The 57,671-nt window shown below is 60.1% G+C and carries 51 protein-coding genes and 1 other RNA gene (1 of these 52 running past the window's edge); 15 read left to right on the top strand and 37 right to left on the bottom strand.

What is annotated here, in order from left to right:
* From V7Z56_RS00460 to V7Z56_RS00320, 29 genes are all read right to left on the bottom strand, one after another.
* Positions 1 to 448, bottom strand: the 5' end (the start) of a protein-coding gene (locus tag V7Z56_RS00460; protein WP_334127367.1) for a cell division protein FtsQ/DivIB. 602 nt of this gene lie to the left of the window's left edge; 448 of the gene's 1,050 nt are visible here — the first part of the coding sequence; its start codon is at positions 446 to 448; its stop codon lies beyond the left edge, outside the window.
* Positions 436 to 1,344, bottom strand: coding sequence for a D-alanine--D-alanine ligase (locus V7Z56_RS00455; protein ID WP_334127366.1), 909 nt, complete (start codon positions 1,342 to 1,344; stop codon positions 436 to 438). The genes V7Z56_RS00460 and V7Z56_RS00455 overlap by 13 nt, the downstream gene beginning before the upstream one ends.
* Entirely contained in the window at positions 1,341 to 2,294 is a 954-nt protein-coding gene (gene murB / locus V7Z56_RS00450; RefSeq protein ID WP_334127365.1) for a UDP-N-acetylmuramate dehydrogenase, read from the bottom strand. Before murB ends, V7Z56_RS00455 begins: the two co-directional genes overlap by 4 nt.
* Positions 2,295 to 2,298: 4 nt before the next feature.
* Complete coding sequence (murC, locus tag V7Z56_RS00445; protein ID WP_334127364.1) at positions 2,299 to 3,723, bottom strand: UDP-N-acetylmuramate--L-alanine ligase; 1,425 nt, start codon at positions 3,721 to 3,723, stop codon at positions 2,299 to 2,301.
* On the bottom strand, positions 3,720 to 4,856 hold the full coding sequence (murG, locus tag V7Z56_RS00440; protein ID WP_334127363.1) for an undecaprenyldiphospho-muramoylpentapeptide beta-N-acetylglucosaminyltransferase: 1,137 nt from the start codon (positions 4,854 to 4,856) through the stop codon (positions 3,720 to 3,722). Before murG ends, murC begins: the two co-directional genes overlap by 4 nt.
* Positions 4,853 to 5,977 carry a putative lipid II flippase FtsW gene (ftsW, locus tag V7Z56_RS00435; protein ID WP_334127362.1) on the bottom strand — a complete coding sequence of 375 codons (1,125 nt, stop codon included), beginning with the start codon at positions 5,975 to 5,977 and terminating at the stop codon, positions 4,853 to 4,855. The genes murG and ftsW overlap by 4 nt, the downstream gene beginning before the upstream one ends.
* The gene (gene murD / locus V7Z56_RS00430; RefSeq protein ID WP_334127361.1) at positions 5,977 to 7,362 is read right to left on the bottom strand and encodes a UDP-N-acetylmuramoyl-L-alanine--D-glutamate ligase; all 1,386 of its coding nucleotides are present in this window, start codon (positions 7,360 to 7,362) and stop codon (positions 5,977 to 5,979) included. The genes ftsW and murD overlap by 1 nt, the downstream gene beginning before the upstream one ends.
* Before the next feature lie 4 nt (positions 7,363 to 7,366).
* The gene (gene mraY, locus V7Z56_RS00425) at positions 7,367 to 8,455 is read right to left on the bottom strand and encodes a phospho-N-acetylmuramoyl-pentapeptide-transferase (protein ID WP_334127360.1); all 1,089 of its coding nucleotides are present in this window, start codon (positions 8,453 to 8,455) and stop codon (positions 7,367 to 7,369) included.
* On the bottom strand, positions 8,455 to 9,876 hold the full coding sequence (locus V7Z56_RS00420) for a UDP-N-acetylmuramoyl-tripeptide--D-alanyl-D-alanine ligase (RefSeq protein WP_334127359.1): 1,422 nt from the start codon (positions 9,874 to 9,876) through the stop codon (positions 8,455 to 8,457). The genes mraY and V7Z56_RS00420 overlap by 1 nt, the downstream gene beginning before the upstream one ends.
* On the bottom strand, positions 9,869 to 11,320 hold the full coding sequence (locus V7Z56_RS00415; RefSeq protein ID WP_334127358.1) for a UDP-N-acetylmuramoyl-L-alanyl-D-glutamate--2,6-diaminopimelate ligase: 1,452 nt from the start codon (positions 11,318 to 11,320) through the stop codon (positions 9,869 to 9,871). The genes V7Z56_RS00420 and V7Z56_RS00415 overlap by 8 nt, the downstream gene beginning before the upstream one ends.
* Complete coding sequence (locus tag V7Z56_RS00410; RefSeq protein WP_334127357.1) at positions 11,307 to 13,103, bottom strand: peptidoglycan D,D-transpeptidase FtsI family protein; 1,797 nt, start codon at positions 13,101 to 13,103, stop codon at positions 11,307 to 11,309. Before V7Z56_RS00410 ends, V7Z56_RS00415 begins: the two co-directional genes overlap by 14 nt.
* Entirely contained in the window at positions 13,100 to 13,513 is a 414-nt protein-coding gene (gene ftsL / locus V7Z56_RS00405; protein ID WP_334127356.1) for a cell division protein FtsL, read from the bottom strand. Before ftsL ends, V7Z56_RS00410 begins: the two co-directional genes overlap by 4 nt.
* Entirely contained in the window at positions 13,510 to 14,469 is a 960-nt protein-coding gene (gene rsmH / locus V7Z56_RS00400; protein ID WP_334127355.1) for a 16S rRNA (cytosine(1402)-N(4))-methyltransferase RsmH, read from the bottom strand. Before rsmH ends, ftsL begins: the two co-directional genes overlap by 4 nt.
* On the bottom strand, positions 14,462 to 14,917 hold the full coding sequence (locus V7Z56_RS00395; RefSeq protein WP_334127354.1) for a division/cell wall cluster transcriptional repressor MraZ: 456 nt from the start codon (positions 14,915 to 14,917) through the stop codon (positions 14,462 to 14,464). The genes rsmH and V7Z56_RS00395 overlap by 8 nt, the downstream gene beginning before the upstream one ends.
* Positions 14,918 to 15,435: 518 nt before the next feature.
* Positions 15,436 to 15,816, bottom strand: an RNA gene (gene rnpB, locus V7Z56_RS00390) — RNase P RNA component class A.
* A gap of 27 nt (positions 15,817 to 15,843) precedes the next feature.
* Entirely contained in the window at positions 15,844 to 16,596 is a 753-nt protein-coding gene (locus V7Z56_RS00385) for a peptidoglycan recognition protein family protein (protein WP_334127353.1), read from the bottom strand.
* Positions 16,586 to 17,473: a DMT family transporter gene (locus tag V7Z56_RS00380; protein ID WP_334127352.1), complete on the bottom strand. Its 888-nt coding sequence runs from the start codon at positions 17,471 to 17,473 to the stop codon at positions 16,586 to 16,588. The genes V7Z56_RS00385 and V7Z56_RS00380 overlap by 11 nt, the downstream gene beginning before the upstream one ends.
* A complete protein-coding gene (locus V7Z56_RS00375) occupies positions 17,470 to 18,228 on the bottom strand; it encodes a TerB family tellurite resistance protein (RefSeq protein ID WP_334127351.1) in 759 nt (252 codons plus the stop codon). Before V7Z56_RS00375 ends, V7Z56_RS00380 begins: the two co-directional genes overlap by 4 nt.
* A 94-nt stretch (positions 18,229 to 18,322) precedes the next feature.
* Positions 18,323 to 18,490: a cbb3-type cytochrome oxidase assembly protein CcoS gene (gene ccoS, locus V7Z56_RS00370; RefSeq protein WP_334127350.1), complete on the bottom strand. Its 168-nt coding sequence runs from the start codon at positions 18,488 to 18,490 to the stop codon at positions 18,323 to 18,325.
* Positions 18,487 to 20,811, bottom strand: a complete 2,325-nt coding sequence (locus V7Z56_RS00365; RefSeq protein ID WP_334127349.1) for a heavy metal translocating P-type ATPase — start codon at positions 20,809 to 20,811, stop codon at positions 18,487 to 18,489. The genes ccoS and V7Z56_RS00365 overlap by 4 nt, the downstream gene beginning before the upstream one ends.
* A complete protein-coding gene (locus tag V7Z56_RS00360; protein WP_334127348.1) occupies positions 20,799 to 21,287 on the bottom strand; it encodes a FixH family protein in 489 nt (162 codons plus the stop codon). The genes V7Z56_RS00365 and V7Z56_RS00360 overlap by 13 nt, the downstream gene beginning before the upstream one ends.
* Positions 21,288 to 21,292: 5 nt before the next feature.
* Complete coding sequence (ccoG, locus tag V7Z56_RS00355) at positions 21,293 to 22,753, bottom strand: cytochrome c oxidase accessory protein CcoG (protein ID WP_334127347.1); 1,461 nt, start codon at positions 22,751 to 22,753, stop codon at positions 21,293 to 21,295.
* Positions 22,754 to 22,784: 31 nt separating this feature from the next.
* Positions 22,785 to 23,654 carry a cytochrome-c oxidase, cbb3-type subunit III gene (gene ccoP / locus V7Z56_RS00350; RefSeq protein WP_334127346.1) on the bottom strand — a complete coding sequence of 290 codons (870 nt, stop codon included), beginning with the start codon at positions 23,652 to 23,654 and terminating at the stop codon, positions 22,785 to 22,787.
* A gap of 1 nt (position 23,655) precedes the next feature.
* On the bottom strand, positions 23,656 to 23,805 hold the full coding sequence (locus V7Z56_RS00345) for a cbb3-type cytochrome oxidase subunit 3 (protein ID WP_334127345.1): 150 nt from the start codon (positions 23,803 to 23,805) through the stop codon (positions 23,656 to 23,658).
* A 10-nt stretch (positions 23,806 to 23,815) separates the two neighbouring features.
* Entirely contained in the window at positions 23,816 to 24,541 is a 726-nt protein-coding gene (ccoO, locus tag V7Z56_RS00340; RefSeq protein ID WP_334127344.1) for a cytochrome-c oxidase, cbb3-type subunit II, read from the bottom strand.
* 6 nt (positions 24,542 to 24,547) lie between these two features.
* Positions 24,548 to 26,161, bottom strand: coding sequence for a cytochrome-c oxidase, cbb3-type subunit I (gene ccoN, locus V7Z56_RS00335; protein ID WP_334127343.1), 1,614 nt, complete (start codon positions 26,159 to 26,161; stop codon positions 24,548 to 24,550).
* Positions 26,162 to 26,377: 216 nt separating this feature from the next.
* A complete protein-coding gene (gene hemN / locus V7Z56_RS00330) occupies positions 26,378 to 27,727 on the bottom strand; it encodes an oxygen-independent coproporphyrinogen III oxidase (RefSeq protein WP_334127342.1) in 1,350 nt (449 codons plus the stop codon).
* Positions 27,727 to 28,524, bottom strand: a complete 798-nt coding sequence (locus V7Z56_RS00325) for a helix-turn-helix domain-containing protein (protein WP_334127341.1) — start codon at positions 28,522 to 28,524, stop codon at positions 27,727 to 27,729. The genes hemN and V7Z56_RS00325 overlap by 1 nt, the downstream gene beginning before the upstream one ends.
* 264 nt (positions 28,525 to 28,788) lie before the next feature.
* Complete coding sequence (locus tag V7Z56_RS00320; protein WP_334127340.1) at positions 28,789 to 30,576, bottom strand: acyl-CoA dehydrogenase family protein; 1,788 nt, start codon at positions 30,574 to 30,576, stop codon at positions 28,789 to 28,791.
* Between the two features lie 136 nt (positions 30,577 to 30,712).
* Between V7Z56_RS00320 and V7Z56_RS00315 the strand changes: the two genes are divergently transcribed.
* The 6 genes from V7Z56_RS00315 to V7Z56_RS00290 all read left to right on the top strand — a co-directional run bounded on the left by V7Z56_RS00315 (position 30,713) and on the right by V7Z56_RS00290 (position 36,952).
* On the top strand, positions 30,713 to 31,600 hold the full coding sequence (locus V7Z56_RS00315) for a LysR substrate-binding domain-containing protein (protein WP_334127339.1): 888 nt from the start codon (positions 30,713 to 30,715) through the stop codon (positions 31,598 to 31,600).
* Positions 31,601 to 31,668: 68 nt separating this feature from the next.
* Positions 31,669 to 33,165 (top strand): helicase HerA-like domain-containing protein, encoded by a 1,497-nt coding sequence (locus tag V7Z56_RS00310; RefSeq protein ID WP_334127338.1) that lies wholly within the window; start codon positions 31,669 to 31,671, stop codon positions 33,163 to 33,165.
* Positions 33,166 to 33,209: 44 nt separating this feature from the next.
* Positions 33,210 to 33,854, top strand: a complete 645-nt coding sequence (locus tag V7Z56_RS00305) for an MBL fold metallo-hydrolase (RefSeq protein WP_334127337.1) — start codon at positions 33,210 to 33,212, stop codon at positions 33,852 to 33,854.
* 151 nt (positions 33,855 to 34,005) lie between these two features.
* Positions 34,006 to 35,040, top strand: a complete 1,035-nt coding sequence (locus V7Z56_RS00300; protein WP_334127336.1) for a TRAP transporter substrate-binding protein — start codon at positions 34,006 to 34,008, stop codon at positions 35,038 to 35,040.
* 33 nt (positions 35,041 to 35,073) lie between these two features.
* Positions 35,074 to 35,577 (top strand): TRAP transporter small permease, encoded by a 504-nt coding sequence (locus V7Z56_RS00295; RefSeq protein ID WP_334127335.1) that lies wholly within the window; start codon positions 35,074 to 35,076, stop codon positions 35,575 to 35,577.
* On the top strand, positions 35,567 to 36,952 hold the full coding sequence (locus V7Z56_RS00290) for a TRAP transporter large permease (RefSeq protein ID WP_334127334.1): 1,386 nt from the start codon (positions 35,567 to 35,569) through the stop codon (positions 36,950 to 36,952). Before V7Z56_RS00295 ends, V7Z56_RS00290 begins: the two co-directional genes overlap by 11 nt.
* Here the strand turns inward: V7Z56_RS00290 and V7Z56_RS00285 are convergent.
* From V7Z56_RS00285 to V7Z56_RS00275, 3 genes are all read right to left on the bottom strand, one after another.
* Positions 36,949 to 38,340 (bottom strand): adenylate/guanylate cyclase domain-containing protein, encoded by a 1,392-nt coding sequence (locus V7Z56_RS00285; RefSeq protein WP_334127333.1) that lies wholly within the window; start codon positions 38,338 to 38,340, stop codon positions 36,949 to 36,951. The two genes, V7Z56_RS00290 and V7Z56_RS00285, sit on opposite strands and share 4 nt — an antisense overlap.
* 97 nt (positions 38,341 to 38,437) lie before the next feature.
* Positions 38,438 to 39,280: a DUF3108 domain-containing protein gene (locus V7Z56_RS00280; RefSeq protein WP_334127332.1), complete on the bottom strand. Its 843-nt coding sequence runs from the start codon at positions 39,278 to 39,280 to the stop codon at positions 38,438 to 38,440.
* 92 nt (positions 39,281 to 39,372) lie between these two features.
* Positions 39,373 to 40,173 carry an undecaprenyl-diphosphate phosphatase gene (locus V7Z56_RS00275; RefSeq protein WP_334127331.1) on the bottom strand — a complete coding sequence of 267 codons (801 nt, stop codon included), beginning with the start codon at positions 40,171 to 40,173 and terminating at the stop codon, positions 39,373 to 39,375.
* Positions 40,174 to 40,327: 154 nt separating this feature from the next.
* On the opposite strand from V7Z56_RS00275, the gene V7Z56_RS00270 reads away from it, so the two are divergent.
* Positions 40,328 to 40,981 carry a 2-hydroxychromene-2-carboxylate isomerase gene (locus tag V7Z56_RS00270; RefSeq protein WP_334127330.1) on the top strand — a complete coding sequence of 218 codons (654 nt, stop codon included), beginning with the start codon at positions 40,328 to 40,330 and terminating at the stop codon, positions 40,979 to 40,981.
* A 21-nt stretch (positions 40,982 to 41,002) separates the two neighbouring features.
* Here the strand turns inward: V7Z56_RS00270 and V7Z56_RS00265 are convergent, their stop codons facing one another.
* From V7Z56_RS00265 to V7Z56_RS00245, 5 genes are all read right to left on the bottom strand, one after another.
* On the bottom strand, positions 41,003 to 41,227 hold the full coding sequence (locus tag V7Z56_RS00265; RefSeq protein WP_334127329.1) for a hypothetical protein: 225 nt from the start codon (positions 41,225 to 41,227) through the stop codon (positions 41,003 to 41,005).
* Positions 41,228 to 41,329: 102 nt separating this feature from the next.
* Entirely contained in the window at positions 41,330 to 42,229 is a 900-nt protein-coding gene (speB, locus tag V7Z56_RS00260) for an agmatinase (RefSeq protein WP_334127328.1), read from the bottom strand.
* Between the two features lie 18 nt (positions 42,230 to 42,247).
* Entirely contained in the window at positions 42,248 to 43,285 is a 1,038-nt protein-coding gene (locus V7Z56_RS00255) for a 1,9-bis(guanidino)-5-aza-nonane synthase (RefSeq protein WP_334127327.1), read from the bottom strand.
* Between the two features lie 31 nt (positions 43,286 to 43,316).
* Positions 43,317 to 44,513, bottom strand: coding sequence for a type III PLP-dependent enzyme (locus tag V7Z56_RS00250; protein ID WP_334127326.1), 1,197 nt, complete (start codon positions 44,511 to 44,513; stop codon positions 43,317 to 43,319).
* Between the two features lie 120 nt (positions 44,514 to 44,633).
* Positions 44,634 to 46,556 (bottom strand): PAS domain-containing sensor histidine kinase, encoded by a 1,923-nt coding sequence (locus V7Z56_RS00245; protein ID WP_334127325.1) that lies wholly within the window; start codon positions 46,554 to 46,556, stop codon positions 44,634 to 44,636.
* A gap of 370 nt (positions 46,557 to 46,926) precedes the next feature.
* On the opposite strand from V7Z56_RS00245, the gene V7Z56_RS00240 reads away from it, so the two are divergent.
* The 8 genes from V7Z56_RS00240 (at position 46,927) to V7Z56_RS00205 (ending at position 57,657) form a co-directional block, all read left to right on the top strand.
* Complete coding sequence (locus tag V7Z56_RS00240) at positions 46,927 to 48,105, top strand: NAD(P)/FAD-dependent oxidoreductase (protein WP_334127324.1); 1,179 nt, start codon at positions 46,927 to 46,929, stop codon at positions 48,103 to 48,105.
* 125 nt (positions 48,106 to 48,230) lie between these two features.
* A complete protein-coding gene (locus V7Z56_RS00235) occupies positions 48,231 to 48,956 on the top strand; it encodes a DUF1194 domain-containing protein (RefSeq protein WP_334127323.1) in 726 nt (241 codons plus the stop codon).
* 189 nt (positions 48,957 to 49,145) lie between these two features.
* A complete protein-coding gene (locus tag V7Z56_RS00230; RefSeq protein WP_334127322.1) occupies positions 49,146 to 50,207 on the top strand; it encodes an efflux RND transporter periplasmic adaptor subunit in 1,062 nt (353 codons plus the stop codon).
* A 1-nt stretch (position 50,208) separates the two neighbouring features.
* Positions 50,209 to 53,295 carry an efflux RND transporter permease subunit gene (locus V7Z56_RS00225; RefSeq protein WP_334127321.1) on the top strand — a complete coding sequence of 1,029 codons (3,087 nt, stop codon included), beginning with the start codon at positions 50,209 to 50,211 and terminating at the stop codon, positions 53,293 to 53,295.
* A gap of 504 nt (positions 53,296 to 53,799) precedes the next feature.
* Positions 53,800 to 54,711: a glycine betaine ABC transporter substrate-binding protein OsmF gene (gene osmF, locus V7Z56_RS00220; RefSeq protein ID WP_443023652.1), complete on the top strand. Its 912-nt coding sequence runs from the start codon at positions 53,800 to 53,802 to the stop codon at positions 54,709 to 54,711.
* A gap of 68 nt (positions 54,712 to 54,779) precedes the next feature.
* Positions 54,780 to 55,946 (top strand): ABC transporter permease, encoded by a 1,167-nt coding sequence (locus V7Z56_RS00215; protein WP_334127319.1) that lies wholly within the window; start codon positions 54,780 to 54,782, stop codon positions 55,944 to 55,946.
* On the top strand, positions 55,943 to 56,881 hold the full coding sequence (locus tag V7Z56_RS00210) for an ABC transporter ATP-binding protein (RefSeq protein ID WP_334127318.1): 939 nt from the start codon (positions 55,943 to 55,945) through the stop codon (positions 56,879 to 56,881). The genes V7Z56_RS00215 and V7Z56_RS00210 overlap by 4 nt, the downstream gene beginning before the upstream one ends.
* Positions 56,878 to 57,657, top strand: a complete 780-nt coding sequence (locus V7Z56_RS00205; protein WP_334127317.1) for an ABC transporter permease — start codon at positions 56,878 to 56,880, stop codon at positions 57,655 to 57,657. The genes V7Z56_RS00210 and V7Z56_RS00205 overlap by 4 nt, the downstream gene beginning before the upstream one ends.
* Positions 57,658 to 57,671 lie beyond the last annotated feature (14 nt).

Here is a 57,671-nt window from a genome sequence, read left to right as displayed (position 1 = left end):
GCCCGATGACGCTGATCTCCTGCACCGTCAACCCGAAGAATTCGGCGATCGACTGCTGCTGCTCGTCGATCCACTGCGCGCTGCGCTCGATAATCTCCGATTTCACGACATAGTTTGTAATGCCGCCGATGACGACGGCCGCGAGCACGACACCGGCGCAGATCAGCACCGGCTTCCGCCAGGCGGGCGCAGGCTTGCGGCGGGCGCCCCTTTTCGGCTTCGATCCCGTGAAAGAGGTGGTGATGCGATCAGTGATCTGCACGCTCAAGCCACCAAGTCGCGACAGCGCCGTGCCGGAGGAAAGCTGCGGCTCCGCCTTGCGGGGGGCAGATTTTTTCTTTTTGCCTTTGGCGGCGCCACCGCCGAACAAGCCTCTTTTCGCTTTCTGCGCGCGCGGCTTCGACGGCCCCAGAACGCGATCTTCCTTATCAATGACTATCTCTCGCATGATGCGTCCTCCACGATCCAGCACACCAGCTCTTCAAAGGTGATACCGCAATAACCTGCAATTTCGGGTACCAGACTGAGAGATGTCATGCCGGGCTGTGTATTGGTTTCCAACATATAAAATTTTCCCCGTCCCTCGCCCGTATCGTCAAAGCGCAGGTCGCTGCGGCTGACACCGCGGCAGCCCAGTGTCTGATGCGCGAGCAGGGCAAGGCGCAAGGCTTCCTCGTAGTCCGTGGGATCGAGCGGGGCGGGCATCAGATGCTCGGCCTTCCCATCGGTATATTTCGCCTCGTAATCATAGAACCGGCCGAGCGGACGGATTTCCACGGCGCCAAGCGCCGCATCGCCCATCACCGCGACCTGGATCTCCCGCCCCGGAATGAATGACTCCACCAGCACCTTGTCGCCGAAGCTCCACGGCAGGTCCTGCAGGCTCATATTCTCATCCTCAAGGATGATGGTGACGCCAACGCTCGAGCCTTCATTGAGCGGCTTGACGACGAACGGCTTCGGATAGGTCGCGCCTTCCTGGATTTCCTGCCGCGTGAAGACGCGCCCGTCCGCCACCGGGATGCCGGCCTCCCGGAAGAGGGTCTTTGCGACCGGCTTGTCCATGGCGAGGGCGGAGGCGAGAACGCCGGAATGGGTATAGGGAATGCCCATGATCTCGAGCAGCCCCTGGATATATCCATCCTCGCCGTAGCGTCCATGCAGCGCATTGAAGCAGGCATCGGGACGCACCTCGGCGAGCGTTTCGGCGATATTCCGCCCGACATCGATCGGCGTTACCCGGTAGCCGGATTTCTTCAGCGCTTCCGCGCAGGCAAGGCCGCTTCTGATCGATACCTCACGCTCGGCGGACCATCCCCCCATCAAAACGGCGACATGCTTCATGGCCTTGCCCCTTTCGCGCCCGCCGCCGGCTCGCCGAGCCGGATGATTTCCCAGCGGAGCAGGATGTCATGCGCAACGAAAACGCGCCGGCGCATCTCTTCCCCCAGCGCCTCAAGCTCCGCCGCCCGCGCCCCACCGGTATTGATGAGGAAGTTACAATGCTTCTCCGAGACCATCGCGGCTCCTTTTTTGACGCCGCGCCCGCCGACCGAGTCGATCAGCTCCCACGCCTTTTTCCCCTTCGGATTGGCGAAGGTGGAACCGCCCGTCCGGCTGCGGACCGGTTGGCTTTCTTCCCGGTTGCGCGAGATATCCGCCATGCGGTTGAGGATCTCCGCCCGGTCGCCGGGGGAGAGCTCGAATGTCGCCTGCGTGAAAATCCAGTCGGCCGGCACCTTCGTGCGGCGATAGGAAAAGCCCATGTCGTCGCGGCTGAGTTCATGACGGGTGCCGTTCCGGTCATAGGCGACGGCTGAATGGAAAATATCCGCGATCTCGGCTCCGTAAGCGCCCGCGTTCATGCGAAGGGCGCCGCCGATACAGCCGGGAATACCGCTCAGGAATTCCGCCCCTTCAAGCCCGGCATCGGCCGCAAAGCGCGCGACATGGCCATCGAACGCACCGGCGCCGACGATGAGCCTGTCGTCTTCATTGTTCATTTTGGCAAAATGACGCCCGAGCCGGATAACGACGCCGCGCACGCCCCCGTCCCTGACCAGCAGGTTGGAGCCGACACCTATCACATGCACCGGAATATCGCGCGGCAGATTTTTCAGAAACTCCGCAAGGTCGGCCTCATCTTCTGGTTTGAAGAGGACATCGGCCGGTCCGCCGACTTGGAACCAGGTTATTTTCGAGAGGTCGGAATTTGCCCGGAGCCGCCCGCGCACCGCCGGCATCCGCTCCATCAACCCGTCACCCTTTACAACTTTATGCAACTTCCCACTCATTCGCTCAGGCCGCCCCTTCTTTCGCGTGGCGTTCTTCAAGCTCGCCCGGCAGGGCGTTCGCCCATGCCGAAATGGACCCCGCGCCGAGGCAGACTACGACATCGCCCGCGCTGCTGTTTTCCGTGACAACAGCCGCGAGATGCTCCGGCCCCTCAAGCGCGATGACATGACGATGACCACGGGCGCGCAGCCCCTCGACAAAATGATCCTTGTCGATCCCGCTGATGGGAGCTTCACCGGCGGCATAGATATCGGCGACGATCACCGTATCGGCGTCGTTGAAGCAGGTGCAGAACTCTTCGAACAGGTCGCGCAGGCGCGAATAGCGATGCGGCTGCACCACGGCGATCACCTTCTGGTCATAGGCCTGACGCGCAGCGGAGAGCACGGAGGCGATTTCGACGGGATGATGGCCATAGTCATCGATGATCGTGACACCTTTGACTTCGCCGGTTTTGGTAAAGCGCCGCTTGACGCCGCCGAAATTGCGAAGGCCTTTTTTGATGACCGTTTCCTCGAAGCCCATTTCCTTGCCGACGGCAATGGCGCTGAGCGCATTCAGGACGTTATGAATGCCGGGCATCGGCAGTTCGAACCCCTTCATCTGGCGCGTCGCCCCGTCAGCACGCTCACTTATCTCTACATCGAAAAAGGCGCGCGAGCCTTCAAAGCGGATATTGACGGCGCGATAGTCCGCCTGCGGCGACTGACCATAGCTGACAAGACGCCGATCGCTGATCCGGCCGATCAGGGCCTGCACTTCCGGATGGTCGATGCACACTGCGGCAAAGCCGTAGAAGGGGATATTCTCAACGAACGTCTTGAACGCATCGCGCACACCCTCGAAGGAGCCGTAGAAATCGAGATGTTCCGGGTCGATATTGGTGACAACCGCAATCGTCGCCGGGAGCTTCGTGAAGCTGCCATCGGATTCGTCCGCCTCGACGACCATCCACTCGCCCTTGCCGAGGCGGGCGTTGGTGCCATAGGCGTTGATGATGCCGCCGTTGATGACGGTTGGCTCCATCCCTGCGGCATCGAGCAGGCTCGCCAGCATCGAGGTTGTGGTTGTCTTGCCATGGGTGCCGCCGACCGCGATCGCCCATTTGAGGCGCATCAGCTCCGCCAGCATCTCGGCGCGGCGGACGATGGGGATCAGATGCTTGCGCGCTTCGCGCACTTCCGGGTTGTCGGCTTTCACGGCGGAAGAAATCACCACCACTTGCGACTCGCCGAGGTTGCTCGCGTCATGGCCGATATGGACCTTGATGCCGAGACCGCGAAGCCGCTCCACATTCAGATTGGCCGAGAGGTCCGAGCCCTGCACCTGATAGCCGAGTGTATGCATCACCTCTGCAATCCCGCTCATACCGATGCCGCCAATCCCGACGAAATGGACAAGTCCCATATCCAACGGAAGGGTTCTCATGCCGCCGCCTTTCCAGTCTTTTTTATTTCAGTGTCTGCCGCAATGGTACATTCCAGCAGATCGGCGAGCTTTTTCGCCGCGTGAGTTTCGCCAAGCGATGCCATGGCCGCCGCCATCGCCGCGAGGTGATCGGGATGGGAGAGAAGATCGGCAATCTGCCGGCTCGCCTCCTCAACCGTGAAGTCTTCCTGCAGTACGAGCCGCGCCGCGCCGGCGGAAACGGCCTCTTCGGCGTTCTTGCGCTGATGATCATCCATCGCGTGCTTGAACGGAACAAGCAGCGCCGGCCGCCCGGCGACGCCGAGTTCGGCAAGCGTCGAGGCGCCCGAGCGGGTGATGGCAAGATGGCAGTTGGCGAGAAGTTCCGGCACATTATCGAAAAAACTCGCGAGCGTTGCTGCTATCGCGCTCTCCCGGTAAAGCGCGGCCACCCGTTCCAAGTCTTCGGGACGGCACTGCTGCGTCACCTGCAGCCGCGCGCGCAAACTTTCCGGCAGGGCCGCGAGCGCGCCCGGCACTACATCGGAGAGGATCGTCGCGCCCTGACTGCCGCCGAGGATGAGAAGATTGAGCGGCCCCTCGTCGCGCGGCGCGCTGTAGCCCTTGCCGGCGAGAGCAAGAATGGCGCGCCGCACCGGGTTTCCGGTATGGATCATTTTTGCAATCCTCTTGCCGTCGCCGCTTTCGGTGTTCTCGAAAGATGTCGCGATGAAGCGGGCGCGATTTGCCAGCAGCCGGTTGACACGGCCGAGCACCGCATTCTGTTCATGCAGCAGAAGCGGGATGCCGAGGTTCGCGGCCGCCGCGGCGGGCGGCATGGAGGGGTATCCGCCGAAGCTCACCACCGCCGATGGTTTCAGCCGCCGCAGCAGCCGGCGTGACTGGACGAACCCGCCAAGCAGCGCGCCTGCGGCCTTCACCTTGCCCAGCAGACCGCGGATGGAGGGCGATCCGGACGCGACGCGCAGAACGCGGACGCCGGGAAACAGCTCCTCATATTTCTCGCCGCGCATATCCGTCATCAAGGTCACGACATAGCCGCGCGCGAGCAGCTCCTCACCAAGCGCGCGAGCGGGAAAGATATGCCCGCCCGTTCCGCCGCTCGCCAGAATGATATGCCGCGCCTCTGTCATCTGAGCTCCCCCGTTCCCGGGCGGCGACGGCTGAGCGCAAGGACCATGCCCATCAGCAGCGCGAGCGCAAACATGGAGGAGCCGCCATAGGAGATGAACGGCAGCGTCATGCCCTTGGTCGGCATCAGGCGAAGATTGACGCCCATATTGATGATCGCCTGCAGCCCGAACTGGATGAGCAGCCCCGAGGCTGCAAGGACGACGAAGAAATTCTTTTCTTCAAGCAGCCGGCTGAAGCCGCGCAGCACGATAAAGGCAAAGAGCGCAACGACAAGCAGGCAGACGACAACGCCGAATTCCTCACCGACGACGGCGAAGATGAAATCGGTATGCGCATCGGGAAGCTGCCGCTTGACCGAACCGTCCCCGGGCCCGACGCCGAAAAAGCCGCCGGTCTGGAACGCTTCCATAGCGCGGTCGATCTGATAGTTGCCACCGCCTGCGGGGTCGAGAAAGCGATCGATCCGGCTTGCGACATGCGGAAAGAAGCTGTAGGCCGCCGCGGCGCTCACAATCCCGACGACCAGCAGTAGAACGACCCAGATAATAGGGAGGCCGGCAAGGAAGAACTGCGCGAACCAGACGCAGCTCACAACCAGCGCCATCCCGACATCGGGCTGCAGCAGCAACAGCGAAACGACAAAGACGAACAGCGCCATGGAGATGAGATTGCCGGGGATCTCATCACTCCGCCGCTGCTCGGCGAACATCCAGGCGGCGACAACCGCGAAGGACGGTTTCAGGAATTCCGACGGCTGCAGGGTGAAGCTGCCGAACCACAGCCAGCGGTGCGCGCCCTTCACTTCAGGCCCGACGAGCAGGGTTGCAATGGTGAGGATCGAGAAGAGAACGAAGCAGACGACCGCGAGCCGCCTGATCCAGAGCGGCGAGAGCAGCGAGATCAGGAAGATGATGATCGCCGCCATCGGCAGATACATGAACTGCCGGCGCACGAAATGGAAGCTGTCGAGATTGAGCCGCGTCGCAATGGCCGGGCTTGCCGCCAATACCATCATCCCGCCCGCGAGGATCAGGACGCCAATAGCCAGCAGGGTCCATCGATCGACGGTCCACCACCAGTTACCAACGACTGACCGGTCAAGACGGGTAAATGTCGTCATCACAACTCCTCTGCAATCAACTTCCTTACAACCTCCCGGAAGGCATCGCCGCGCGCCTCGAAGCTGGTGAACTGATCAAAGCTTGCCGCCGCCGGCGAGAGCAGAACGACTGCCGGCCCAGCTCCATCGTCCGTCGCAGCACGAGTTGCCTGCCGCACTGCCGTCTCTAGGTCACCGCTTATTTCAAATGGAACATTCCCTTTCAGCGTGGCGGCGAAGGGCTCGGCCGCTTCCCCGATCAGGAACGCTTTGCGGATACGCCCGAAATGCGGCTGAAGTGTGGTGATCCCGCCCGTTTTTTCACGTCCGCCTGCGATCCAGTATATATTCTCGAAACTGACAAGCGCCTTCTCGGCCGCTTCCGCGTTCGTCGCCTTGGAGTCGTTGATAAACAACAGCTTACCGGCGCGCCCTACCTCCTCCATCCGGTGGGCAAGCCCGCCGAAGGAATTAAGCCCGGCGGAAATCTCCTCCGCACTCAGGCCAAGGCTGCGCGCGGCGGCGACGGCGGCGGCGGCGTTCTGCCAGTTATGACGGCCGCGCAGGGAACCGATCTTTGAAATATCCATCGTCCAAGATTGATCGTCAGATGATCGGTCCTCAAGGCGGCCGTCAATTACGCTCACCCCGCCGTTGGCCGGATACATTGTCGAGATGGGAATGACCCGTCCGTTTCCGTGAATGGCGAGGCTGGTGGCAATATGTTCGCAGCGCGCATCGTCGATGTTAATGATGGCGACGCCCGTCTCCTGCTGATGCTGGAAAATCCGTTTCTTGACGGCGGCATAGCCGTCCATATCGCCATGACGGTCGAGATGGTCCGGCGTGATATTGAGCAGAATGGCAACATCGGCGCGCCACGACGGGGTGAGATCGAGCTGGTAGGAGGAAAGCTCCAGCACATAGCAGCCGGCATCGGAGAGTGCCGGAAGATCCATCACCGGTCGGCCGATATTGCCGCCGAGCGCCGTCTCCCGCCCGGCCGATTGCAGGAGATGATGGATCAGCGCCGATGTCGTCGATTTTCCGTTGGTCCCGGTAACGCCGACCAGCCGGCCGGCTTTCATCTCGTTGAGGAAAATCTCGACGTCGCCGATCACCGCCGCGCCCGCCCGCCGCGCTGCGCCAACAACCGGGTGCGGCGCCGGATGGGTGAGCGGCACGCCGGGACTGAGGACCAGCGCCTCCGCCTCCGGCCAGCCGTTATCTGTGAGATCGCGTACCGTCAGCCCCGCGTCCGCGGCCGCCTTGCGGCGCGCCTCATTATCGTCCCAGACATAGACATGCGCCGCACCGAGGTGGAGCTGGCGCGCCGTCGCCATCCCGCTTTTGCCAAGCCCGAAGACGGCGATGTTCTTGTCCTGATATGCGTGGCTCTGGATCATGATCTCACCTCAGCTTTAGGGACGCGAGCCCGATGAGGGCGAGGATCACCGCAATGATCCAGAAGCGGATCACGATGGTCGGCTCCGCCCAGCCTTTCTGCTCGAAATGATGATGCAGCGGCGCCATGCGGAAGACGCGCCGGCCGGTCAGCTTGAAGGAGGCGACCTGCACGATCACCGAAACGGTCTCCAGCACAAACAGCCCGCCGATAATGGCAAGAACGATCTCGTGGCGTGCGACAAGGCTGATCGAGCCGAGCGCCCCGCCCATGGCAAGCGAGCCGGTATCGCCCATAAAGACCATGGCAGGCGGCGCGTTGAACCAGAGAAAGCCAAGGCTCGCGCCGATCAGGGCGCCGCAGAATACCGCAAGCTCTCCCGCGCCCGGAACATATTGAATTTGCAGATAGTTGGAGAAAACCGCGTTACCGACGAGATAGGCGATCAGCGCGAAGGCCGCGCCCGCGATCATCACCGGCATGATGGCAAGGCCATCCAGCCCGTCTGTCAGATTGACCGCATTGCCCGCGCCAACGGTCACCAGAATGGCAAACGGAATGTAGAACCAGCCAAGATCGATCAGGACATTCTTGAGGAACGGAATGGTCAGCATCCCGGAGATATCGTCGCCCGAGGTCGCCATGATGACAAAGCCCGCGATCCCGGCGATCGCGATCTCCAAAAGCAGCTTAAGCCGTCCCGGCAGGCCGCGCGTGTTGTGGCGGCTGACTTTCATATAGTCGTCGGCAAAGCCGATGGCGCCAAAGCCGAGGGTGACCAGCAACACGACCCACACATATATATTTGTGAGATCGGCCCAGAGAAGCGTGCTGATGCCGAGCGCCAGAAGGATCAGGAAGCCGCCCATCGTCGGCGTGCCCTGCTTGGCGATGATATGCGACTGCGGCCCGTCATCGCGGATCGGCTGGCCGCGATGCTGCTTGCTTTTCAGCCAGCGGATAACGCTTGGGCCCAGCAGGAAGCTGATCAGAAGCGCCGTCATGACCGCGCCGCCGGTGCGGAAGGTGAGATAACGGAACAGGTTGAAAAGGGTAAAATCCTCAGCGAAGGGGAAAAGCAGGTTATAGAGCATCAGTTTTCTCCCTGCGCGTCTGCGCCGCCGCGAAGCAATGCATTGAGCGGTACGCTCATCCGGCTGCCGAAGGATCCTTTGACCAGGATGACATCGTCGGGCCCGACCGCCTCAAGCAGCGGATCGACCAGAAGATCGGAGGTGGCCCTGTGGTGGGTGCGGATATAGATCGGCATTGATTTTGATAGATGTTCCATATGTGGGCCGCAGGTAAAAAGAAGATCAACGCTGGCCGCGAGAACATCCCCCTTCAGACTCTGGTGGATTTCCGCAGCGCGGGGTCCGAGTTCCAGCATATCGCCAAGCACCGCGATCCGGCGGCCTTTTCCTTCGGGCTGGATATTGCGCAAAACCGAGAGCGCCGCCCGGATCGACACCGGGCTCGCGTTATAGCTTTCATCGATCACGAGATAGTGGCCGTCGGCGCAAGCAACGCGATGCCGCTCGCCGCGGCCTTTCGGCGGTTGCAGATCGGCGAGCGCCCGGGCGGCCGCGCCCAGATCGATCCCGAACTCACCGACGACACCCAGAACACCGAGCATATTGCTGATCAGATGCCGTCCCGGGGCGCCAAGACGGAAGAAAATATCGCCGCTGTCGATTTTCACCGCAACGTCGCTGTGATCGGGATAAAGGGTGTAATCGGTCAGCCGGATGCCCGCGTCAGATTTTTCACCGAACATGACAATCTGCGTGATACCGCGATTGGCGGCGAGACTTTTCAGCAAACCGCCATAGTCATTGTCGCTGTTGAGAACAACGGAACCGGTGGCGCTCAAGCCCTCGAATATCTCGGCCTTCGCATGGGCGATTGCCTCAACATCCGGGAAATGCTCGAGATGCACGGTTTCAACGGTGGTGATCAGCACGACATGCGGCTTTACCATGCGCGAGAGCGGCGCAAGCTCGCCGGGGTGGTTCATGCCGAGTTCGAAAATTGCGAACTGGCAGTCCGCCGGCATCCGCGCCAGCGATAGCGGCACGCCCCAGTGATTGTTGAAGCTGCCGATGCTGGCGTGGGTCTTGCCCTGCGTTGAGAGAATATGCAGCAGTGCTTCCTTCGATCCGGTCTTGCCGACACTGCCGGTCACCGCGACGATCTGCGCGCCCGTGCGTGCCCGCGCGGCGCGGCCGAGATCTTCCAGCGCCTTTTGCGTATCCTCAACCACAATGACAACGGCGCCCTCCGGCAGGTCCTCCGGCCGGCGGCTGAGGATGAGCGCTGCGGCGCCTTTCCGTGCCGCGTCCGCCGCAAACTCATGGCCGTCATGCACCGGACCGACAATCGCAATGAAGAGATCGCCGGGCTCAATCGACCGGCTGTCGATGGAGACATTATTTGCGCTCCAGTCGGCGCGGTCCGCCTTTCCCGCAACGGCGGCAATGACGTCTTTACCGGTCCAGAGGGGCGCTTCAGCCATGTTTTCCCCCTGCAATGATTTCCTCAACGACTTTCCTGTCGTTAAACGGGATGGTGACATCGCCGACGACCTGGCCTTCTTCATGGCCTTTCCCGGCAATCACGAGAATATCCCGGGGCTCAAGCGCCTCGATTGCCGCCTCGATCGCGGCGTGGCGGTCGCCGATATTGAGCGCCTCGGGGCAGGCAACGATAATCTCGGCGCGGATTTTTGCCGGATCCTCGCTCCGCGGATTGTCGTCGGTCACGATGATGCGGTCGGCGTGCAGGGCGGCGATGCGGCCCATTTCCGCCCGTTTGCCGCGATCACGGTCCCCGCCGCAGCCAAAGACGACGTGAATTTTTCCGCTTCCGTGCCCCCGGACGGCCTCAAGAACCGTCTCGAGCGCATCGGGTGAATGGGCATAGTCAACATAGACGAGCGCATCATTGGGCAGATGCGCAACGAGTTCCAGCCGTCCCGGTACGTTGGTGATGCGGGACAGCGCGTCAACCGCCCGCGCTTCATCGCCGCCGGCGCCGATCACAAGACCAAGCGCACAAAGCGCATTCATGGCCTGAAACTCCCCGGCGAGCGGCAGCAGGATGTCACATTTCTTCCCGAACACCTCAACGGTGAGGCGCTGGCCGGCAATCTCCGGCTCAAGCGCAATAAGCCGAAGCTCCTTGCCCTCGCGGCCATAGGAAATGATGTTGAGACCCCGTTCTTTCGCGGCGCGGAGAAAGGCGGGACAAACCTCTGAATCCGCATTGAGGACAGCGGTTCCTGTCGGATCCAGAACCCGGGAGATGAGACCGAGCTTGGCAGAAAGATAACTTTCCGAGGAGACGTGATAATCGAGATGATCGCGCGTGAGGTTGGTAAAAGCAGCGGATTTGATCCGCGCCCCGTCGAGCCGGTACTGATCGAGTCCATGGCTAGATGCCTCGATCACCGTATAGCGAATGCCGTGACCGGCGAGATAGGTCAGCGTCTTGTGCAGCAGCACGGGATCGGGCGTCGTGTAGCCGAGCGGCAGCGTCTCGTCGGGCAGGATGACGCCGAGCGTGCCGATGCTGGCGGCCGGATAGCCCATCTCCTCCCAGATCTTGCGGGTGAAATGCGCAACCGAGGTCTTGCCGTTCGTTCCGGTAACGGCGGTGATGGTCTCGGGCGCGGCGCCATAGAAGCGGGCCGCAAGGCGGGCGAGCGTGAGACGCGGGTTGTCATCGCGAAAGCAGGGAAGGCTGCAATCCTCCGGCTCATAGGATTTGTCGGTCAGGATGGCGATGGCGCCGCGCCGCGCCGCATCCTCGATATATTCGCGCCCGTCGCTTTTCGTTCCGGGAAGCGCGGCGAACAGAAAGCCCGGCTCAACCCGCCGGCTATCGGCCGTCAGCCCCTGAACATGCCGGTCATGCACATTGGCGATTTCCCGCCCTTTCATGAGTTCAGAAAGACGCAAGGCTCTTCTCCCTTGAATAGATGGGAATGAACATCGCTTTCTGCAGGGCTTCGCTCTCCTCATCAACGGGAGCGATAGAGAGGATGGGCCCGATGCGGGAAATCAGGCGGCTTATGATCGGCGCGGTGGTCCAGCCGGCGCTTCGGAAACCATGCGTCGAGGAATTGCCTTTCGGCTCGTCCAGCATGGCAAAGACGACATAGCGCGGGTTGTTCATCGGGAAGGCGCCAACGAAAGACGTGATCAGCGCATCGCGCTTGTACCGCCCGTCAACGGCCTTCTCCGCGGTGCCGGTTTTGCCGCCCACGAGATAGCCTTCCGCAGCGGCCCGGCCGCCGGTCCCCTTTTCAACCACCAGACGCATCAGGCGGCGGACTGTATCGGATGTTTTCTGCGAAATAACTTCGCGGGACGGTGCGGCCATGGCCTCTTCCCGGCGCACCACCGTTGGACTGACATATTTACCCCCATTCACCATCGCGGCCGTCGCTGCACTCAACTGCAACGGGCTGACTGACAGCCCGTGCCCATACGAAATCGTCATGGTTTCGAGGCTATTCCATCTTGGCGGCAAAATTGGGGCACCGACCTCGGGAATTTCAAGCGACGGCCTATCGAGCAGGCCAAGTTTGGCGAGGAAAACCTTCTGCTTGTCCGTTCCCACATCCTCGGCCATTTTCGCCGCGCCGATATTGGAGGAATACATGAAGATTTCCGGCACCGACAGCCAGCGTTTCTTCGGATGATCATCGCGAATGCGAAAGCCGGCCTTGCGGATCGGCTCGGTCGCATCATAACCGTCCTGCAGCCCGACTGTCCCGCTGTCGAGCGCCATCGCGGTGGTGAAGATCTTGAAGGTCGAGCCCATCTCATAGACGCCGAGGCTGATGCGATTGAACTTGGCATCACCCGAGAAATCGGTCGGCCGGTTGGGATCGAAGTCGGGCAGCGAGACGAGGCCGAGAATTTCGCCCGTCTGCACATCCATCACCATCCCTGCGCCGCCGATCGCCTGGAAGATGGACATGTGCCGGGTGATTTCATCGCGCAGCGCGTGCTGGATCCGCACATCGATGGAAAGCGTCAGCTCCTGCGCCGGGCTTTCCTCGGATCCGGCGAGCTGATCGTCGAAATAGCGTTCGACCCCGGCAATCCCGCGATTGTCGACATCGGTAAATCCAAGTACGTGAGAGACCAGCGATCCCATGGGATAAAAGCGCTTTTCCTCGGTACGGAAATGCAGCCCCGGGATCCCGAGCGCATTGATCTGATACTGCTGGCGCGGCGTCAGATTGCGCTTCAGCCAGACAAAGTTCCGCGCCGATGACAAGCGGCTGAGGATCGTCGCTTCGCTCATGTCATCGAGAACGGTTGCGAGCTTGCGCGCCGCCTCGGCCGGGTCAATCACATTCTTCGGTTCGGCGAAAAGAGAGGCGGTGGCGAGCGTCGTCGCGAGCAGGACGCCGTTGCGATCGCGGATATCCGCGCGCTTCGTCTCGACAAGCGCAACGGGCGGCGCGACATCGCCCCCGGCGGTAACGGTGTCGCCCGATCCGATCCCCGCGATGGCCAGCCCAACCAGCCGGCCGGCGATAATAAAAAAGCAGAAGACAAAGACGACCAGGGCGATGACTAGCCGGTTGCGTCCCTGCTCAAGCGTTTCCTTGGCGCTTCCTTCCAGGCGCAACGCCATGCTCTGATCGTCAGAATGAGGATGACCGATGGAATTCGTCAGCGTGATGCAAGGGCGAGATGACTTAGTGAGCCAAGTCAGTTCGCTCATTGCGCGCCCCCCGCCGTGGAATAGGTGGCAAGCTGGATCGGCCCGTTCGGCGCGGGCTGTGAGGGGATCGCCGGCGAATAGTTGCGCCGCGGATTATGCTGCGGTACGGGCACCGAATAGAGGTCGGGATTGACGGGCGGATACGGCACCTCGCTCACCGACGCCACCTGATAGGGCGCAATCAATAGCAACGGCAGGTATTTTCCCGCCATCGCCTGCAGCACGTCAGGCCGGTTCTGATACGTCCACTCGGCCTTCAAAATGCGGATGGATTCCTTGTTGCGGGAGATACTCTCGTTGAGCGCAGCATATTCCCGTTCCAGCTCCTGCACTTCGTAGGAAAGCTGGTAAAGGCCGCCGGACACGCCGACGAGCAGCAAAATCGACAGCACTGTCAACTTCAGTTTCATGCTGCCTCCGTCCAGGCGGGCGCCTCCGTTCTGATGGCCCCTCTGAGACGGGCGGAGCGAGAGCGCGGATTGACCGCAAGCTCATCCGCACGCGCCTTGATGGACCCGCGCTTGATCAGTTTGAAAGTGGGAGCTGGCCCCTCGTCCATGACAGGAACATGACGAGACGGCCTGGCGCGTCCTTCAGACCTTGCTGACAGGAAGTTTTTGACGCGTCGGTCTTCAAGACTGTGGAAAGACACAACCGCAAGACGACCGCCGGGAGTAAGCAATCGTTCGGATGCGACCAGACCTTTGACCAGCTGCCCAAGTTCATCATTTACTACTATACGCAACGCTTGGAAGGTACGCGTCGCCGGATGTATCCCTTTTCCTGTAGGGCGTACAACCGATGCCACCACTTCCGCTAACTCTACTGTACTCGTGAAAGGCGCCAACTCACGCCTTTCGGCTACTGCACGCGCAATTGCGCGCGATCTTTGCTCCTCGCCATACACAAATATAATCCTGGCGAGCTCCGCTTCAGATTCTTCATTAACGATATCCGCGGCCGTCCGTCCCTTGCCCGACATGCGCATGTCGAGGGGGCCTTCGCGCATGAAGGAAAAGCCGCGCTCCGCCTCATCAAGCTGCATGGAGGAGACGCCGATATCGAGCGCAATCCCGTCCACAGCCTGCACATTATGTTTCGCCAGCAACGCCTCCATATCGGCGTAGCAGCCCTCGATCATAACTAAACGACCTTCATATTCGGCGACCATCTCCCGCCCCATGGATATGGCGAGCGGGTCGCGGTCGATGCCGTATACCCGGCAGTCGGCGGCCTCCAGAATGGCGCGCGTGTAGCCGCCGGCGCCGAAGGTGCCGTCGACATAGATGCCGCCGTCTTTCGGCGCGAGAATATCAATCACTTCGCGAAGGAGAACGGAGATATGCGGTGCTTTCCGATCAGTCATGATCGACCCCCGCGCTTGCCTTCCGCTTGCTGGCCGCCCGGGCGCGCGCTTCTTTCTTGCGAACTTCAAAGGCCTGCGGCTCCCAGATCTGGAAGGCGTCGCCGCGGCCGACAAATGCGCATTGCGTCGAAATCCCGGCCCCCTCAAGCATCTCCAGCGGGATCGTGATACGGCCATCGCCATCGATGGTGAGCTCGATCGCATCACTCATCAGCGCATCCGCATAGCTTTCCCGATCTTCGGAGAGAGGGTCGAAGCCGCCCATTTTCTCAAGCAGCCGCTCCATCACATCCATACCGCAGGCGTCGATGGCGTTTCCGTCAATGGTGGGGAAGAGGACCACGCTGTCAAAGCCCTTGCCCGCAAGAACGGCGCGGAAGCGGGCCGGTACAGAAACCCGCCCCTTCTTGTCGATCTTGTTGACATATGTGGACAAAAACAGGGCCATTCAGCCGACACCCCCCTCAAATCAATTGCCATTTCACCCACAAACGACCGCCGCTTCCCTGACAGATTCTCAACGCGTGGCGCAGAACAAACACTTCTGGCGTAAAATGGATTAATCTGGGATATCATGGGATATTATGGAAGTCAATGGAAAATGGCCCCATTTTAAGGGGTTTCAGAGCCCTCCATCGGGCAAAATAAAGTAAAATTTTCGCGGTTATTTTGGGCGCGCAAATCAATGCGACCGAGCTTGAAAGTAAAGCGCAAATCACGTCATGTTCTTATTATGTTCTCAGCCTTAGAAACCTGCATATCGACCCGGAACGGCGATCAAACCGGGTCCTGCCGCGGTTTGAGGACAGGAAAAAGCCGCCCTGCGGCATGAAATAATCCGATCGTCAAGACCAGTCACCTGGTCAGCTCGCGCTGCTCACCGCGAGAATCGCCCGCCTTCGGTAGTGGGAACAGGCATCACCCGCCGCGCCGCGGGACGCGCCGAACAAGGCAATGGAGATGAGAAAAGGCAGATGGCCTGTAAGCCGGATTCTGTCCCTGCATGGCAGGGGATGATCATTCATCTAGGATGCCTGTTGCCAGACACCTCCTGCAACCAACCCGGACGGAGGCCCGGAAAACCGACCCGCGCACAGGTTGCCCTTGCGCCGCCCGTCCCTATTTGGTCTTGCTCCCGATGGGGTTTACCGTGCCGCCCCTGTTGCCAGCGACGCGGTGCGCTCTTACCGCTCCCTTTCACCCTTACCCGCAAAGCGGGCGGTTTGCTTTCTGTGGCACTTTCCCTGGGGTCGCCCCCGCCGGCCGTTAACCGGCATCGTATTTCCGTGGAGTCCGGACTTTCCTCTCCCCGTCCAAAGGACAGGCAGCGATCATCCGGCCATCTGCCAAACCCTAACTAGAAAGCCCTGCTCCTCAAGTCAAGCGGTGAACTTCGCCACACACCGCATAAATGAGACTAATTGTCTCGGGATCAGCGCGGCCGTCGACGAGCCGGGGCCGCCAATGGCGCTGAAACGCCCGAACGACATTCGCAAAGGCCGTATCATAGTGACCATCGGTTGCAACGTCATATCCGATATCGGCAAGCGCTTCCTGCAAGGTTTTAACGTCCGCCCCGCTGCTACCGCATGCGAGGAGCGGCGCCTCCTCCCGCGCGGGTCCCGGCGCATCAACCCAAAGCCCGACCCCGGCCCCTGCCAGCAGCTTCCAGTCGAAAAGCTCGCCCGGATCATCCTTGCGCTGCGGCGCGATGTCGGAATGTCCGACGACGTTGCGCGCCGGGATCGCATGGCGGGCAACGATATCTTTAGTGAGGCGCAGAACGGCATCCATCTGCGCCGCCGGGAACGGGCGATAGCCGAACTCATGGCCGGGATTGACGATCTCGATCCCGATGGAGCGTGCATTGATATCGCGCACCCCCCGCCAGAAGGAGACGCCGGCGTGCCATGCGCGCGCCTCTTCGGCGACGAGCTGGAATATCCGCCCGTCCTCCTCCACGACATAGTGGGCGCTGACTTTTGCCTCCGGATCCCTGAGGCGCCGGATCGCCGCCTCGCCGCTTTGCATCCCCGTGTAATGGAGGACCAGCATATCAATGCCCACCCCCTCCCCGCGCGCATCGAAATTCGGCGAGGGCAGCGCGATGACAGGTTCAGCCCTCATCGGGGATTTTATCCTTCTCCTTGTCCCGCGCGGCAGAACGGAGAGTGATGATCGTGACCCCGCCCATCACCATCAGACCGCCGGTGATCAGTTCCACCGTCAGAACATCGCCCCAGAATACGACGCCGATCATCACCGCAAGCACTGGCACCAGCAGGTAATAGGGCGTGACCGTGCTGACCGGGTAGCGCTTGATCAGATAGTTGCCGATCCCGTGCCCGACAACGGTTGTGCCGACGGCGGAATAGGTGACGGCGGCCCATTGCTCCCACCCCGCCCGGCCGATCGCCTCGACATGCCCGCCTTCAAGGACGAGCGAGAGCAGCAGCAGCGGGACCACGCCGATGGCGGATGTCCAGAAGGTGAGATTGACCGCGCTCACCCCCTGCATGGTGCGCACAATGACCATGTTGAGCGCGACAAGGAAGGAGGCGATAATGACCAGGATCGGCGAGAGCAGATTGGCGAAAATCACCGGATCGAAGCCGATGACCATGACGCCGGCAAAGGCCATGAAGATGGCAATGCTCCGCGACCAGCCAATCTTCTCTTTCAGGAAAATCACGGCGAGGATAGTGGAGAAAGGGATGAAGGTCTGATTGATGATTGCGACCGATGAAATATCCGGCGCGATGGCGAGCCCCCAGAACATCAGCGAATAATGCATCACGCCCATCAGGATACCGACGGTGATCATCTTGCGCCAGTTGCCATGCGGCAGCGAGATGAAGGGAAGCAGCACGACGACAACAATCAGAAACCGGGTCGCGGTGAAAAAAATCGGGGAGAATTCTTCAAGACCGATCTTGGCGGCCAGAAAATTCGATGCCCACAGAACATTGACCAGCATGATCAGGGCGAGGTCTTTATGGGTCAATTTTTCATCCGATCCTGAAGGCCGCGGAGTTTTGTCACCTGATCATAGGCCACGTTGATTTTCGCAAGCTTGGCATTCGCAAGCTCGACAAATTCCTGCGGCAGCCCTTCGGCCACTGCCTTGTCGGGATGGTTTTCGCGGATCAGGCGCCGGTAGGCCTTTTTCAGCTCCTCATCCGAAATATCCGGCGCGACGCCGAGTATCTGATAGGGATCCGCCTCTTCCGCGCGGACGTGGTAGCCGCGAATTCGGGCGTAGGCCGCCGCGTCAAATCCGAAGATGGACGCGACATTCCGAAGATACGCATCCTCGGCCGGATGCAGCACGCCGTCCGCCATGGCGATGGTGAAGAGACCATGCAGGAGGTCTTCCATCAGCTGCGGGGTCTTGTGGAACATGCGGGCGACCTGCGCGGCATATTCCTCATATCCAGCGGTATCCTGACGCGCCAGATTGAAGATGCGCCCGACGTTCTTTTCTTCGTTGGGCGGGATGCGGAAAACCCGCTTGAACGCGCTGATCTCCTCGCGCGTGACGACGCCGTCCGCCTTCGCCATCTTCGCGCCGAGGGCGATAACGGCAATCGTGAAGGTGACCTGCTTGACCTGCTGCTCGGCAACCTGGTCACCCGCCTCGGCGGTGCTTTCGCGATATCTGTCCATCGCGTGTCCCGCGAGGCCGCCGACGAGCGCGCCAAGCGGTCCGCCGATCAGCAAGCCGGCCGCGCTGCCGAGAATTTTTCCCCAGATTGCCATGATGAATAACGCTACCTTTTTGACTTCTGGGAAAACAGACTATCAGCAGAAAAAAGAATCCGCCAGCACTGAGCGACAGGCATGTGCAATCGCCTCAGCGACCGTCTTTGCGTCCTTCCAGCTCGTCGTCATCGATCAGGATGCGCTGCGCTGCGCCGTCCATATCTTCATACTGGCCGCTTTTCAGGCTCCATAAAAAGGCAACGAGACCCAGTCCGCCGAGGAAAAGCGCGATCGGGATAAGAAAAACGAGGGAGGTCATAGGATGCTTTCCTTTCGCTTGTTTCGCAGCCTGAGCGAGTTCAGGCACACGACGAGCGACGACGACGACATGGCGACCGCTGCCACCAGCGGCGTCACAAACCCCAACACGGCAAGCGGGATCGCAATCGCATTATAAAGGAAAGAAAGGCCGAAATTTTCAAAAATCAACCGCTTTGAGGAGCGGGCGACAAAAATTGTCTCGCTGACCGGGCCGAGGAGGCGCCCCTGGAAGATGAAATCCGCGGCCGTCTGGCTGATATCGGAGGCCGTTGCGGGCGAGAGGGACACATGGGCAGCGGCAAGCGCGGGGGCGTCATTGATGCCGTCGCCGACCATCAGCACCTTGCGCCCTTCCTTCGCGAAACTGTCGAGGCGGCTCACCTTGTCCTCGGGCTTCTGCGCGGCATACCAGCGCTCGATCCCGAGTTCTTCGGCAAGTTCGCGAACCACCGGCTCACGGTCGCCCGAGAGCAGCGCAATGGCAAAGCCGCGCGCCGAGAGATCCCGGATCACTTCCTTCGCATCGGCGCGAAGGTGATCGCGGAAGCGGAACTGCACGGTGCGTCCATCGGCGCGGCGAAGCCACATCTCAGGCCCGGCCTGCTTGTCGGCCGCGGCGTCTTCGGCGACATCGCAGAAGCGGCGACTGCCGAGGCGGACTTCGCCCGCATCCGTCATTGCCCGGAGCCCGGCGCCGGGATGCTCCTCAACATCGAGATTGAGACTTTCTCCGCCGCCGGCCCGTGCAATCGTCTTGGCGAGCGGATGGCGGCTGTGCTGCCCAAGACTGGCGGCAAGCCGGAGATCCTCTTGCGAGATTTCATCGCCATTGACGAGATCGAGGCGGCCTTCCGTCAGGGTGCCGGTTTTATCAAAAACGATCGTATCCACTTCGGCAAGCCGCTCAAGGCCATCCGCCGACTTCACGAGGATCCCCCGCGTCAGCAGCCGGCCGCTTGCCACCACCTGCACCACCGGCACGGCGAGACCGAGCGCGCAGGGGCAGGTAATGATGAGAAGCGCGACGGCCTGCATCAGCGCGATCTGCCAGCTTGAGGAATAGAACCACCAGCCGATAAAGGTGAGCGCGGCGAGCGTGTGCACCACCGGAGCATAGTAGCGCGACAACCGGTCGGCGATGCGGACATAGCGGGCGCGGCCCTGCTCCGCCGCCTCCATCAGGCGGACGATATCGCCGAGCAGGGTGTTGTCGCCCATTTTCGTCGCGGAAATATCGATCGGCGCGCCAAGGTTGAGCGTGCCCGCGAAAACATTGTCACCGGGCTTCACCGCCGCCGGCAGGCTCTCGCCCGTGATCAGGCTGACGTCGAGCTCCGATTGGCCTGACACCACGACACCGTCAACCGGCAGGCGGTCGCCGGCCATGATGCGGACCCTCGATCCCGGCACCACCGCCTCGACGGCGAGGGTTTTAAGGCTGCCATCCGCCTCGACGACCGTTGCCGCCACTGCTTTGAGCAGCAGCAGGCGTTCCGCCGCGCTTCGCGCCTTGCTCCGCGCCGCATTGTCAAGATAGCGACCGATCAGCAGGAAGAAGAGCAGTGATACAGACGCATCGAAATAGACGTGTTGACCGCTCCGGATCGTCTCGGCAAGGCTCATGCCCGACGCCAGAATAACCGCAAGGGAGATCGGCACATCCATATTGGTCCGCCCGGCGCGAAGCGCAGCCAGCGCGGATTTGAAGAAAGGCTGACCGGCATAGGCAACGGCAGGCAACGCAATCAGCGCCGAGACCCAATGCAGGAAGTCACGCGTCGCCGAGCCCATATCCTCGGAGAAAAGCCCGGACCAGACGGAAACGGACAACAGCATTACGTTGGCCGACGCAAAGCCCGCGACGGCGAGCGCGCGGAGCAGCTTCGCATTCTCTTCCGCGCCTGCGGATTTGATCATCGCCGAATTATAAGGGGTGAGCGGATAGCCGAGATCGATAATCGGCTTTACCAGCTCCGCCACATCGATGCCATCGGGATGCCAGCGCAGAAACAGGCGGCGTGTCGAGAAATTGACCCGCGCCTCAATCACGGCCGGGTTCGATTTGAGCGTCTGTTCAATCGTCCGGATACAGTCGGCGCAATGCATATTTTCGACCAGAACATGCAACATCGCATTGCCATCCTGATCCGACTCAACAAAGGCGACAGGATCGGCGCTCACAAAATTGCTGTAATCCGCCTCCGGTGAGAGAACATCGCCAAACGCCGCCACCCCGCCGGCAGGGCAGCAGCCCCCAGCCAGATCATACGGCCGGCCTGTCGTCAGATGATCCTCTGTCTTGAGTGCTACTTGACCCATACCCTCTTATCCAGCCGATAAGGCATGTCATATCCGCCGCCATGGGCAAGAATGGAAATATCCCACTGCCCGGGCTCGGGGAAATCGTAATCCGCAACATAGGCGGAACCATTAAAGGTCAATGTAAGCTTTCGATCGCCTGCGTCAATTACGGGGCGACGAAGAGTCGCATCCACATTGAGACCCGCGAGCGCATCGCCGGAAGCATCCTTGATCTCCAGCGTCAACCGGCCTTTATGTTCCGCTTCGGCATCAAACAGCAGCGACACCTTCCAGCCGCGTGCAAGCTGCTGCGCCTGATGATCTATCTCGTCATTATAAGCAAGTCCGCGCATGTAGGCGTTGGGGTCGGTGACACCGGAAAAGCTGCCGAGCGCGAAATAAACGAACAGGCCGTTGACAATAAACATCAACCCGAAAAACCCGCACAGCATCATCAGCACATGACGGCCGGTCAGCTGTTTTTCTCCCGTCACTGTCCTCATTTCTCCGGTCCCTTGAAACTGCTCTCCTGGGAATCCTGCGTCCCACTCTCGATATCGGTAACCACAACGTTCATGTCCACAGACTTGTCTTCCAGGCTGTCGCCCGCCACGGCCACGAAAAGCTTGTAGCTTGAGAGAGAATCCGCCGGAACCGTCACGATAATCGGATCGTCGATCGTCGCCCCTGATTCAAGCCAGATATTCGGGTTCGGCAATCCCTCCACATCAATGCGGAACTGGCGGGTTGCATGTGCCTTATTCAGGACCTTGACCGTATAGCCATTACGGATTGATCCGTCCGAGAGAACCACAAACAGCGGGTTGCGATCCCGGATGACATTCACATCGAGAACCGACCGGTTGAGCAGCGAAAACAGCATGATTGCCCCGACAAGAACCAGAATGGCCGTATAGGCCATGGTTCTTGGCCGGATGAAACGGATGCGCGGCTTGCGGGCCGGATCCGGATCAAACTGTCCGGCATGGGTATCGTAGCTGATCAGACCGCGTGGCAGGTCAATCTTGTCCATCACGTCGTTGCAGGCATCAATGCAGAGGGCACAGGTAATGCATTCAAGCTGCAACCCGTCGCGGATATCAATGCCCATCGGACAGACGGCAACGCACTGGTTGCAATCAATGCAATGACCGCGGTCATCCCACGGCTGCCCTTTCTTGTGCGGCCCGCGCGGTTCACCCCGCGCAGGGTGATAGGTGACGGTCATGGTGTCTTCATCCACCATCGCCCCCTGAATGCGCGGCCAAGGACACATATAGGTGCAGACCTGCTCCCGCATCAGCCCGCCAAAGACATAGGTCGTCGCCGTCAGCAGGGCGACGCTGGCATAGGCCACGATCGGGGCCTCCAGCGTTATCAGGTCGTGCAGCAGGGTCGGCGCATCGGCAAAATAGAACACCCAGGCGCCGCCGGTCAGCAGACCGATGACAAGCCAAATGGTATGCTTGAGGAAGCGTTTGGCGAATTTACCGACCGACATGGGCGCCTTGTCAAGGCGCAGGCGGGCATTGCGATCGCCTTCCACCATCCGTTCCACGAAAATGAACAAGTCCGTCCAGACCGTCTGCGGGCAGGAATATCCGCACCACGCCCGCCCGAACAGGGACGTCACGAGAAACAGGGCAATGGCCGCAAGGATCAGCAGGCCCGTGATGTAATAGACTTCCTGCGGCCAGATCTCGATAAAGAAGAAATAGAAACGTTCATGCGCGAGATCAACAAGGACAGCCTGATCCGGACCACCCGCCCCGCGATCCCACCGAATCCAGGGCGTGATGTAGTAGATCGACAGGGTAATCCCCATGATGATCCATTTCAGGCGACGGAAATTGCCCCGCGCCTTTTTCGGCTGGATCTTCTCGCGTCCCGCAAAAAGGGATCGATTTTCCTTCTTGTTGACCGGACGGACATCAATATTTTCAACGGAGCTGTCAGACATGCTCTCTACTCCAAAATGGACAGGCTAGTGACTACTCCCCGCCCCCGAGAGAGTGCACATAGAGCGCCAGTTGACGGATGGTCACATCATCCAGACGGTCAACCCAGGCCGGCATCACATTGGCACGGCCGCGCGCAATGGTTCTCAAGACAACATCTTTGTCCTTGCCATAAAACCAGATGGCATCGGTCAGATCCGGGGCGCCAAGCTCCCGGTTGCCCTTGGCGTTCTCGCCATGACATGATGCGCAATTTTCGGCAAAAACCTGCGTCCCGCGTTCAACTGCCGCTGTATCCTTGCGGTCCTCCGAGAGAGAGAGGACATATTCGGTCACGTCATTGATCTGCTCTTTTTCAAGCATGCCATCCGTCAGGAACGCCGGCATGTCCCCAAGACGAGTATCGTCATGATCGGACCGGATACCGAACTGGATGGTCTGATATATATCCTGAAGGCTGCCGCCCCAGAGCCAGTCATCATCATTGAGGTTCGGGAAACCCGGCGCACCGGCCGCGCCCGAGCCGTGGCATTGCGAGCAGTTGACCGCAAAGGCGGATTTGCCACCCCGCAGCGCAAACTGATACAGCCCTTCATTATCCTTGACGTCTTCCAGCGGCGTCGCGAGCAGCAGGGCTCGATCCTCGGCTTGCGCCGCCTCCGCCTCGGCAAGCTGCCGCTCCAGTGACCCGCGGGAGGAATACCCGAGGACACCCGCCGTATAGTCGCTGACCAGCGGCCAGGCCGGCATCACAATCCAGTAGCCGATCGACCAGATAATGGTGCCATACATTGTCCACAGCCACCAGCGCGGCATGGGGGTATCAAGCTCCTTGATGCCGTCCCATTCATGACCGGTGGTATCGGTGCCGGAAAATTCGTCTTTTTCAACCTTGTTGGACATCTTAATCTTCCTCAAACGGGATCCTGGCAGCCTTGTCAAACTTACCCTTGTTGCGTGGCCACAGCGCGTAGACCAGAACTATGACGAACAAGACAAAGAGATAGACCAGGCCATAACTCTGGGCGAAGGCGGAAACGGTCTGAAAATCCATCTGTTTCCTCCTACCGTTTGTTGGCGTCCACATCATAGGATGTGAAATCAACCAGGGTTCCCAGCATCTGCAAATAGGCGATCATCGCATCAAGTTCCGATAGCATGGCCGGATTGCCATCAAAATCGCGGACCTGCGCTTTCGGGTAACGCTCCATGAACGCGTCAATCTCATCCGCATCCGGATTGACCTGTATCCTGAGATCCAGCACGGCATTTTCAATCATCTCATCGGTGTAGGGAACGCCGACAGCGCGATTGGCTTCCAGGGTTTTCCGGATATCCGGCACCCGCAAGGGAGTGGTCGCGAGGAAAGGATATCCCGGCATGACGGATTCCGGCACCACATCGCGCGGATTTTTCATATGCGTGACATGCCATTCATCGGAATAGCGGCCGCCAACGCGGGCAAGGTCCGGCCCGGTTCGCTTGGATCCCCACTGGAAGGGATGGTCATACATGCTTTCCGCCGCGAGCGAATAATGGCCATACCGTTCGGCCTCATCCCGCAGCGGCCGTACCATCTGGCTGTGGCAGTTATAGCAGCCTTCGCGGATGTAAATGTCCCGGCCCGCCAGCTCAAGCGGGCTGTAGGGGCGCATCCCCTTCACCTTCTCGATCGTGCTTTCCAGATAGAACAGCGGCGCAATCTCAACGATACCGCCGATGGAGACGACGATCAGCACCAGGATCAGCATCAGGATCGAGTTTTTCTCAATTTTCTTGTGACTAATCATCAAACCTTACCTCGCCCCTGCAAATTCCAGGTTCGGAACCAGTGATCCCGCTTCCTTTGCGCGCACATCCCCCCGGATCGTCCGCCAGAGATTATAGACCATGATCAGGGAGCCGATCAGGAACAGTATCCCGCCGGCCGCCCGGATGACGTAGAAGGGATGCATCGCCTCAACCGTTTCACTGAAGGAATATTCGAGGAAGCCGAAGGCATCATACGCCCGCCACATCAGCCCCTGGAGGATACCGGAAACCCACATCGAGGTGATGTAGAGCAGGATCCCTACGGTCGAAATCCAGAAATGCAGATTGACCAGCGCATCGGAATAGAGTGACTTGCGCTTCCAAAGAACCGGCACCAGGAAATAAAGTGCGCCAAAGCTGATATAGGCAACCCAGCCGAGAGCCCCGGAATGCACGTGACCGATGGTCCAGTCCGTATAGTGGCTGAGCGCATTCACCGCCTTGATAGACATCAGCGGGCCTTCGAAGGTGCTCATGCCGTAGAAGGCAACGGAGGTAACCAGGAAACGGACGACCGGATCCGTCCGCAGCTTGTCCCAGGCGCCGGAAAGCGTCATCAGGCCGTTGATCATGCCGCCCCATGAGGGCATCCACAGGATGATCGAGAAGGTCATGCCGAGGGTCTGCGCCCAGTCCGGCAGTGCGGTATAATGCAGATGATGCGGCCCCGCCCAGATATAGATGAAGATCAGCGACCAGAAATGGATGATCGACAGGCGATAGGAATAGACCGGCCGGTTCACCCGCTTCGGAATGAAGTAATACATGATCCCGAGGAAGCCCGCCGTCAGGAAGAAGCCCACGGCATTATGGCCATACCACCACTGGGTCAGCGCACTCTGCACCCCGGCGAAAAGAGAATAGCTCTTCACACCCGCAAGACTGACAGGCATCGACAGGTTGTTGACGATATGCAGCATGGCAATCGTCACGATAAAGGCCAGATAGAACCAGTTCGCCACATAGATATGCTTTTCCTGCCGCTTCCAGATCGTCGCCAGGAACACCAGCAGATAGACAACCCAGACAAGGGTCAGCCACAGGTCCGCATACCATTCAGGTTCGGCATATTCCTTGGACTGGGTAACACCCAGCACATAGCCGGTCGCTGCAATGACGATGAAAAGCTGGTATCCCCAGAAAACAAACCAGGGCGCAAGATCGCCGGCAAGACGGGCGCGACAGGTCCGCTGCACCACATGGAAAGAAGTGGCGATCAGCACGTTGCCGCCAAAGGCAAAGATGACAGCCGAGGTATGCAGCGGCCGCAGTCGCCCGAAATTCGTCCATGGCAGATCGAAGTTCAGAACAGGAAAGGCCAGTTGCAAGGCGATGACAACACCCACAGCAAAGCCGACAACGCCCCAGAAAATCGAAGCGATCACCCCGGCCTTGACGATGTCAGTATTGTAATTAACGCCGCCCCCGGCATCCTGAAGCGACGGCGCCTCGGCATGCCGATAATGCCGGGCAACCAAGGCGAAGGCGCAAAGAATTGCTGCGAGAGAAAAGATCATCCCGTGCAGCATCATCGCCGGGTCGACAGCCTTTGCCGAGAGAATAACGCCCAGCAAAACACCAACAGCAGTAAAAGCCATCCATAAGAGATTCATACTGGAATTCCGTCCATTGCCACATATCACGGCGTACTGATGCGGATTGCGGACACTTCAGTCGCGCCCGATCACGCCATCGCACCCCTTGTTTGTGATGTGTATACCGCACCGCAGCAATACCTCATTGATTCTAATCAAATGAAGTCGAAATCAGTCAATGGCTGGGGGTGTGGGAATGTGTCGCCGGTTGACGCAGCGTTAGACAGCCTTGGAATGCCGCGCGGTTCCGCCCGCAAGATAACTGTCAAAAACTGCGCAGATGGTGCGAACAAGCAAACGTCCCTCGGGTAGAACTTTTAATCTGTTGCCGTCAAAATGAAGCAGTCCCTCTTCTGCAAAAGGGGCAAGCGCCGCAATTTCCGGTGCAAAATAGTCAACTGCCCGTTCGAATGATCGGGTTATCGCCTGAAGATCCACTTCGAAATCACACATCAGCCGTTCGATAACCTGCGCCCGCAGACGATCATCCTCCGTCAGGGCAATTCCCCGCACGATGGGCAAACGGCCGGCCGCAACCATTTCTGCATAGGAATGCATGGGGACTGCATTCTGTATATAGCCTTGTGGCAAGCGTCCAATGGCCGAAGCACCTATGCCGATCAGGGCGGCGGCATCATCAACCGTATAGCCTTGAAAATTCCGTTTGAGCCGGCCCGCATCCAGCGCCATGACCATCGCGTCATCACCGCGCGCAAAATGATCAAGGCCAATCTGGCGATATCCGAGGCCAAGGAGCCTTTCGGTGGCCTGCTGTGCCTGGCGATAGCGGGCGTCACTACCCGGCAGTTCCTCCTCCCGGATCATCTTCATGTGATTTTTCATCCAGGGGACATGAGCATAGCCGAACAGCGCGATCCTGTCCGGCTGAAGCGTATGAGCAAGGTCAATCGTGTTCAGGACCTCCCGCTCTGTCTGACGCGGCAGGCCGTACATCAGATCGAAATTGATCTGGTCAATTCCCGCCGCGCGCAAATTCTCCGTCACCTGCTGCGTCAGTTCGAATGACTGAATGCGGTTGATCGCCCGCTGCACATCGGGGCTGAAGTCCTGCACCCCGAGACTGGCGCGATTGATCCCGGCGGCGGCAAGGGCTGCGATCTTTTCCGCAGTGATTGTCCTCGGGTCGATCTCGACCGCGAGTTCCGCCGTGTCCGTGATATCGAAGCGGTAGCGGAGGTCGTTCATAATTTCGGAAAAATCTTCCGCCGACAGCATGGTCGGCGTGCCGCCGCCCCAGTGAATGTGCGAAATACTGAACCGGCCGGGCAACTTGTCGGCCACCAGGGCGATCTCCGCGCGAAGATCCGCCGCATACCGGGCAACCGGATCATAGCGGGCGACCACTTTAGTGTGGCAGCCGCAGTACCAGCACATCTCCTGACAGAAAGGCACATGCAGATAGAGGGAGAGAGGATGGGAAGGGTCAAGCTCCCGCAGCCACTTTTCATAGAGATCGCCTGTTATCGCAGGCGTGAAATGCGGCGCCGTCGGATAGCTGGTATAGCGCGGAACGGACTGCTCCCGCCGCATTGCCGTGACAGACATCATCACTCGCCTTCCGCCAGCAACTCAAGCGCTGATCTGTTGGTAATCCGTATGGAATGTGTCGACGGCACGGTGATGACGCCGAGATTCTTGAGCTTTGTAATCGTCCGGCTGACGGTTTCGATAGTCAGCCCGAGATAATCGGCGATATCGCTTCGCCCCATCGGCAGGATCACTTCCAGCGTCTCGCCCTCGTCGCTCCTCTGCTGGCTCGCCCGGTTGATCAGAAAGGTGGCGATCTTTTCAATCGGCGTCTTGCGGCCGAGCAGGATCGCATGCTGGCGAAGGTCGCTCAGCTCCTTGCGGATCATGTCCATCAGCGCATCGCGCATCGCCGGAATGCCGTCAACGTAGCTGTCCATGACCTTGATGGGGATCTGGCAGACGATGGTATCGCAGACCGCCTCGGCATCGGATTGATAATATCCGCCGCTATGCTCGCCGATGATCTCGCCCGCTGATTTGAACGCCGTCACCTGGCGGCGGCCGTCATCGAGCAGATTGGCCAGGCGGATCTCCCCGGTAACGATCGTGAAGATATATTTCGCCTCTTCAAACTCGCGATAGACGGACTGGCCGCCCTTCACCGGGCGAAGCCGGACATAGCGGCCGAATACATCCCGATCGGCGGCGGTCAGGCTGGAGCAGATCGCCTGTCGGTGCATGGTGCAGGTGGAACAGGCAACCTTGCTCGAGGCATGCTTTTCATACATGTCGTTGAATGTCGACAGATTGTAGCACACGCTCGGCGCTTCGCTCTCACCTGCAGGCCGGGGCTTTGCAGCCATCGTTTCCATCATGTCGCCTACCTCCTACCATCGTTCGATAAATGTGCGATCACGGCTTGCCTGCATATCTCAGGCTTTGTCACACACGGCCATGCGGTGTGATGACGCAGGGGTTAAATTCACATAATAAAACCGTAAAAAAGCGTCCGGCGCAGCAATTTTTGGCCATTTTGCAGGCTTCTTGACAAAAAATATCCCCGGCAGCGGCATTTTGCCACAGCCGGGGAATGTTGTCGAACTCAGTTTATGGATCTCAGGACCGGTTGCGAATCGCGCCTAGAGACGCAGGAGGTCCGTCGCGACATCGAGCGGCACCGGCGCATCACTCAGCAACAGATTGCCGGCCTCGACCTCGAAGCGGTCATCGCCGTTGGTCAGCGGATCCGCAGCCCGCAGCCGGGTATCGACGACCAGCCGGGAGAGCAGCAGACGCCGTGCATCACCGCCCGCCTTGCCAAGGATCGTCCCCTCGCGCGCCAGCAGCGTCGCCGTGGTCGCATGATACAGCGCGTTCGACGCCTGACGCGCCTTGATTTCGTTCCCGCTCGCGGCAATTTCACCGGCGAATTTCCGGGCCCGGTCGATAAGGCCGGCAAGCTCGCCCGCATACTGGCCGGGGAGTCCCTCGGTCGCGTCCAGCTGCTTTTTCAGGTCATCGGCCAGCGCATCATGCGCCCCGGCCTTGGCGATGGCGCGCGTCGTAACGTCGAGCGCGTTGATGTTCGATGTTCCTTCCCAGAGAAGGCCGGTATGCGCATCACGGACAAGACGGGCGTTGACCCAATCCTCGATAAAGCCGTTGCCGCCCCGCACCTCCAGCGCGCCCGTCGCTACGGTGACGTTATCGCGGCAGGCGCGGAATTTGAGCAGCGGCGTCAGGATGCGGTTCAGCCGCTTTGCGCCCTCATCGCCATTTTCCGCCTCATGCAGAACCTTGGAGACATGCATGATCATGGAGAGAACCTGTTCGGTCGGGACCATGATTTTCAGCAGCTGACGACGGAGAAGCGGCTTGTTGATGATCGTCTCGCCGAATACGTCGCGGCTCCGCGCCGCAATCATCGCCTCGTTCAGGCAGCGGCGCATCATGCCGGCGGCCCGCACGCCGTGCGAAAGGCGCGACATATTGACCTGATCCATCATCTGGCGAAGGCCCGGGTTGGCTTTTGCCCCGACATCACCGAAGGCGTAGGCGCGCGCGCCCTCGAAAATAATTTCGCCCGACGCCATCGACTTGGTGCCCATCTTGTCCTTCAGCCGGACAATCCGGTAGGCGTTGCGCCCGCCGTCATCAAGGAAGCGCGGCACCGCGAAGATCGCGAGGCCGGCGTTACCCTCCGGCGCGCCCTCGGGACGCGCAAGCACGAGGCAAACCTCCGCATCGGCGTTGGAGCAGAACCATTTATCGCCGTAAAGCCGCCAGACGCCGTCCTCCTCGCGCGCCGTGACAGTAAGGTTGGCAACCTCCGATCCGCCTATCTTCTCGGTCATGAACTGGGCGCCGCGGTAAAGCTCGTCCATATTCTGGCTGTGCATGCGCGGCAGGAACTTCGCCTTTGCATCTTCCGGCCCATAGCGCTCCAGCAGCATGGCCGAGGTGTCGGCAAGCGAGATCGGGCACATCAGGCCGAATTCCGATTGGGTGAAAAGATACTGGAAGACATATTTCGCCATCGGCGGGACTTTCGTCGGCCAGCCATGCACGCCTTCGCGCCGCGACATGCAGTGAATGCCGAAATCGGCGTAGGCAATCTTTTCCATCTCGCGGTAGGCGGGGTGATACTCGATCCAGTCCTGGTTGCGACCGCGCGCATCACGCGGATGCAGCACCGGCAGGTGACGGTCGCAGATGCGCGACAGCTCATCGAGCCGATTGCCCGCGACCTCGCCAAGCTGCCGGTAGATCGGCGTCATATGTTCGCGGAGATCATCGGGCAGATAGATCTTCAGCAGGTCCTGAAGATTGCTGTCGATATCGAAAAAGTTGAGGCCATGGCAATCGCGGGCGATCCAGTCTTCCAGCTCGCGCTCTTCCCGTGGCTTGATCTTGATTTCCATATTCATCGTCACACTCCCAAAATTCCTCAGGCCCCGCGGCCATTTCGATGCTGCCCGTATCTTGCGCCGTCATCCGCGGATGGACAACCGATAATTCAGCGGTGTATGATTGAGAAAAACTCAATCATGTCACGGGATGAATATGCTTCAAATTCCTTCATCTTCCGGGCTGCGCGCCTTCGAAGCCGCCTGCCGGTATTTGAGCTTCAATCAAGCAGCCGAGGAACTTGGCGTGACGCCGGGCGCGGTCAGCCGGCAAATCCAGACGCTCGAACATTATCTTGGCAAGACGCTGTTCCATCGCCATCACAAGCGGATCGAGCTGACGGCGGTCGGCCGGCAGTATCTTGCCGAGATCACGCTGCCGCTCGAGAAAATCGCGGCCGCGACGGCCCGGCTGCGCAGCGAGACGCGGCGCAACGCGGTCTCAATCTGCGCCTATCCGACCTTCGTTCTGCGCTGGCTCATTCCGCGCTGGGCCAATCTTTACGAGCGGCATCCCGATATCGACGTGCAGCTTGTCACCTCGCTCAACCCGACGGACTTCGAGCGCGACGATTTCGACCTCTCGATCCAGATCCTGCCAGAAGGCGCAAGCCTCACCGGGATGCGGGTTGACAAGCTGCTCGATGTCCTCACCTACCCCGTCTGCAGCCCGGAGATGGCCGAAAGATTTGCGGTGCCAGGCGATCTCCGCCACGCCGTTCTGCTGCATGAAAGCCCGCGCCCGACCGATTGGGCGCGCTGGTGCGCCGCGGCGGGCCTTCACGATATCGATACGAACAAAGGCCTGCATTTCGAAAGCGCCAACATGGCGCTGCACGCGGCGGAAAACGGTCTCGGCGTCGCCATCGGGATCGAGGCGCTGGTGAAGGATTCGATTTCCGGCGGGCAGCTTGTCCGGCTTTTCGATGTCGCGCGCCGCTCGAACCAGCCGTTTCAGATCGTCTCCTCGGCGCGCAAGGCGGACCGGCCGAAACTCCGGGCAGTGCGCGAATGGATGCTTGAGGCGGCCGGGCAATCCGTATAAAATTCACGGCGAAACAAGGAATTAACCCAACCGCGCAGAAACTGCGGACATCAGGGGAAGGGGCGGATATGGCCTGCTTGCAAAGCGACAGCATTTTTCTTGGCAAGACCGATGACGGCGCGGGGGAGAATGAATATCTGCCGCTCAAATGGGGCAACCGTCACGGCCTGATTGCAGGCGCAACCGGCACCGGCAAGACGGTAACCTTGCAGGTTCTCGCCGAAGGCTTCTCGGCCGCCGGCGTGCCTGTATTCCTCTCCGATATCAAAGGCGATCTGTCGGGTCTCTGCCGCCCCTCCGCGATGGAGGAGTTTCTCGGCAAACGCGCCGCCAAGATCGGCTTTGCGGAAGAATATGCGGGCGCCGCCTTCCCGACCGTATTCTGGGATCTTTTCGGGGAGCAGGGCCATCCCGTCCGCACGACAATTTCGGAAATCAGCCCGCTGCTGCTCTCGCGCATGCTGGAGCTCAACGACACACAGGAAGGCGTCATGAATATCGTCTTTCGCGTCGCCGATGAGCAGGGCCTGCTTTTGCTCGACCTCAAGGATTTACGCGCGCTTTTAGGCGTCGTCAATGAACAGCGCGCCGAGATCTCGACGGTCTATGGCAATGTCTCGCCGCAATCGATCGGCGCCATCCAGCGCGGGCTTTTGCGGCTCGAGGATCAGGGCGCGGATAAATTCTTCGGCGAGCCGGCGCTCGATCTCAAGGACTTCATGCGCACCGACCGCGAGGGACGCGGCATGATCAATATCCTCGCCGCCGACCGGCTGATGAACTCGCCGCGCCTCTATGCGACATTTCTGCTCTGGATGCTCTCGGAACTGTTTGAGGAACTGCCCGAGGCCGGCGATGCCGACCGGCCGAAACTCGTTTTCTTCTTCGATGAAGCGCATCTCCTCTTTGACGAGGCGCCGAAAGTCCTCCTCGACAAGGTGGAGCAGGTCGTGCGTCTCATCCGCTCCAAGGGCGTCGGTATCTTTTTCATTACGCAAAGCCCGGATGATATTCCGGATTCGGTACTCGGCCAGCTTGGCAACCGGGTGCAGCACGCGCTCCGCGCCTTTACGCCGAAGCAGCAGAAGGCGATCCGCCTCGCCTCCCAGACCTATCGCCCCAACCCCGCCTTCAAGGTGGAGGAAGTGATCACCACGCTTGGCGTCGGCGAAGCGCTGGTCTCGACGCTGGAGAACAAGGGCGAACCCTCGATCGTCCAGCGCACGCTGATCCGCCCGCCCTCGTCACTGCTCGGGCCGGTCAGCGCCGAGGTGCGCCGCGCCGTTATGGGGGAGAGCCGTCTTGGCAGCAAGTATGACGAGACGGTCGATAATGAATCGGCCTATGAGATCCTTCAGGCGCGGGCGGAGAAAGCCGCCAAAGTCGCCGAGCAGGAGGCCGCGGCAAAGGCGGCAGAGCCGAAGCCCGCGGCGCGCGCCTCCAACCGCCAGAGCGTCGGCGAGGCGGCGGTCAAGTCGATCACCCGCGCCGTCAGCTCCTCGCTCGGGCGAAGCATTGCAAATGCGCTGGTCCGTGGTATTCTCGGCGCGCTGAAACGAAAATAGCTTAACGGAACGGAAGGACGGCGCGCCGGGCGCGCTGACGATATATGAAAGCCACCATCATCCCCGTCACGCCCTTTGCCCAGAACTGCAGCCTGATCTGGTGCGAGGAGACCATGAAGGGCGCCGTGACCGACCCCGGCGGCGATCTTGACCGCGTGCTGGCTGTCGCAGAAAAGGAAGGCGTGACGATCGAGAAAATTCTTGTCACGCACGGCCATCTCGATCATGCCGGCGGCACGGAAGAACTCCGCCGCAAGCTGAACGTGCCGGTCGAAGGACCGCATAAGGACGATCTCTTCCTGATCGAGCAGCTGCCGGCGCAGTGCGAGCGCTACGGCTTTCCGCCCGCCTATGTCTTTACGCCGGACCGCTGGCTGGAGGATGGCGATACGGTCACCGTCGGCAACGAGACGCTGACGGTTGTGCATTGCCCCGGACATACGCCGGGCCATATCGTCTTTATCAACGAGACGGCGCGCCTTGCCGTTGTCGGCGACGTGCTCTTTCGCGGCTCGATCGGGCGCACCGACTTCCCGCGCGGCAATTATGACGATCTGATCCATTCCATCCGCAACAAGCTCTGGCCGTTTGGCGACGACATCACCTTTATCCCCGGCCATGGCGACACATCGACTTTCGGATGGGAGCGGAAAACCAACGCTTTTGTCGCGGACCTGATATTTGGCTGATCCCGGTCTTCGGCGTTGACCTCCCGCGGGACCGCAGCGGGAGAGAGCCTTGCGGGAACTCTGCGGGACATTTCCAGATAGTTGTCTATTATCGGTAACTTGCGTTATGGGAAATTCCCGACATTAGCGGCACAAACTGGGAGGAGATATCATGAGAAAGCTTTTTGGCCTGTCCCTGGTCGCGGCCATGGCCGTGGGCGGCGCATTCGCCGCGCAAGCTGCGGAAGTCACCCTGACCGTTCATCATTTCCTTAGTCCGAAGGCCCCGGCGCAGACGAAGATGCTGGAGCCCTGGGCCGAGCGCGTCGCAAAGGCCTCCAATGGCCGGATCGAGGTGAAGATCTTCCCGTCCATGGCGCTTGGCGGCAAACCGCCGGAGCTCTATCAGCAGGTCCGTGACGGCGTCGTCGATATTGTCTGGACGCTGCCGGGATATACGCCGGGCGTTTTCCCGCGCACCGAGGTTTTCGAGCTGCCGACCGTGCACAGGGGCGATGCGCGCGCGACCAACGCCGCCATTCAGGAAATCTTTCCGATGATCGCCGAGGACTTCAAGGATGTGAAACCGTTGCTGGTGCATGTTCACGCCGGCAATGCGCTGCATACCGCGTCAAAGAAGGTCACCTCCCTTGACGATGTCAAAGGCATGAAGATCCGCACCCCGTCGCGCACGGGCGGTTGGATCATCGAGGAATGGAGCGCCGATCCGGTCGGCATGCCCCTCCCCGACCTTTCCCAGTCTCTCTCCAAAGGGATCGTTGAAGGAGCGCTGGTTCCATTCGAGATCTTTCCCCCGATGAAACTCGCCGAGCTCACGAAATATTCCCTCGTCGGCGGCGGGAATGAGCGGTTCGGCACCTCCACCTTCCTGTTCGCAATGAACCAGAGTCGCTATGACCAGTTGCCGGATGACCTGAAGAAGGTAATCGATGACAGCATCGGTCCCGCCTTCTCCGAAGAAATGGGTATCGCATGGAACGAGGTCGAAAAGCCGGGCGAAGGCATGCAGATCGACTCAGGCGGCGAAATTCTTCATCTTGACGCCGACGCCAAGGCCGCGTTCGATGCCGCCGGCGAGCGGGTCGTCGCCAAATGGATTGAGGAAGCAAACGCGCGCGGCGTCGACGGCGCTGCCCTTGTTGAAGCCGCCCGCAAGGCGGTCGCCAACAACAGCAACAGCAACTGACGCGCGGGGTTTCGCATCGGGGAAGTGTGACGAATGTCGAAAGCGCTGGATCAGATTGCTTCGGGCTGGGCCCTGCTTGCCGGAATTCTCACCTTCCTCATCATTGCCGTCACCACAATTAACGTTGCCGCCTTCGGGCTCGACAGGCTGGCGCGGCTGATGGGCGCCCATGTCAGCGGCCTCGCTGGCTATGAGGATTTCGTGCAGCTCGCGCTCAGCGCCATCGCCCTTATGTTCTTCCCCTACTGCCAGAGCCAGAAAGGCCATGTCGCCGTCGATCTCTTTGTCGACAGGCTCTCCCCCCGCGTTCAGCGCGGTCTTGAAACAATAACGCTGCTTCTGACTGTCGCGGCGGCGCTGTTCCTTGCCTACTGGATGACCCTCGGCATGATTTCCGCCTATGAGGATCACGCCCTCTCGCCCATTCTCGGATGGTACAACTGGCCGTTCTATATCCCCGGCATCCTCTCCCTGATCCTCTGGGCCGGGGTGGCGGCCGAGCAGCTTGTCGGAGGAGTTCAGCGGCGTGGGCGGTGAAACAATCGGTCTCCTCGGGCTGCTGGTGCTGTTCCTGCTGCTGGCGCTTCGCATCCCTGTCGGTCTTGCCATGCTGCTCGTCGGCATCGGCGGGAACTATGTTCTAAGCCTCGTCCTCCCTTACCTGCGGTTTGAACCTTATCTCTATCAGTTCAAATCGCTGCTGTGGAATGCGATGGCGAATTATGACCTCTCCGTCGTGCCTCTCTTTATCCTGATGGGATATCTGGCCGCCAACGCCAACCTCAGCCGGGATCTCTTCCAGGGCGTCAATGCCTTTTCAGGACGGTTTCGCGGCGGCGTTGCGATGTCGGCGATCGGGGCCTGCGCGGGCTTCGGGGCCGTCTGCGGCTCGTCACTTGCCACCGCCTCAACCATGGGCCGGGTCGCGCTGCCGGAGCTCAGGCGACTTAATTACGCGCCGGGCTTTGCAACCGGCGTGCTCGCCGCCGGCGGCACGCTCGGCATCCTCATCCCGCCCTCCGTCGCGCTGGTCATCTACGCGACCATTGTCGAAGCCTCGATCCTTGAGATGTTCCAGGCGGCGATCCTCCCGGGAACGCTGGCAGTTGTTTTCTTCGTGCTGACCATTTTCGTTCTTGTCCGGGTCCGGCCCTCGCTCGCGCCCGACGCCATCCCGATGGCGGCGGAGGAGCGCCGCCACGCAATCCGCCGCCTTGTCCCTGTTGTGGTTATATTTGGCCTGATTATCCTCGGCCTCGGCTTTGGTCTTTTCACGCCGACGCCGGCGGCGGCGATCGGCGCATTTCTGATCCTTGTCTATGGTCTCTACCTGCGCCGCCATGGCGAGGGGCTGACGCTTGCAAGCATCAAAAGTGCGCTGCTCTCAACCGCCGTCACCAGTGGCATGATCTATTTCATCCTGTTCGGCGCGGAAGTCCTCAAAGGCTTCTTCACGCGGGCCGGGCTCCCCGAAGCCCTCGCGAGCTGGGCCGCGGCAAGTGCGCTCGACCCGATGATGATCATGCTCCTTATCCTGTTGGCGCTGATCGTTCTCGGCTGCTTCATGGATTCGCTTTCCATGATCCTCGTGGTCGTGCCCTTTCTCTGGCCCGTGCTTGTCGAGATTAACGGCGGCGACTATGTCAGCGCAGGCGAGGCGGCCTTCGGGATGGGCACGGACGATCTCAAGATCTGGTTCGGCATCCTCGCGCTGATCGTCGTCGAGCTCGGGCTGATCACGCCACCCGTCGGGCTCAATGTCTTTATCATCAACGCCCTCGCAGGCGACGTGAAGATGGCGGAGACCTTCAAGGGCGTCCTGCCGTTTTTCGGGATGGAACTCGTCCGCACCGGACTGATTCTTGCCTTCCCCGCCCTCTCCCTGATCGTTCCGCGCCTGCTGTCGGGCTAGCGCGCAAGCGGCTTGAGCCAGCTTCTGACCGACTCTTCCCGCCCGCGAATGGCCTGCAGGCCATTTTCCACAAAGCCGAATTCCGCGGCGATTGCCTCCCCGCCGGCGGCCGCAACGACATCGGCGCTCACCACCGTTTCGGCGTCCAGCACGCGCGTCAGGGATTCGAGGCGGCTTGCCACATTCACCACATCGCCCAGCACCGCATATTCCAGACGCCGCTCCGATCCGATATTGCCAAGAATGACCGTCCCGTAATGAATACCGACCGAGAGGCGGATGGGCGTCTTCCCTTCCTCGCGCCGCACCGCATTCCAATCGGCGATGCGCCGATGCATGGCGGCAGCGCTTTTGAGTGCGTTCAGCGCATCCTCCGGTGTCGTTTCAGGGGTGCCGAACGTCGCCATCAGCCCGTCGCCGAGAAATTTGTCGAGCGTCCCGTGATACTCGAAGACGCAGGCCTCCATCCGGGCATGAAATTCGCGCAGTAGACGGACCGTTTCATCCGCGCTTGTCGTCTCGGCGAGCTTCGTGAAACCGACGATATCCGCGAACAGAACGGCGACCGGCTGCTCGCGCACCAGGCTGAAGGGATTGTCGAGGCCGGCGAGGCCATCCACAATATTCGGTGGGAAATGGCGCGACAGGTTGGCGCGCTCGCGCGCCGCTTCCGCCTGTCGGATCAGCAACCGGTTGGACCGCCAGCCGTTCAGCGCCAGCATGCCAGCGACGAGGACAAAGACGATGATCTCCTGCAGGCGCGATTCAAAAAGAATGCTTCCCGGATCGACAAGCGCAAGAATATCGGGCTGGCCAAAGAGGACGGCGCGGACATTCTCCGTAATTTCCGGAATCGGGTCGGGTTGGCTTCGCGCCCAGAAATAGGCCCCGAGCCAGACTAGTACCGTAAATACCGTGACCGGAACCAGCGTTCGCCACGAATAGGCAAGAGTCACGCCGGCCAGCAGGATGAAAAAATAAATGAAGGTGCCGTATTTAAACTGCATGGCGATAGACCACACGTGATCGTTCAGCGGGTTCGGGACCACGATCACAATAGTCATCAGCAGCATATCGAGCAGGATAAGTCCGAGTTCGAGGTGCGAGCGCTCGACCCGGGCCGCCTTTGCCTGCGCCCAGCCAATCAGCAGAAACCCGAGGATCACCGCTTCATAATAAAGTACAGACCATTTGGGATTGACGTAGATGAGAAACACGGCAATGACGAGGAGCGAAATGGTCCGCGCCTGGATCGCCATCATCTGGCCGCGCCGCTTGTTTTCCGCAAGCGCTTCGTAAAGATACCGATTGCTCGTGATATCGGGTATTTCCTCCGCCGCGCGCCGCCACTGCCAGCGCTCCGTTCTCCCCATACCTGCTTCAGCCATCGCTTTCCTCGCTCGAATAGTGCAGCGTTCTGCCATATGCGTCGCGTGGGCGGCGCGAGACGCTGCCGCTTATGTTACCGGATATAATCCCGTCCAGCTAGCGGGCGTTGGGGCTGACGATCCGAATATCACCGGCGCCGTAGCTATCGAGGTGGATTTCCATGGCACCAAACTGCGTCGTTCGCTGCAGCCGCACCGGAACAATGCGGCCGTCTCCTGCGGGATCCGCAACCCAGACGACAGCCTGGTGGTTTTTCTGATCGACCGTCTGATTGACGGGGAAGCCGCCCATCGGCGTAAACTCGACACGGCATCCGGTCGCCATGCCGGAGAATACCGAGTAGGCCGACGCCCGGAACATGCGTGCCGGTACATCGGTGAGCGTCACGTCATAGCGGCGATGACCGTCGAATACCGGCAATGTGGTTTGGCATCCCTCCCCCCGCTCCAGCCGATGCATGACGGTGAGAATGGCCGACATCGGGTCGATACTGTCGGTCAGGCTGGCGGGGTCGATGGGGGTAAGCTCACCCGCCGCGGGCGGCCGCCCGCCGGTCTTCTCAACCTTGACCGTGCCGTCCGGCGCATACTGCATTGTCACGATGCGCTCTTTATCCCGCCATTTGCTGGTATGGTGATGCTGGCGCGGCAGGAATTCGCCGAGCGCGACGCGCCCTTGCGTCTCCCCGCTCGCCACCCAGGTGACCAGCCAGTCGAAGTTGCGGTTGGTGGTCGCGGCGCTCCGGATAACATAGCTGTTGTCGCTCTGGCTCAGCTCGACGTCGACTTTGCCAAGCGGGAGACCGCCGAGATAGACGGAGTAATGCAGCCGCATATCATCCGCCGCCTGCGCCGTGCCGATGAGCAGGCCGGCGCCAAACAGGGCGCCAAGGAACAGCTCGCGCGCCTTTCTGGCCAGTTGGCTTTTTTCTGTAAACATGTGCTTTCATCCCTTCCGGCTTACGGGAGATGGATAAGCAATGTAGCCTACGCGTGATTTTTGGCTTTTCAAAGGCGCGTGACGCCGGCCCGTCAGCTCATGAAATAGATCCCAAACAGGACCAGCCCCATGACAAGCCGGTAATAGACGAACGGCATGTAGCCGATCTTCTCGATCCAGCGCATCAGCAGGCTGATGCAGAGGAAGGCGACGATGCAGGAGATGACCGCCGCAAGGAGCGCATCGAGGCCGACCTCGACATTGCCCGCCTTGATCATGTGATAGGTCGCAAGCGTTCCCGCGCCAAGAATAGTCGGGATCGACAGCAGGATCGAAAAATGCGCCCCGTCCGTCCGGTTGAAGCCGCGCATCCGCGCCGCTGTCATGGTGATGCCCGATCGGCTTGTTCCCGGCAGCAGGGAGAGAACCTGAAACAGCCCGATGACGAAAGAATCGACCCAGCTCATATTGCGGAGGCTGCGGGTCACGGGGAAAAATTTATCCGCATAGCCGAGGAGTGCGCCGAAAATGATCGTCGTCGCGGCGACAAGCAGGAGGGAGCGAAGCTCGTCGCGGAGGAAATAATACATCAGCCCGCCGACAAGGATAATCGGGATACTCGCGTTCAGGATATGCCATCCGAGCCGGCGATCTGCCGCCGCCCCCGCCGCCGTCGGCTGCAGAAAGGCCCGCGCAAGGGTGAAGATATCCTGGCGAAAATAGGTGACAACCGCAACAAGGGTGCCGACATGCACGGCGATATCAATGCTTTGCCCCTGATCCTCCCAGCCGAGCAGGATGGGCAGCATCAGCAGGTGACCACTCGAAGAAATTGGCAGAAACTCCGTGATGCCCTGAACCACCGCCAGCACAAGTATATGAAAAAACGGCATACTAACCCTTCATGACTTCAGGACATCTCGACAGCGACGCGCACCCGGTTCCACGCAAAGGACAACAACTGTACGATCCCCGGGCAATAGTAAATGGCGAAGGAGACTATATCGTTCTATTGTTAAAAAAAAGATTATAATAAACGGAGGAACAATGCCCCACAGTGTAGACCTCTTCTGGTCGTTCAGAAGCCCCTACTCCTATCTCGCCCTGCCGCGTATCTGTGAGATCAGAAATACTTATGATGTCACCGTGAATGTCCGGCCGGTTTATCCCATCGCCGTTCGCAATCCCGGATTTTTCAAGGCGGCCCACCCGCTCTGGATCGACTATCTGATGACCGACATTGCGCGCATTGGCGAGATGAAAGGTATTCCCATTTCATGGCCACGTCCCGATCCGGTGAAAATGAACCGCGAGACGCGCGAGATCCCGCGGGAGCAGCCCTATATCCACCGGCTGACGCATCTTGGCGTTGCCGCGGCGGAGACGGGCGATGGTCTCGCGTTCATCGATGAAGTTTCAAGACTGATCTGGAACGGGGAGACGCGCGGCTGGCAGGAGGGCGACCATCTCGCCAACGCCGCCGCGAAAGCGGGCTTTGATCTTGCGGCGCTCGACCGCCTGATCGCAGCGGATGAGGATCGATATATTGCAAAGGTAGAGGCCAATCAGGCGGCGCTCGAAGCGGCGGGACACTGGGGCGTGCCGACGCTCGCCTATCGCAATGAAGCCTTCTTCGGGCAGGATCGCGTCGATGTCTGCCTGTGGCGGATGCAGCAGAACGGGCTCACGCGGCGCGGCTGACCGTGCCTACTGCCTGCCCGGTTACTGCACCACGACCGACGGCGCATCTTTCTTCTCAACCTCGGAGAACTGGATGGGCGTACGATCGGAACTAGCGACCGGGCTTACCGGCACCATCGCGACGTTGAGCGCAATGATCAGCCCGAGCATCAGGCAGACCACGGTGACGCCGATCTGCTGACGGCGGATTTTGATCGCACGCCACAGCGTGACAATCCTGTTCTCGCGTTCCCGGACAATGCCCATATGTTCATCCCTTTCATATCACCCCGATATGTCGCGTATAAAAGGGAATAATGGCCGCTTAATTTCCAAAAAGTGGCCATTTTATGTCCGCGATGACGCCTCTTAGCGCGTCAGGCTGTAGGAGAGGATCTTATAGGCGAGCTTCGCGGCGAGAAAATTCGGCGCATGCAGCCCTTCGATCGGGGCAAGTTCGTTGACATCGGCACCGACGATTGTGCCGGCCTTTGCGACCGCCTTGATGACACGGATTGCATCGTTCCAGAACACGCCGCCCGGCTCGGGCGTTCCCGTTGCCGGCATCAGTGATCCGTCAAATCCGTCAAGATCGAAGGTGAGATAGACCGGCCGCCCCTTGAAGGGCGCGACGATGTCCTCGAGGTTCCAGCTCTCCCGGTCCTTGCCCCAAAAGATGCTGATGCGGTGCCGGTTGGCGTCAAGAAACGGAATTTCCTCCGCCGAAATATTGCGGATGCCGACGGAGACAATCGGCACGGTCGGGTGATCCAGCACGCGGCGGATTGCTGCCGCATGCGAATAATGCTCGCCGTCATAGCCATCGCGAAGATCGGCATGGGCGTCGAAATGGAGGATGATCAGATCCTCGAATTTTTCAAGGAACGGACGGATGGCGCCCGGCGTGATCGAATGCTCGCCGCCGAAGACGATGGGAAATTTGCCGTCCGCCAGCACCTTGCCGGTCAGGGCGGCAAGTTCGTCGATCGCGGCCTTGATGTTGCTGCCATCGACCGGCTTCTCGCGCAAGGTCACCACGCCATAGTCGCGAAACGGCTCGCACCAGAGATCTTCATCGAACAACTCCACCTGATGGCTTGCCTCGATCATGGCGGCGGGGCCGAGCGCGGTCCCTCCGCCATAGCTGACAGAGCCTTCAAGGCCGTAAGGGATCACCACCGCCCGCGCGGAGTCGTAATCAAACGCCTCTTCTGCGGGCAGCCCGAGAAACCCCTCTTCCGAGGGGAGGATCTCAAATGCTGCGCTCATGGCTTCTGTCCGTTCAGCTTAATCGAAAAGCTTTGCAAATCTGCGCTTCTTGCGCTTCTTCCAACCGCCGCGATGATAGACATCGGAGGCGAGCAGCGGCACGACGGAGGAGGCCTCCGCATAGACCATCTGCTCAAGATTGGTGCTGACCTTGCCCCAGCTCGCCGCTTCCTTCAGCGTCGAGGACGAGCAGGCGCCGTCGCGCACATCCGCCACCGTGAACTGGATGGCGTATTTATGCATATCGACTTCCTTGCCAAGGATTTCCGCACAGACAACGATGTCCTGCGCGAAGTTCTTCGGCACGCCGCCGCCGACCATCAGAAGACCGGTCGCGCCGGCTTCGATCTTGATCTGCGTCAGTTCGCGGAAATCGGCAACGCTGTCGATGCTGAGATATTTGCCCGGGTTCTCCACCTGATGCTTGACGAGGCCGAAGCCTGCCGAGCAGTCGGAGAAGGCCGGAACGAATATCGGCACATCATTGTCGAAGCAGGTTTCGATCAGCGAGTTTTTCTTGACCGCGTTGGTTTTCAGCCACCGCCCCATCTCGCGGATAAATTCGCGCGAGGAATAGGGCCGCGGCTCAAGCTCGTCGGCGATCTGCTTGATCACTTCATCGCAATGCTGCAGCTCTTCCTCATCGATATAGGTATCGTAAATGCGGTCGATATAAAGTGAGCGCAACACGTTGTCATCGACGCTGCTGTCCGCCTGGTAATGGCGGTAGCCCAGCGCCTCAAAGAAATCCATATCGACGATGGAAGCGCCGGTGGACACAATCGCGTCCACCATGCCGAGCTCCACCAGATCACGATAAACATGCATACAGCCCCCGGCGGACGTGGAGCCCGCCAGGGTCAGGATGATGGCGCAGTCTTCATCCTCGACGGCCATGTTGAAGATCTCCGCCGCCCGCGCCAGATCGCGCGAGGTGAAAGACATCTTGCCCATGGCGTCGATGATCGGACGTGCATCGAAAGTCCTGATATCGATATGCTCAACCGTCTTCGAAAGAAGGGCCGCCTTATCGTTGCTTCCGCTGTTTTTTACCATTTTACTGCTTTCACGCTCCTCTGCTGGTCGCTTACGCGACCTCGGCGGCCTGCTCAATCGCCACCATGGTTTCAGAATAGAATCCGTTGAACTTGGTCTGCATGGCATAGCCATACGCGCCAAGGTGGCGGAAAATAATCCAGTCGCCTTCACAGACATCATCCGGCAACGAAAGACTTTCTTTCATCTTGTCCACGCTGTCGCAAGTCGGCCCGTAGAGCTGGAAGAGCGAGTTTTCCGACGGAACATGCAGCCGCCCGGCCCGGTAAAGCTCGACCGGATAGCGCCAGCCGAGCTGCCCGAGATCGAACAGCGAACCATAGTAACCATCGTTGAGATAAAGCGACTGCCCGCGGCGAAGCTCAACCCGCACCGCAACGGCCCCGCCCGCCGCCACAAGGGCCCGGCCGGGTTCGCAAAATACCTCCAGGTCGCCAAAACCGCAGTCCTGCAGGGTCTTTTCGATGGCATCGAAATAGTCCTGCAGCGGCGCCGGATCCATGTCCGGATAGGAAATCGGAAAGCCGCCACCGACATCAATCATGTCGATTTTGACGCCGCACCCGTCCAGCATATTGGCGATATTATAGATGGCATTGGTATAAGCCTCAACCTCCAGACACTGTGATCCGACATGGAAGGTTACGCCCACCTTCTCCGCAATCTGCTGCGCATGGGCGAGCAGAAGCGGCGCTTCCATCAGCGTTGCACCGAATTTGCTGTCAAGCGGGTAGGCTGCGCCGACCTGCGAGACCGCAAGACGCAACATCAGTTTCAGGTCCGTGGCATGGCCCGTTTCCTGTCTGATCTTGCGCAGTTCATCCTGGCTGTCGAAAGCGAAATGCCGGACGCCAAGTTCGTACGCCCGTTTGATCGCCTGCCGACTTTTGACCGGGTGCATGAAGTAAAGCGTTGCCATCGGGAAATCCCGACGCAGCATTTCCACCTCGCGTATGGACGCGACCTCAAAATTGCGCACGCCAGCCGCCCACAGCAGACGCAACAGCGCCGGATGCGGATTGGCTTTCGCCGCATAGAGACATGTACCAGGGAATCCAGTTAGGAACCTGCTGGCCGCTTCTGTAACCTTGTCGATATACAGGAAGTGGACAGCATCATTCGACTGCTCGATTTCAAGAGCTGTCGCTTCGTTTTCATAACGCCGCAAACCGGCTAGGGCTTGCTCGCGTTCAGCGACATAGCCCTCACAATCCTGGAGCAGTTGCAATTCTAATGTTCCACCTGTCTAGTTGTTGAAACCAAGTTGTTCAGCAGCGTCACTAGCAGAAAATTTTCCGCTACGCTACACTAAATATGCATGCGTCAAATGATGTCTTTTTTCGCGATATCAAGTGCGGGAAATGACATTTAGTTTCGGGGGCTTCCGGGGTGTTTCAAGCCTCCGCGAGTGGGGCAGGCAAATTTCGATCGTGGTGCCCGGATTTGGCTTATTACTGGCGATTTTCAGCTTTCCGCCGTGCAGTTCGATAATCGATTTGGCGAGCGGCAGGCCGAGCCCCGTCCCCTCGATTGACTTGGTCAGCGAGTCGCGGGTGCGGCCGAACGGGCGCATCACATTTTTGATTTCTTCGCGGCTGATCCCGAATCCGTCGTCAATCACGCGAATTCGCGCGAAATCTTCCGAATCTATGCAGAAGTCAATTTCGATATTTCCCTTCTCCGGGGTGTACTTAATCGCATTGTTAACGATGTTGATCAGCACCTGTTTTAGCTTGCGCTCATCGGCCCGGAGCCGCGCATCAAGGCTGTCGGACAGGCACACCTCGATCGACTTCTCACGCGCCTTCGCCGCCAGCATCGTGCGCGTCGATTTCACGAGATCAAGCAGGTTGAACTCGGTCTCCTGCAACTCGATGGAGCCGGCCTCGAGCCGGGAATATTCAAGGATGTCGTCAATCAGCGACAGCAGGTGGCGGCCGGAGGCCTGGATATTATCGGCATATTCGCGGTAGCGGCTGTTCGCGAGCGGGCCGAAAATCTCCTTCGCCAGCACTTCCGAAAAACCGATAACGGCATTGAGCGGGGTGCGCAGCTCATGGCTCATATTGGCAAGGAACAGCGACTTGGCGCGCGTCCCCTCTTCCGCCTCGAGTTTGGCCTGCATCAGCTCGCGCTCGAAATTATGCTGCGCGGTGATATCCTGTATGGTGCCGCTCGCCCCGAGAATACGGCCGCTGGCGTCGACATTGACCCGGCCGATCAGTCGGACATTCACGATCTTGCCGGGTTCATGAATAATACGAAAGTCCGCCTGAAACGCCTCGCGCCGCTCGCCCGACTGCTGGAAAACGGAACGCAGCCGCTCCGCGTCATTGCGATGGACGCGGGCAATGAAATTCCCGTACCGCGGCTCGACGGATCCCGGCTCATAACCGAGGATACGGTACACCTCATCGGACCATTCATGTTTCCTGTCGATGTCATTGTGGGTCCAGTTGCCGATATGCGCAATCTCCTGCGCCGCCTCAAGCTTCGCACGGTTTTCCTCGAGCGCCATCTCGCGCTTGCGGATATCGGTGATGTCGTTGCGGATCGAGACCGTGCCGCCCGACTTCATTTTCGTCTCCGACAGGCGGAATATCCGCCCATCGAGGAATTTCTGCTCAATCGGCGCGCCGGGATTGCGATGCGTCGCGATGCGCTCGCGGATCCATTCCTCTTCCCTCCCCGCGGGAATGTTGGGAATGAGCTTCGCTTCAACAGAACAGCGCACCAGCTCCTCGAACGGCACGCCCGGCCGCACCTTGGATGCCAGATCGCGGAACCGGTCGCGATAGGGGCTGTTGCAGAGGTAAAGCCGGTCCTCCTGATCGAAAATCGCGACCGCTTCCGGCATCGATTCGACCGCATCAAGCAGCATGCTTTCGGCCGTCTCGGCGCGGATGATCGCCTGGCTGAGATGGACATTCTGCCGCCGCTGCGCTTCCTCCGACAGCATGCGCGCCTCGATCTCGCTGTTGAGAAGCTCGATAGCGGGCAGCATCCGCACCATTCCGAGCGATATCAGGATCAAGCCGGGAATGAACACGACAAAGCGCCAGATCTCGAGCGCCGATCGCGTTTGAAAGCCGATGTCGATTAACGCCGTTTCACCAACGAACAGCACGGTGACAAGCCATGCAAAGGTCGAAACCGCAAGACCGGAGAGCAGTAATCGCCGGCCCAGCTTGACATGCGTCAGCCGGCTATGTCGCAGCCAGAAAACGGCCAGCATCACCGCAAGACAGGCGAGAATGGCAATATCACTCATCGCTGCCCGCTCCTGTCGGCATCAGGGAATTGAATTTTGTTATATGATCGTGTCAAATCAGCTTCCCGGTTCGTACGCGCATTCGGGCATGCAGAAATTAACAGGAAATTATTGCGCAGACGTTAATTAACAAAAAAATAACAATAATCAGTGCGCCGCTCAGCCGATCTGGAAGAGATTATAAATCTATTTATTATCAAATACTTGCTATTGTGCAGTAGAGAACGCGGCGCAAACCCTGTCAGATAAATTGTCTCAATCGGGCAGGATTGCCGGTAATTTCTTATCGGCTCTTTTGATTTCCCGGCGCATCATTTATATGATCAGCGCTATCAATCAATCGTTTGTCCAGATCAGGAAAGAAACCGCTTTGACATCACGGATCATGATTGTCGGTGCCGGTGTCGCCGGCCTGTCTCTTGCCCAGTGGTTCACGCGTTTTGGCATCGACTTTGAAATTATCGAGCAGAACCCGTCTGAGCGGCGAAGCCCCCACGGCGTCATCCTCCCCTTCAATGCGGTGCGCGAGATCAAGGTGCTCGATTTGCCAGGGGGATTGACAGAGCCCTATTTCAGCGCCTCCAAGGTCAGCTATTGCAGCATAAGCGGGCGGGAGATTCGCTCTGCGGCGCTGACGACCCCTCCCTTTGAAAAGGAGCAGTTCCTCGCGCTCCGCGAAGAGCAGCTCCTGTCCCTGCTGCGCAAGGGACTGGAGAAGAAAATCCGCTACAACACCCGCCTTCTCGAGATCAGCCACGAGGAAGACGGCGTTCGCATCGGCTGTACCAACGAGCTGCTGGATGGGCGGTATGACCTTCTCGTCGCCGCGGACGGCATCGAGTCGCGGGTGCGTCAGAAGAATTTTGAAGGGCAGAAAACCCTCCACGATCACCGCGCGCCCTGCTGGCGGCTCCTGCTGCGTTATCCGGAACACGGGTTGCAGCCGATGCATCTGATCGGTCCCGTGTCGCAATTCATCATCTATCCGGTGAGCGACGATACGCTTTACTGCTATGGCCATGTCCATGAGGATGTGGACGGCGTGCATCTTGCGCGCGGCGCAACGCTTGAGGAAAACGCGACGCTTGGCCCCGATGCAAAGGACAATCTGCGCCGCATTTTTGTGCGTTTCGGCGGGCCGGTACCGGAAATCCTGTCCCGCCTTGGCGATGCGGTCATCGTTCCGGGAAGGCTGCGGTCGGTGAGTGAGGCGTGCTTTTTTGACCGCCGCATCGCCTTTATAGGCGATGCGGCGCACGGCTGCTCGCCGCTCATCCAGCAGGGCATCGCCATGGCGCTTGCCGACAGCCGCTGCCTTGCCGATGCGCTCGCCATGCAGCAGCTCGACCAGGCCCTCCTCACCTATCAGGAGCGACGGGCGGCGCCAACGCAGCGCATCCGCCGGGCCGCCGACGCGCCGCTCAACGCAGCCGCAGGCGGCCAGGGTTGGACGCGGCAGCTTTTCACCGCCCTTCGGCTCCGCCTGCTCGGGCCCGACAATGTGCGGGCCTGGCGGCGGATCGCGAACGAACGCTCCTTCGGGCTTTGAGTTTTACACCGGGCGCCGTGAGCGCCGCGCCGCCTGCTGATATAATTGTGAAGTTGCGTGCGCTTGACCGGTCTCGCATTTTCGCAAATGATAAATATCTTATATTCACCGCTCAAGGCGCGCCGATGCGTTGCAGGTTAGTCTGCCTCATTCTGATGTGTCTCTCCATCGCCGCCGCGCCTGCCGCGGCGACGGAGAGGGTGGAAGTCGGGCTCGAGCTGGTCCTGCTCGCCGATGCGACAGGCTCCATCGACAATGCGGAAATCATGTTCCAGCGCGAGGGCTATGCGCAAGCCATCACCAATGGCGACGTGATTACCGCCATCACCTCCTCCATCTATGGGAAAATCGCGGTCACTTACGTGGAATGGGGCGATGCGATGTCGCAGGATGTCGTCGTCGGCTGGCAGATTATTGACGGGGCGGAAAGCGCCGCCCGGTTCGCCCGCGATCTCATGATCCCGCCGCGCCGGGCGCATGGCTTCAACGCGATAGGCTCCGCCCTTCTCTTTGCCAAGCAGCTGATCGAGGCGAATGAAATCTGGAGCTTTCGCCGCGTCATTGATATCTCGGCCGACAGCGCCAATAACTGGAGCGGCCCGTCAATCGAGGTGGCGCGGGATGCGGTAATTGCGGCGGATATCACCATCAACGGCCTCGCCGTTCTCTGCCGGCACTGTTCGGGGCGGCCGAACAATTATGATCTGGAAGCGGCGTTTCAGGAACTGATCATCGGTGGCAATGGCGCGTTCGTCGTCACCGCGGACAGCCCCGAGACCTTCGCCGATGCTGTCCGCAAGAAGCTGATCATGGAAATTGCCGATATGCCGGCGGACAATCTGCCCGACTGACGCCGCGCCGCCCGCCCGTATCATCGAATCGGCCGGTCGGACGGAACGGCAAATTCGTTGCGTCACGACGTTCACGAGCAATTGACATCGGCTTTCAACTGTTTAAGCTATAATATGACAGGATCGACTCAATTTTGACAATAATTTGAGAATAACTATATGCGTCGAGGAATCTCTCGCGGGCTTCTGGTGGTTCTGATAATTGCCATCGCCGGTGGTGCTTATTATTTCTACAACCAGAACGGCACCTTTTCCACCGACGGGAAGGAAGCAATCGCCTCCGCGCCTCCGGCTGAACGGACCTTCATGGTCGAAGCCTCCCCCGTGGCCGTTGAAACAATCACCGAAACAATCAGTGCGGTCGGAACGTTGCAGGCGAACGAATCCGTCATTATCGCGCCCGAAATTGCCGGGCGCATTGTCCAGCTTCCCTTTACGGAAGGAGATACGGTGAAAGTCGGTGACATCGTCGCGAAGCTCGATGACGATATCCTGCAGGCGGATCTTGCCAAGGCCCATTCCGATCTGAAGCTCGCCGAATCCAATCGCGCCCGTGCGATGACGCTGGCGCAGCAGGGCACCGGCACCCAGCGCGCCAAGGATGAAGCCATCGCCGCCTATGATGTCGCGCAGGCCAACGTCGCCCTCGCCAAAAGCCGCCTCTCGAAAGCCACCATCCGCTCGCCGCTGACCGGCAAGATCGGTATCCGATCCGTGAGCGTCGGCGGCTATGTCAGCCCCGGTGAACGGATCGTCCAAGTCGCCGAGATTGATCCGATCAAGGTGGATTTCCGCGTTCCCGAACTCGCGCTTCGCAATCTTCGCGTCGGCCAGTCGATCATCGTCACCGTCGACGCCTTTCCCGGGCGGACGTTTGAAGGCAAGATCTTTGTGATTGACCCGATCATCGACGCCAACGGCCGCGCGATCCGCCTTCAGGCCCAGATCCCAAATGAAGACGGCACCCTGCTCCCGGGCCTCTTCGCCCGCGTCCAGATTGTCACCGAGCAGCGGGAAAATGCCGTCATTATTCCCGAGGCATCGGTTTTCGCCAACGGCTCGTCGCGCTTCGTCTATCGCCTCGAGGGCGAGCGTGCGGTGCTCACCGAAGTCACGCTCGGCCTGCGTCAGCCGGGCCGCGTCGAGATTGTCCGCGGGCTGCAGCCCGAGGCGATGATCGTGACCGCCGGTCACCAGAAAATCCGCGACGGCAACCGGGTGTCTATTCTGACCCGCGAACAGGGAGCCTGAGATGGGGTTCCTCGAGTTCTTCATCCGCCGCCCGGTTTTCGCGACGGTGATGAGCCTCATTATCGTCATGGTCGGTATTGTCGCCTACAATCGCCTGTCGATCCGCGAGTATCCGAACATTGACGAGCCCATCGTATCGGTCCGCACCGACTATCTCGGCGCCAGCGCGGAGATTATCGAAAGCCAGGTCACGCAGGTTCTTGAAGGCTCGATCGCCGGCATCGAAGGGATTGAAACCCTCACCTCCAGCAGCGAATCCGAGCAGAGCCGCATTACCGTCCGCTTCCGTCTCGGCACCGATCCCGACGTTGCGGCGAGCGATGTGCGCGATCGCGTCTCCCGCGTGCGCGGCCGCCTGCCCAACGAAATTGAAGAGCCGATCATCGCCAAGGTCGAGGCGGATGCGCAGGCGATCATCTATATCGCCTTTACCAGCAGCCGGCACACCCCGCTCGAAATCTCCGACTATGCCGACCGCTACGTGCGGGACCAGCTTCAGAATATCCCCGGCGTTGCCGAGGTCCGCATCTTCGGCGAGCGGCGCTATGCGATGCGAATCTGGCTCGATCGGATGCGCCTTGCCGCCTTCAATCTGACGGTTTCCGATGTCGAGGATGCGCTCCGCCAGCAGAATGTGGAAGTCCCCTCCGGCCGCATCGAAAGCTATGACCGGGAGTTCACGGTCCTCTCGCGCACCGGTCTTGTGACGCCCGAGCAGTTTCGCCGGGTGATCCTGAAAGATCAGGAAGGATATTCCGTCCGCCTTGGCGATGTCGCGAAAGTCGAAATCGGCGCGCGCGATGAGCGGCGCATCACCCGCTTCAACGGCGAGAGCGCGGTTATCCTCGGCATCGTCCAGCAGGCGACCGCCAATCCGCTGGATGTCTCCATCGCCATGAACGAGGTTCTGCCGAACCTGACGCGCGATCTGCCCGAGGGGATGAACGCCAAGATCTCCTATGATAAATCAATCTTTATCGACCGCTCCATCGATGCCGTCTATATGACAATTGCCGAAGCCGTCGGGCTTGTGATGGTCTTCATCTTCCTGTTCCTCCGGACCTTCCGGGCGACCATCATCCCGCTTGTGACGATCCCCGTCTCGCTAATCGGCGCCTTTGCGATCATGAGCCTGCTCGGCTTCTCCATCAACACGCTGACGCTGCTCGCGATGGTGCTGGCTATCGGTCTTGTGGTCGACGACGCAATTGTCGTTCTTGAAAATATCCACCGGCATGTCGAAGAGGGGATGAAACCGCTGCAGGCGGCAATCAAGGGCATCAATGAAATCTCGAGTGCGGTCGTCGCGATGACGCTGACGCTCGCCGCGGTGTACGCGCCGGTTGCCTTCGCGCCGGGGCGGACGGGCAAGCTGTTTGCGGAATTTGCGCTGACGCTCGCGGGCGCGGTGCTTGTCTCCGGCGTGGTCGCGCTGACGCTGAGCCCGATGATGTGCTCGGTCCTGCTGCGCCCGCATGAGAAGCACGGCAAGCTTTACAACGCCTTTGAACGGTTTTTCATCGGTCTCAACAACGGCTATCGCCGGATGCTGGTCGCGTCGCTGAAAATGCGCCCGCTGATCCTGCTGCTGGTCGTCGCGGTGGCGGGATCGTGCTACTTCCTGTTCATCAATCTCAAGTCGGAGCTGGCGCCGATCGAAGATCGCGGCGTTATCTTCACCGCCGGCACCGCGCCGGAAGGATCGACCATCGATTTCACGGCGCAATATATTGCGGATTTCGAAAATCTCCTGAACGCCATTCCCGAGGTTGAGCATGCCTTCATCATTGCCGGCTCGCGCGATGTGAACGAACTGATCTCCTTCTCGCAGCTCAAGCCGTGGGAGCAGCGCGAGCGGACGCAGATGGAAATTCTCGCCGAGCTGCAGCCCAAGCTCTCCAACATCACCGGTGTGCGCGCCTTCGGCAACAACCCCGGCTCGTTCGGCCAGAGCGCGCGCAGCAAGCCGGTTGAATTCGTCATCCAGACCTCGGAAAGCTACGAGCGGCTTGAGGAATACGTCAATAAAATGATGGCGGAGGTCGCGAAATACCCCGGCATCCTCAATCTCGACACCGACCTCATCCTCAACACGCCGCAGATCGAAGTTGAGCTTGATCGCGAGCGGGTCGCGGATACGCGGGCGGGCGTCCTTGCCGTCGGTCGCACCCTCGAGACCCTGCTTGGCGGACGGCAGGTGACGCGTTTCAACGACAGGGGCGAACAGTATGATGTGATCGTGCAGGTCGCCCCCGATGATCGCCGCACGCCGAATGATCTCAATGACATCTATGTCCGCGGTCAGAACGGGGCGATGATCCAGCTCTCCAACCTGGTCAAAGTGCATGAGACGGTCGCGCCGAAGGAGCTCAACCGGTTCAACCAGTTCCGTTCGGCGACGATCACCGGCAACATTGCGCCCGGCTATTCGCTCGGCGAGGCGCTCGATCATATGGAAGCGACGGCGCGGGACATTCTCCCCTCCTCCTACCGCTATGATTTCGCCGGTGAATCGCGCGAATTCAAGGAAGCGGGCAGCAGCCTCCTGTTCGTGTTCCTGCTCGCACTCGTGTTTATTTTCCTCGTCCTCTCCGCGCAGTTCGAAAGCTTCAAGGATCCGCTTTCCATCATGCTGACGGTGCCGCTCTGTATGGCGGGAGCCCTGCTCGCGCTCAATCTCACCGAGGGCACGCTCAATATCTATAGCCAGATCGGCCTCGTGACGCTGATCGGACTGATTAGCAAGCACGGGATCCTGATCGTCGAGTTTGCCAACAGCCTGCAGGAGCATGGCGGACGCAGCGTGAAGGATGCGGTTGTCGAGGCTGCGGTTCTTCGCCTTCGCCCGATCCTGATGACGACGAGCGCGATGGTCGCAGGCGCCATCCCGCTCGCCACCGCCATCGGCGCGGGTGCGCAAAGCCGCCAGGAGATTGGTATCGTCATCGTCGGCGGCATGACCTTCGGGACGCTGCTGACCCTCTTCGTCGTGCCGACCGTCTATACCTACATCGCCCGCGACCGCTCCAAGCTCCGCGAACAGGACACGGCCAAGGAAATTGCGCCCGTCCATTCCCCCGCGGAATAAGCCCGACCCAATGAGACGATACCGGCTACGGCGCCGGTATCGTTTGCTGCCCCGCACCGGCCCCTGCCACCGCCCGCTCCGATTAGCGTTGACGCGCTTCCCCGCGATAGTTACGATTACTTAACTGCATGTAATAAAAGACAGCAACCAAGGGAAGTAACTCAGGATAATCCGCCGTATGCCTGCCGGGCTCCACGAGTATCGTCATCTTAAACTCTCACCTCTCTCGTGCGGCCTCGCGCATACTGCATTCGACTGAATAAATACCTCTGACGTCGCCAAAAGGCCGAACGGCCCTATATGCTATCTCTCGGGATCAATGATCCCCCGCGGCGAATGTCATCGATATGATTTGTGGCTTTCAGAAGGTATTTGCGTATCCGTTCGGGACAGATGATCATCTGTCCCCCGCAGCGGGGAAACAAGCGACGAGAACCGCCGTCGTCAGGTTGCGAGATTGGATATCTCGTATGGAGCCAACCCTCAGAAGTCAGGAAAGATCTCATGATTGCAATGCGAATACTAACTGGCGCGATACTTGTCGTTGCGTCTCTCACCACCTCTGCCATGGCCGACGTCGTGGTCTCCTCGAAAATCGACACCGAAGGGGGCGTTCTCGGCAATATTATTCAGCAGGTGCTGAACGCAAACGGTATCGAAACAACGGACCGCATCCAGCTTGGCGCGACCCCGGTCGTGCGCCAGGCCATTACGGCGGGCGAGATTGACATCTACCCCGAATATACCGGGAACGGCGCCTTCTTCTTTGAGAAAGCCGATGATCCGGACTGGAAAGATGCCGCCAAAGGCTACGAGATGGTGAAAAAGCTGGATTACGACGCGAACAAGATCGTCTGGCTGTCGCCCGCGCCCGCCAACAACACGTGGGGTATGGCGATGCGCAAGGATGTCGCGAACGACAACAATCTCGTCACGCTGAGTGACTTCGGGAAATATGTCACCGGGGGCGGTGAAGTGGTGCTTGCGGCCTCGTCCGAGTTTATCAATACCGCCGGTGCGCTGCCGGCCTTTCAGGCCGCTTACGACTTCACGCTGAAGCCGGAGCAGCTCATCTCGCTGTCGGGCGGTGATACAGCCGCGACGATCGCGGCGGCGGCAAACCAGACGAATGGCGCCAACACCGCGATGGTCTACGGCACCGATGGCGGCATTGCAGCCTCGGGGCTTGTCGTGCTGCAGGACGACAAGAGCGTGCAGCCCGTCTATCAGCCGGCGCCGATCATCCGCGAGGCCGTACTGAAGGAGCATCCCGAGATTGCCGATCTGCTGAAGCCCGTTTTTGCCAAGCTTGACCTTGTGACCTTGCAGGAGCTGAACGGGCGCGTGCAGGTTGGCGGTGAGCCGGCCAAGGCGGTTGCCGAGGATTTCCTCAAGAAGAACGGCTTTGTGAAGTAGGCAACACATCGTTCCCCTCCGGGATGGCGGCGTTCGCCGCCACCCGGGCAGCCGGTTGATGAGGGCGGATGAGCAGTTATTTCGACAAGCTCGGCTTCGTGATCTTCGCGATTGCGATCTATGGTCTCGCGGCCGAGCCCTTTGCAACTTTTCGCGCCAATCGCATCGTTCAGGGCGACGGGCGCTCCGTCCTTGAAGCCCTGCCGACGGTCTCAGGCTCTCTCCTCCTCGCGATCATTGTCATCTCCGCCTGCGTCGCGCTTTTAAAGACGCCGCTCGTGTATCGTTTTGTGGCCAGCATTCTCTCGCTCGGCGCCCTCGCGCTCCTGATCGGCGAAGCGGGAAACTTCCTCACGCCCGACGGCAACAGCTACGCGCGCATCTCGCCGGCATCGGGCTTCTGGTTTCTCATCTTCGCCTTCGCGCTTCTGCTCGCCGACGCCCTCGCCCGCCTCAGGCTATCGCCCTGGATGAAAGTTGCCGCGCTTGGCGTTGCGGCGCTCAGCATCGGGCTGCTCCTCATAAGCGGTCGCTGGGACAGCCTGTCGCTGCTTCATGAGTATAATAACCGCGCAGAAAGCTTCTGGGCGGAGGCGCGCATGCATATCACCCTTGCGCTCGGATCGCTCGCCGCCGCCGTCATCGTCGGCGTCCCGCTCGGCATTCTCTGCTATCGCGTCAAGGCGATCCGAAGCTCCGTCCTCGGCGTTCTCAATATCGTGCAGACAATTCCCTCGATCGCCCTGTTCGGGCTGCTGATCGCCCCGCTCGGCTGGATCGCGCTGCATGTTCCGGGGGCCTACAGCATCGGCATCCGGGGGATCGGCGCGGCCCCCGCCTTTGTCGCCCTTTTCCTCTATTCGCTGCTGCCGGTCACCGCGAATACCGTGATGGGCCTTGTCGGCGTGCCTGCAGCGACGCGCGATGCCGCCCGCGGCATGGGCATGACGGCCTGGCAGCGGCTGCGCGAGATTGAGTTTCCGCTGGCGCTGCCGGTAATCCTGACCGGGGTGCGGATCGTGCTGGTCCAGAATATCGGTCTTGCGACGATCGCCGCGCTAATCGGCGGCGGCGGTTTCGGCGTTTTCGTCTTTCAGGGGATCGGTCAGACGGCGATGGATCTCGTGCTGCTCGGCGCCCTGCCGACCGTCGGCCTCGCCTTCGCCGCCGCCGTCCTTATGGATGCAACAATCGAAATGACCCGCACCAGCGGGCGCAAGGTAACATCACCATGATCGAGATCGACCATCTTACCAAACGCTACAACGGCAAGGCCGCTGTCGATGATGTCTCGCTGGTCATCGAGGCGCACAGCATTACAGCGGTCGTCGGCACCTCCGGCTCGGGCAAGACAACGCTGCTTCGCATGATCAACCGCCTCGAAGAGCCGACAGAGGGCGCGGTCCGCATTGACGGGGTCGATAACCGCTCGGTGCATGGCTATGAGCTTCGCCGCGGGATCGGATACGCCATTCAGGGATACGGACTCTTTCCGCATCGCACGGTGGCGCAGAATATTGCCACCGTTCCGCTTCTGCTCGGCTGGGAGGCGGGCCGCATCAAAGCCCGCGTCGAGGAGCTGCTCGCGCTTTTCCAGCTCGATCCCGCGCTCTACGGCCCGCGCTATCCGCATGAGCTCTCGGGCGGGCAGCAGCAGCGCGTCGGCGTTGCGCGCGGCCTTGCGGCGGAGCCGAACATCCTGCTGATGGACGAGCCCTTCGGCGCGCTCGATGCCATTATCCGGACCAAGGCACGCGAGGATCTGCAGGCGCTGCAAAAACAGCTCGGCATCACCATCATTCTGGTCACCCACGATATTGAAGAGGCGATCCAGCTCGGCGACATGATTGCGGTGATGGATGCGGGTAAGCTCATCCAGTATGCAAGCCCGGCCGATATCCTGACCCGGCCCGCCAATGCTTTTGTCAAAGAGCTTATCGGCTCCGGCGAGCGGCCGTTTCGCCTGCTCTCGCTTCGCAGCATTCGCGAGGTGATAGAGCCCGGGCCGGCGGACGGTGCGCCGCTCAGCGCTAGCATCAGTCAGCGCGACGCGCTTGCCGAGATGCTGTGGTCGGGGCGGCGCGCCCTCCCGGTCGAAGATGCCGCCGGCGCCGCGATCGGCCGCGTCACGCTCGATGCGCTCACCCGGCAGGTTTTGAGGCCATCGTGAAGCATATTATCCCGACGCTTCTCCGGCTTTCGCTGCTGATCTTCTTTGTTGCGTTCATTACAAAGCCTGAGTGGTTCACCTCCCTGCTCGCGCCGCTCGCACCGAACGGGGCGCCGGTCATCTATGAGCGGGACAGCCTCCTCACCCTGACACTGCTGCATATGCGCACGGTGATTATTGCGACCTCGGCCGCGACGGTGCTCGCGCTCGGCCTTGCCATTCTGGTGACGCGCCCCTTCGGGCGGGAGTTTCTTCCGCTGTCGCGCAGTCTCGTCAATATCGGCCAGACATTTCCGCCCGTCGCCGTGCTGGCGCTCGCGGTTCCCGCCTTCGGCTTTGGCGAAAAGCCGACGCTGATCGCGCTCTTTCTCTATGGCCTGCTGCCGATTTTCGAGAATTCCCTGACGGGGCTCACGACCCTGCCGCCGGCGGTGACCGAGGCGGCGCGCGGGGTCGGGATGACGCCCTGGCAACGGCTCATCAAGATCGAGCTGCCGCTCTGCATTCCCGTTATTCTGGGGGGGATCAAGCTCTCGGCGGTGATCGGGCTTTCTACCGCCACCATCGGCTCAACCGTTGCGGCGCGAACGCTCGGCGAAGTGATCATCGCCGGGCTTACCGCCAATAACCTCGCCTATGTCCTTCAAGGGGGGCTGATCGTCTCGGCGCTTGCCGTGCTGATCTATGATGGCCTCTCGCTTCTTGAGAGGCTCGCCGCGCGGCGGGAAAACCCCCCAAAAATAAACCGACCAAAACCCCCGCAGGGAAGAAATTAAGAAAAACGAAAAAA

Origin of the sequence: Sneathiella sp. (assembly GCF_036844445.1) — a bacterium.
GTDB lineage: Bacteria > Pseudomonadota > Alphaproteobacteria > Sneathiellales > Sneathiellaceae > Sneathiella.
Note: the sequence above shows the minus strand (reverse complement) of the source record. Positions and strands in the feature narration are given on the sequence as shown.

Excerpts from the sequence above, each read along its gene's own strand:
- V7Z56_RS00455 (WP_334127366.1), bottom strand. The coding sequence starts at position 1,344 with ATGAAGCATGTCGCCGTTTTGATGGGGGGATGGTCCGCCGAGCGTGAG.
- murB (WP_334127365.1), bottom strand. The coding sequence starts at position 2,294 with ATGAGTGGGAAGTTGCATAAAGTTGTAAAGGGTGACGGGTTGATGGAG.
- murC (WP_334127364.1), bottom strand. The coding sequence starts at position 3,723 with ATGAGAACCCTTCCGTTGGATATGGGACTTGTCCATTTCGTCGGGATT.
- murG (WP_334127363.1), bottom strand. The coding sequence starts at position 4,856 with ATGACAGAGGCGCGGCATATCATTCTGGCGAGCGGCGGAACGGGCGGG.
- ftsW (WP_334127362.1), bottom strand. The coding sequence starts at position 5,977 with ATGACGACATTTACCCGTCTTGACCGGTCAGTCGTTGGTAACTGGTGG.
- murD (WP_334127361.1), bottom strand. The coding sequence starts at position 7,362 with ATGATCCAGAGCCACGCATATCAGGACAAGAACATCGCCGTCTTCGGG.
- mraY (WP_334127360.1), bottom strand. The coding sequence starts at position 8,455 with ATGCTCTATAACCTGCTTTTCCCCTTCGCTGAGGATTTTACCCTTTTC.
- V7Z56_RS00420 (WP_334127359.1), bottom strand. The coding sequence starts at position 9,876 with ATGGCTGAAGCGCCCCTCTGGACCGGTAAAGACGTCATTGCCGCCGTT.
- V7Z56_RS00410 (WP_334127357.1), bottom strand. The coding sequence starts at position 13,103 with ATGAGCGAACTGACTTGGCTCACTAAGTCATCTCGCCCTTGCATCACG.
- ftsL (WP_334127356.1), bottom strand. The coding sequence starts at position 13,513 with ATGAAACTGAAGTTGACAGTGCTGTCGATTTTGCTGCTCGTCGGCGTG.
- rsmH (WP_334127355.1), bottom strand. The coding sequence starts at position 14,469 with ATGACTGATCGGAAAGCACCGCATATCTCCGTTCTCCTTCGCGAAGTG.
- V7Z56_RS00395 (WP_334127354.1), bottom strand. The coding sequence starts at position 14,917 with ATGGCCCTGTTTTTGTCCACATATGTCAACAAGATCGACAAGAAGGGG.
- V7Z56_RS00385 (WP_334127353.1), bottom strand. The coding sequence starts at position 16,596 with ATGAGGGCTGAACCTGTCATCGCGCTGCCCTCGCCGAATTTCGATGCG.
- V7Z56_RS00375 (WP_334127351.1), bottom strand. The coding sequence starts at position 18,228 with ATGGCAATCTGGGGAAAAATTCTCGGCAGCGCGGCCGGCTTGCTGATC.
- ccoS (WP_334127350.1), bottom strand. The coding sequence starts at position 18,490 with ATGACCTCCCTCGTTTTTCTTATCCCGATCGCGCTTTTCCTCGGCGGA.
- V7Z56_RS00365 (WP_334127349.1), bottom strand. The coding sequence starts at position 20,811 with ATGGGTCAAGTAGCACTCAAGACAGAGGATCATCTGACGACAGGCCGG.
- ccoG (WP_334127347.1), bottom strand. The coding sequence starts at position 22,753 with ATGTCTGACAGCTCCGTTGAAAATATTGATGTCCGTCCGGTCAACAAG.
- ccoP (WP_334127346.1), bottom strand. The coding sequence starts at position 23,654 with ATGTCCAACAAGGTTGAAAAAGACGAATTTTCCGGCACCGATACCACC.
- V7Z56_RS00345 (WP_334127345.1), bottom strand. The coding sequence starts at position 23,805 with ATGGATTTTCAGACCGTTTCCGCCTTCGCCCAGAGTTATGGCCTGGTC.
- ccoO (WP_334127344.1), bottom strand. The coding sequence starts at position 24,541 with ATGATTAGTCACAAGAAAATTGAGAAAAACTCGATCCTGATGCTGATC.
- ccoN (WP_334127343.1), bottom strand. The coding sequence starts at position 26,161 with ATGGCTTTTACTGCTGTTGGTGTTTTGCTGGGCGTTATTCTCTCGGCA.
- hemN (WP_334127342.1), bottom strand. The coding sequence starts at position 27,727 with ATGATGTCTGTCACGGCAATGCGGCGGGAGCAGTCCGTTCCGCGCTAT.
- V7Z56_RS00325 (WP_334127341.1), bottom strand. The coding sequence starts at position 28,524 with ATGATGGAAACGATGGCTGCAAAGCCCCGGCCTGCAGGTGAGAGCGAA.
- V7Z56_RS00320 (WP_334127340.1), bottom strand. The coding sequence starts at position 30,576 with ATGAATATGGAAATCAAGATCAAGCCACGGGAAGAGCGCGAGCTGGAA.
- V7Z56_RS00315 (WP_334127339.1), top strand. The coding sequence starts at position 30,713 with ATGCTTCAAATTCCTTCATCTTCCGGGCTGCGCGCCTTCGAAGCCGCC.
- V7Z56_RS00310 (WP_334127338.1), top strand. The coding sequence starts at position 31,669 with ATGGCCTGCTTGCAAAGCGACAGCATTTTTCTTGGCAAGACCGATGAC.
- V7Z56_RS00305 (WP_334127337.1), top strand. The coding sequence starts at position 33,210 with ATGAAAGCCACCATCATCCCCGTCACGCCCTTTGCCCAGAACTGCAGC.
- V7Z56_RS00300 (WP_334127336.1), top strand. The coding sequence starts at position 34,006 with ATGAGAAAGCTTTTTGGCCTGTCCCTGGTCGCGGCCATGGCCGTGGGC.
- V7Z56_RS00295 (WP_334127335.1), top strand. The coding sequence starts at position 35,074 with ATGTCGAAAGCGCTGGATCAGATTGCTTCGGGCTGGGCCCTGCTTGCC.
- V7Z56_RS00285 (WP_334127333.1), bottom strand. The coding sequence starts at position 38,340 with ATGGCTGAAGCAGGTATGGGGAGAACGGAGCGCTGGCAGTGGCGGCGC.
- V7Z56_RS00280 (WP_334127332.1), bottom strand. The coding sequence starts at position 39,280 with ATGTTTACAGAAAAAAGCCAACTGGCCAGAAAGGCGCGCGAGCTGTTC.
- V7Z56_RS00275 (WP_334127331.1), bottom strand. The coding sequence starts at position 40,173 with ATGCCGTTTTTTCATATACTTGTGCTGGCGGTGGTTCAGGGCATCACG.
- V7Z56_RS00270 (WP_334127330.1), top strand. The coding sequence starts at position 40,328 with ATGCCCCACAGTGTAGACCTCTTCTGGTCGTTCAGAAGCCCCTACTCC.
- V7Z56_RS00265 (WP_334127329.1), bottom strand. The coding sequence starts at position 41,227 with ATGGGCATTGTCCGGGAACGCGAGAACAGGATTGTCACGCTGTGGCGT.
- speB (WP_334127328.1), bottom strand. The coding sequence starts at position 42,229 with ATGAGCGCAGCATTTGAGATCCTCCCCTCGGAAGAGGGGTTTCTCGGG.
- V7Z56_RS00255 (WP_334127327.1), bottom strand. The coding sequence starts at position 43,285 with ATGGTAAAAAACAGCGGAAGCAACGATAAGGCGGCCCTTCTTTCGAAG.
- V7Z56_RS00245 (WP_334127325.1), bottom strand. The coding sequence starts at position 46,556 with ATGAGTGATATTGCCATTCTCGCCTGTCTTGCGGTGATGCTGGCCGTT.
- V7Z56_RS00235 (WP_334127323.1), top strand. The coding sequence starts at position 48,231 with ATGCGTTGCAGGTTAGTCTGCCTCATTCTGATGTGTCTCTCCATCGCC.
- V7Z56_RS00225 (WP_334127321.1), top strand. The coding sequence starts at position 50,209 with ATGGGGTTCCTCGAGTTCTTCATCCGCCGCCCGGTTTTCGCGACGGTG.
- osmF (WP_443023652.1), top strand. The coding sequence starts at position 53,800 with ATGATTGCAATGCGAATACTAACTGGCGCGATACTTGTCGTTGCGTCT.
- V7Z56_RS00215 (WP_334127319.1), top strand. The coding sequence starts at position 54,780 with ATGAGCAGTTATTTCGACAAGCTCGGCTTCGTGATCTTCGCGATTGCG.
- V7Z56_RS00210 (WP_334127318.1), top strand. The coding sequence starts at position 55,943 with ATGATCGAGATCGACCATCTTACCAAACGCTACAACGGCAAGGCCGCT.